This window comes from Mesorhizobium sp. M0040 (assembly GCF_040323505.1).
Taxonomy (GTDB): Bacteria; Pseudomonadota; Alphaproteobacteria; order Rhizobiales; family Rhizobiaceae; genus Mesorhizobium.
Map to the genome: position 1 here is coordinate 1 of NZ_JAMYVA010000016.1, position 57,671 is coordinate 57,671.

General features: G+C 57.1%; 47 protein-coding genes and 4 pseudogenes (1 of these 51 running past the window's edge). 38 read left to right on the forward strand and 13 right to left on the reverse strand.

Annotated elements, in window-relative coordinates:
• Both NKJ91_RS16070 and NKJ91_RS16075 read left to right on the forward strand, forming a co-directional pair.
• The coding region (locus tag NKJ91_RS16070; RefSeq protein WP_352456370.1) for a YjiS-like domain-containing protein at positions 1-392 on the forward strand (392 nt) is incomplete at its 5' end.
• Positions 393-1,637: 1,245 nt separating this feature from the next.
• Positions 1,638-1,748 carry a DUF6538 domain-containing protein gene (locus tag NKJ91_RS16075; RefSeq protein ID WP_352456458.1) on the forward strand — a complete coding sequence of 37 codons (111 nt, stop codon included), beginning with the start codon at positions 1,638-1,640 and terminating at the stop codon, positions 1,746-1,748.
• Between the two features lie 390 nt (positions 1,749-2,138).
• On the opposite strand, the gene NKJ91_RS16080 is transcribed toward NKJ91_RS16075, so the two are convergent.
• The 4 genes and pseudogenes from NKJ91_RS16080 to NKJ91_RS16095 all read right to left on the reverse strand — a co-directional run.
• On the reverse strand, positions 2,139-3,467 hold the full coding sequence (locus NKJ91_RS16080) for a hypothetical protein (RefSeq protein WP_352456371.1): 1,329 nt from the start codon (positions 3,465-3,467) through the stop codon (positions 2,139-2,141).
• A complete protein-coding gene (locus NKJ91_RS16085) occupies positions 3,451-4,377 on the reverse strand; it encodes a hypothetical protein (protein WP_352456372.1) in 927 nt (308 codons plus the stop codon). The genes NKJ91_RS16080 and NKJ91_RS16085 overlap by 17 nt, the downstream gene beginning before the upstream one ends.
• Before the next feature lie 20 nt (positions 4,378-4,397).
• Positions 4,398-5,738 carry a hypothetical protein gene (locus NKJ91_RS16090; RefSeq protein WP_352456373.1) on the reverse strand — a complete coding sequence of 447 codons (1,341 nt, stop codon included), beginning with the start codon at positions 5,736-5,738 and terminating at the stop codon, positions 4,398-4,400.
• Positions 5,739-6,014: 276 nt separating this feature from the next.
• Positions 6,015-6,266 (reverse strand): annotated as a pseudogene (locus tag NKJ91_RS16095) (IS5/IS1182 family transposase); the annotation flags it as partial.
• Positions 6,267-6,717: 451 nt separating this feature from the next.
• Here NKJ91_RS16095 and NKJ91_RS16100 point away from each other — a divergent pair.
• Positions 6,718-7,434, forward strand: a complete 717-nt coding sequence (locus tag NKJ91_RS16100; protein ID WP_352456374.1) for a pentapeptide repeat-containing protein — start codon at positions 6,718-6,720, stop codon at positions 7,432-7,434.
• An 856-nt stretch (positions 7,435-8,290) separates the two neighbouring features.
• A complete protein-coding gene (locus tag NKJ91_RS16105) occupies positions 8,291-8,638 on the forward strand; it encodes a hypothetical protein (protein WP_352456375.1) in 348 nt (115 codons plus the stop codon).
• On the opposite strand, the gene NKJ91_RS16110 is transcribed toward NKJ91_RS16105, so the two are convergent.
• Both NKJ91_RS16110 and NKJ91_RS16115 read right to left on the reverse strand, forming a co-directional pair.
• On the reverse strand, positions 8,628-8,900 hold the full coding sequence (locus NKJ91_RS16110; RefSeq protein ID WP_352456376.1) for a hypothetical protein: 273 nt from the start codon (positions 8,898-8,900) through the stop codon (positions 8,628-8,630). The two genes, NKJ91_RS16105 and NKJ91_RS16110, sit on opposite strands and share 11 nt — an antisense overlap.
• 15 nt (positions 8,901-8,915) lie before the next feature.
• A complete protein-coding gene (locus NKJ91_RS16115; protein WP_352456377.1) occupies positions 8,916-9,140 on the reverse strand; it encodes a hypothetical protein in 225 nt (74 codons plus the stop codon).
• Positions 9,141-9,619: 479 nt separating this feature from the next.
• On the opposite strand from NKJ91_RS16115, the gene NKJ91_RS16120 reads away from it, so the two are divergent.
• From NKJ91_RS16120 to NKJ91_RS16145, 6 genes and pseudogenes are all read left to right on the forward strand, one after another.
• Entirely contained in the window at positions 9,620-9,742 is a 123-nt protein-coding gene (locus NKJ91_RS16120; protein WP_352456378.1) for a hypothetical protein, read from the forward strand.
• Between the two features lie 150 nt (positions 9,743-9,892).
• Positions 9,893-10,213, forward strand: coding sequence for a hypothetical protein (locus NKJ91_RS16125; RefSeq protein ID WP_352456379.1), 321 nt, complete (start codon positions 9,893-9,895; stop codon positions 10,211-10,213).
• Positions 10,210-11,422 (forward strand): annotated as a pseudogene (locus NKJ91_RS16130) (helicase HerA-like domain-containing protein). The gene NKJ91_RS16125 and the pseudogene NKJ91_RS16130 overlap by 4 nt, the downstream one beginning before the upstream one ends.
• A complete protein-coding gene (locus NKJ91_RS16135) occupies positions 11,356-11,610 on the forward strand; it encodes a hypothetical protein (protein WP_352456467.1) in 255 nt (84 codons plus the stop codon). The pseudogene NKJ91_RS16130 and the gene NKJ91_RS16135 overlap by 67 nt, the downstream one beginning before the upstream one ends.
• 84 nt (positions 11,611-11,694) lie before the next feature.
• Positions 11,695-12,780 (forward strand): ComEC/Rec2 family competence protein, encoded by a 1,086-nt coding sequence (locus NKJ91_RS16140; protein WP_352456380.1) that lies wholly within the window; start codon positions 11,695-11,697, stop codon positions 12,778-12,780.
• Between the two features lie 19 nt (positions 12,781-12,799).
• On the forward strand, positions 12,800-13,528 hold the full coding sequence (locus NKJ91_RS16145) for a hypothetical protein (protein ID WP_352456381.1): 729 nt from the start codon (positions 12,800-12,802) through the stop codon (positions 13,526-13,528).
• Positions 13,529-13,978: 450 nt separating this feature from the next.
• Here the strand turns inward: NKJ91_RS16145 and NKJ91_RS16155 are convergent, their stop codons facing one another.
• Together NKJ91_RS16155 and NKJ91_RS16160 are read right to left on the reverse strand one after the other, a co-directional pair.
• Positions 13,979-14,380 (reverse strand): hypothetical protein, encoded by a 402-nt coding sequence (locus NKJ91_RS16155; protein ID WP_352456468.1) that lies wholly within the window; start codon positions 14,378-14,380, stop codon positions 13,979-13,981.
• The gene (locus NKJ91_RS16160) at positions 14,380-15,168 is read right to left on the reverse strand and encodes a thermonuclease family protein (RefSeq protein WP_352456382.1); all 789 of its coding nucleotides are present in this window, start codon (positions 15,166-15,168) and stop codon (positions 14,380-14,382) included. Before NKJ91_RS16160 ends, NKJ91_RS16155 begins: the two co-directional genes overlap by 1 nt.
• 154 nt (positions 15,169-15,322) lie before the next feature.
• Here NKJ91_RS16160 and NKJ91_RS16165 point away from each other — a divergent pair, with 154 nt between their 5' ends.
• Both NKJ91_RS16165 and NKJ91_RS16170 read left to right on the forward strand, forming a co-directional pair.
• Complete coding sequence (locus NKJ91_RS16165; protein ID WP_352456383.1) at positions 15,323-15,535, forward strand: KTSC domain-containing protein; 213 nt, start codon at positions 15,323-15,325, stop codon at positions 15,533-15,535.
• Positions 15,536-15,697: 162 nt separating this feature from the next.
• Positions 15,698-16,219, forward strand: a complete 522-nt coding sequence (locus NKJ91_RS16170; protein WP_352456384.1) for a topoisomerase DNA-binding C4 zinc finger domain-containing protein — start codon at positions 15,698-15,700, stop codon at positions 16,217-16,219.
• On the opposite strand, the gene NKJ91_RS16175 is transcribed toward NKJ91_RS16170, so the two are convergent.
• The 4 genes from NKJ91_RS16175 to NKJ91_RS16190 all read right to left on the reverse strand — a co-directional run bounded on the left by NKJ91_RS16175 (position 16,213) and on the right by NKJ91_RS16190 (position 18,196).
• Entirely contained in the window at positions 16,213-16,479 is a 267-nt protein-coding gene (locus NKJ91_RS16175) for a hypothetical protein (RefSeq protein WP_352456385.1), read from the reverse strand. The two genes, NKJ91_RS16170 and NKJ91_RS16175, sit on opposite strands and share 7 nt — an antisense overlap.
• Before the next feature lie 302 nt (positions 16,480-16,781).
• Positions 16,782-17,600, reverse strand: a complete 819-nt coding sequence (locus NKJ91_RS16180) for a hypothetical protein (protein WP_352456386.1) — start codon at positions 17,598-17,600, stop codon at positions 16,782-16,784.
• Positions 17,601-17,635: 35 nt separating this feature from the next.
• On the reverse strand, positions 17,636-17,866 hold the full coding sequence (locus NKJ91_RS16185; RefSeq protein WP_352456387.1) for a hypothetical protein: 231 nt from the start codon (positions 17,864-17,866) through the stop codon (positions 17,636-17,638).
• 105 nt (positions 17,867-17,971) lie between these two features.
• Positions 17,972-18,196, reverse strand: coding sequence for a hypothetical protein (locus tag NKJ91_RS16190; protein ID WP_352456388.1), 225 nt, complete (start codon positions 18,194-18,196; stop codon positions 17,972-17,974).
• A 195-nt stretch (positions 18,197-18,391) separates the two neighbouring features.
• Between NKJ91_RS16190 and NKJ91_RS33845 the strand changes: the two genes are divergently transcribed.
• The 19 genes and pseudogenes from NKJ91_RS33845 to NKJ91_RS16280 form a co-directional block, all read left to right on the forward strand.
• A complete protein-coding gene (locus NKJ91_RS33845) occupies positions 18,392-18,661 on the forward strand; it encodes a DUF6946 family protein (protein WP_502903600.1) in 270 nt (89 codons plus the stop codon).
• A 315-nt stretch (positions 18,662-18,976) separates the two neighbouring features.
• The gene (locus NKJ91_RS16195; RefSeq protein WP_352456389.1) at positions 18,977-19,516 is read left to right on the forward strand and encodes a carboxymuconolactone decarboxylase family protein; all 540 of its coding nucleotides are present in this window, start codon (positions 18,977-18,979) and stop codon (positions 19,514-19,516) included.
• A gap of 45 nt (positions 19,517-19,561) precedes the next feature.
• Complete coding sequence (locus NKJ91_RS16200; RefSeq protein WP_352456390.1) at positions 19,562-19,714, forward strand: hypothetical protein; 153 nt, start codon at positions 19,562-19,564, stop codon at positions 19,712-19,714.
• Positions 19,715-20,130: 416 nt separating this feature from the next.
• Positions 20,131-20,847, forward strand: a complete 717-nt coding sequence (locus tag NKJ91_RS16205; protein ID WP_352456391.1) for an AfsR/SARP family transcriptional regulator — start codon at positions 20,131-20,133, stop codon at positions 20,845-20,847.
• 415 nt (positions 20,848-21,262) lie between these two features.
• Positions 21,263-21,934 (forward strand): DUF6008 family protein, encoded by a 672-nt coding sequence (locus NKJ91_RS16210; protein WP_352456392.1) that lies wholly within the window; start codon positions 21,263-21,265, stop codon positions 21,932-21,934.
• Positions 21,935-22,181: 247 nt separating this feature from the next.
• Positions 22,182-22,388 (forward strand): hypothetical protein, encoded by a 207-nt coding sequence (locus NKJ91_RS16215; protein ID WP_352456393.1) that lies wholly within the window; start codon positions 22,182-22,184, stop codon positions 22,386-22,388.
• 1 nt (position 22,389) lies between these two features.
• The gene (locus NKJ91_RS16220) at positions 22,390-23,379 is read left to right on the forward strand and encodes a DUF1702 family protein (protein WP_352456394.1); all 990 of its coding nucleotides are present in this window, start codon (positions 22,390-22,392) and stop codon (positions 23,377-23,379) included.
• Positions 23,376-25,331: a CRTAC1 family protein gene (locus NKJ91_RS16225; RefSeq protein WP_352456395.1), complete on the forward strand. Its 1,956-nt coding sequence runs from the start codon at positions 23,376-23,378 to the stop codon at positions 25,329-25,331. Before NKJ91_RS16220 ends, NKJ91_RS16225 begins: the two co-directional genes overlap by 4 nt.
• A complete protein-coding gene (locus tag NKJ91_RS16230; RefSeq protein WP_352456396.1) occupies positions 25,331-26,323 on the forward strand; it encodes an enediyne biosynthesis protein UnbU in 993 nt (330 codons plus the stop codon). Before NKJ91_RS16225 ends, NKJ91_RS16230 begins: the two co-directional genes overlap by 1 nt.
• Positions 26,323-31,929, forward strand: coding sequence for an SDR family NAD(P)-dependent oxidoreductase (locus NKJ91_RS16235; RefSeq protein ID WP_352456397.1), 5,607 nt, complete (start codon positions 26,323-26,325; stop codon positions 31,927-31,929). Before NKJ91_RS16230 ends, NKJ91_RS16235 begins: the two co-directional genes overlap by 1 nt.
• Positions 31,926-32,399, forward strand: a complete 474-nt coding sequence (locus NKJ91_RS16240; protein ID WP_352456398.1) for an acyl-CoA thioesterase — start codon at positions 31,926-31,928, stop codon at positions 32,397-32,399. The genes NKJ91_RS16235 and NKJ91_RS16240 overlap by 4 nt, the downstream gene beginning before the upstream one ends.
• Before the next feature lie 97 nt (positions 32,400-32,496).
• Positions 32,497-33,852, forward strand: a complete 1,356-nt coding sequence (locus NKJ91_RS16245) for a hypothetical protein (protein ID WP_352456399.1) — start codon at positions 32,497-32,499, stop codon at positions 33,850-33,852.
• Between the two features lie 9 nt (positions 33,853-33,861).
• Positions 33,862-35,151 (forward strand): ABC1 kinase family protein, encoded by a 1,290-nt coding sequence (locus tag NKJ91_RS16250; protein ID WP_352456400.1) that lies wholly within the window; start codon positions 33,862-33,864, stop codon positions 35,149-35,151.
• A gap of 343 nt (positions 35,152-35,494) precedes the next feature.
• Positions 35,495-35,665: a hypothetical protein gene (locus NKJ91_RS16255; protein ID WP_352456401.1), complete on the forward strand. Its 171-nt coding sequence runs from the start codon at positions 35,495-35,497 to the stop codon at positions 35,663-35,665.
• Positions 35,666-35,768: 103 nt separating this feature from the next.
• Positions 35,769-36,992, forward strand: a complete 1,224-nt coding sequence (locus NKJ91_RS16260; RefSeq protein WP_352456402.1) for a HEAT repeat domain-containing protein — start codon at positions 35,769-35,771, stop codon at positions 36,990-36,992.
• Between the two features lie 396 nt (positions 36,993-37,388).
• Positions 37,389-38,492, forward strand: coding sequence for a hypothetical protein (locus tag NKJ91_RS16265; protein WP_352456403.1), 1,104 nt, complete (start codon positions 37,389-37,391; stop codon positions 38,490-38,492).
• 984 nt (positions 38,493-39,476) lie between these two features.
• Entirely contained in the window at positions 39,477-39,830 is a 354-nt protein-coding gene (locus NKJ91_RS16270; protein WP_352456404.1) for a hypothetical protein, read from the forward strand.
• A gap of 298 nt (positions 39,831-40,128) precedes the next feature.
• Complete coding sequence (locus NKJ91_RS16275; protein WP_352456405.1) at positions 40,129-42,438, forward strand: hypothetical protein; 2,310 nt, start codon at positions 40,129-40,131, stop codon at positions 42,436-42,438.
• A gap of 1,729 nt (positions 42,439-44,167) precedes the next feature.
• A pseudogene (locus tag NKJ91_RS16280) lies at positions 44,168-44,518 on the forward strand (IS66 family transposase); the annotation flags it as partial.
• A gap of 300 nt (positions 44,519-44,818) precedes the next feature.
• Here NKJ91_RS16280 and NKJ91_RS16285 read toward each other — a convergent pair.
• Positions 44,819-45,988: an IS110 family RNA-guided transposase gene (locus NKJ91_RS16285; RefSeq protein WP_352456406.1), complete on the reverse strand. Its 1,170-nt coding sequence runs from the start codon at positions 45,986-45,988 to the stop codon at positions 44,819-44,821.
• 76 nt (positions 45,989-46,064) lie between these two features.
• On the opposite strand from NKJ91_RS16285, the pseudogene tnpC reads away from it, so the two are divergent.
• The 7 genes and pseudogenes from tnpC to NKJ91_RS16320 all read left to right on the forward strand — a co-directional run.
• Positions 46,065-47,168: pseudogene (gene tnpC, locus NKJ91_RS16290) on the forward strand (IS66 family transposase); the annotation flags it as partial.
• Positions 47,169-47,678: 510 nt separating this feature from the next.
• The gene (locus NKJ91_RS16295; protein WP_352456407.1) at positions 47,679-48,989 is read left to right on the forward strand and encodes an alpha/beta hydrolase; all 1,311 of its coding nucleotides are present in this window, start codon (positions 47,679-47,681) and stop codon (positions 48,987-48,989) included.
• Positions 48,990-49,004: 15 nt separating this feature from the next.
• The gene (locus NKJ91_RS16300; RefSeq protein WP_352456408.1) at positions 49,005-52,442 is read left to right on the forward strand and encodes a CHAT domain-containing tetratricopeptide repeat protein; all 3,438 of its coding nucleotides are present in this window, start codon (positions 49,005-49,007) and stop codon (positions 52,440-52,442) included.
• 253 nt (positions 52,443-52,695) lie between these two features.
• Complete coding sequence (locus NKJ91_RS16305; RefSeq protein ID WP_352456409.1) at positions 52,696-52,911, forward strand: hypothetical protein; 216 nt, start codon at positions 52,696-52,698, stop codon at positions 52,909-52,911.
• A gap of 39 nt (positions 52,912-52,950) precedes the next feature.
• Positions 52,951-54,420 carry a radical SAM/SPASM domain-containing protein gene (locus NKJ91_RS16310; RefSeq protein WP_352456410.1) on the forward strand — a complete coding sequence of 490 codons (1,470 nt, stop codon included), beginning with the start codon at positions 52,951-52,953 and terminating at the stop codon, positions 54,418-54,420.
• Complete coding sequence (locus tag NKJ91_RS16315; protein WP_352456411.1) at positions 54,404-55,492, forward strand: S41 family peptidase; 1,089 nt, start codon at positions 54,404-54,406, stop codon at positions 55,490-55,492. The genes NKJ91_RS16310 and NKJ91_RS16315 overlap by 17 nt, the downstream gene beginning before the upstream one ends.
• Before the next feature lie 644 nt (positions 55,493-56,136).
• Positions 56,137-57,671, forward strand: partial view of a recombinase family protein gene (locus tag NKJ91_RS16320; protein WP_352456459.1) — the 5' portion only. 94 nt of this gene lie beyond the right edge of the window; 1,535 of the gene's 1,629 nt are visible here — the first part of the coding sequence; the start codon lies at positions 56,137-56,139; its stop codon lies beyond the right edge, outside the window.

The window sequence follows — 57,671 nt, forward strand, 5'->3', positions numbered from 1 at the left end:
TACGCCTCCGCGCCGAGCGAAAAGCTCTCTTGTCGGCAACGGACCAGTTGAGCCGTTTACCCGATGACGTCCTTGGCGACATCGGCATCTCACGTGACGAAATCATGTGCGATTTGCGAAGCCGCGCCATCCGTCATGCGGAGGCAGGCGCGGCCGGCACGACGATCGAGCGCACCAGGATCGCTTCGGCCTCGATCCCGAAACGGTTGGCCGCCGGCAGTGGCTACGCCTCGGCCGAGATCCCCTTTGGCTGGTCCACGAGCGCGCGATCGAGCCTTACATCGCGCCTTCGACAAGCAGCGGCGCGCGGACGGGACCTTCGAACGGCACTACACCTGCGACCCCAAGGACTGAATGTTGACCGACAGGAGCTGGGGAGGATCTCAAAATGATCATGTCAGTTGTTAAGTCCCTCGCGCCTGTGACGCTCGGCACCGTGCTGATCGCAATCAGTCCGGCTTCATTGTCGGCTTCTGACGCTCAGGACCTCGCGTTCGCTCACGCTGACATGCCACACAGCTGAAAGACGTCTATTTGGATTGCGAGCGGGGAGGCCGCCGGTGCGCTGGGGACGGAAGACGTGATGTACTGTTCGATGCGCGAGTTCCGACTAGGCGGGCGATAGCAGTTTGCGCATAATCTACGATGCATGGCCTTCTGCACCGTGCGACGCGGCCCTGCGATCGACCACTTCGAACCATGTTTGGACCGCGCACTTCGCCGATCAGCGCAGTAACCAACCCGCGGAGTTCCGCGAGCGACAGCCTTCAAACGAATCAGTCGGTGGTAGCGTCAGGCATAGGGTGAATCACGAACGCGCTCGCCTGCAAACCCCTTCGCCCGGAAATCTGCCCCGGTTACGCGGTTCGCCAGCAGACTGAGAAGGAGCGGCTTCAGCCGATCGCCGATGCTATTTGTTATCTTTGTGCCGAATGGCAGCTTTGCGCCCCGATTTCGGCAGTTCGACTATATCGTTCGAACTGCCGAAAGCTGTCGGGGCTCCGGCCCTCTCAAACCCTCCGCCGCCGTTGTCGCGCATGTGCCGCATGCCACCTGCCGTGCTTTCAGCGAGCCGACCTTACCTCCAGTCCGGAACCTAGCAGTCGCCCAACTGGTTCAACCTTCCGCCACGGCTGGGCAGGGGAGGGCGTGCAAAACGGTAGGCGCGACTAAGAAACGGTCGCGGTTCGAGTCGGTAGAGGGATACCGCCGATACAGTGCTGTAACCGAGTTCGTTTGCTGACGGGACTTCTTGATCGGCGCAAATAGGTCCGACTCTAACCTCCGCAACCAGTTCCAGCATAAATCACTAATAGTCACGATCTGATCAAAGCCCCGCCGGAAAAAACGGCAAGGCATTTCCCACGGCAGGTTTGGCGAAGCGCGGAAGGGCACTCTGCCGCCCAGAGTAAGCGGCCTGCACGGTGAAGACGAGAGGGACGCTTTTCCAAGCGCGGAGTTCGAATCCCTCCCTCTCCGCCAGAAACTCACTAACCATCTGGTTTATCTCCGCTTTTCGGGATGGAATTTAGGCACTTCTCCGACCTGGTACAGAAACCTGGACCAGAATGGAGGATGGCGTGCCACGATCCATGCCGCGCATCGTGAGACGAGCACATACGTCGTACTATTTCCGAATGGCCGTTCCCCGACACTTGACGCACCGGCTGCAGGCGCATGAGATCAAGGTTTCACTGCGAACGCCGGACCCTCTTTTGGCTAGATTGCGAGGGGCCAGCCTAAGCTAGCGGATGGTTTGGCCCGCAGAGCGTTCGAGCGCTGGGCTGTGAGACTTGCGCAGTGGCTGGACCGACACAGTGCGATCTCGGACGCGAGCAACCTCGGCCCGGCGCTTCGTCTGTTTGGCGTGGAGGGCTTCCGAAGCGAACAACTCCCCATTGTTTTAGCGGCCTTGTCTGGCAGTCGGTGCTGGTAGTCAGTCCGACCGGGTCAGGTAAGACGCTTTGCTTCAGCTTCCCGCGGGTACAAGGCGTTGATGGCCGAACAGGTTCCAGTCTCCTAGTAGGGTGTCGCCAAATCCTTACAAGTAGACCGCAGACACAAACGAGGCGCAAATGAACCGGACCACCCTGCTGACACCTTGACGGCACTCAATGCGTTAGGTGGGGCGGTCGCACCTAGGGATCAGGCCTCACCGATAAGAGTAGAATTCCATCCGGATCTCGTGAAAATGTCATACCAATGGTCCCACCGCCTGCCGGGTAGACGAACTCTATCTTGCCGTACCCTGCATCGCGATACCTATCCGGATTTGAAACATCAAAATAAGAATCAACTTCCGCGAGAGTAGGGGGGCGACCCAGCGCACTCGTCAGAAACGAATACAAGCTATCCAACTTCGCCCGTAACTCGCTTAGGCCATACGCGCTAGCGTTTGATCTCGATACTATTTTTAAAGGATCGTCGCTGACATCGTACAGATGCGTGGGGCCGATTACGTCTTCAATAAACGGCTTAAGTAGGCTGTCAATCGCGCTATTTAGGGCCTCTGTATCCAAATCAGTCATCGGCCGCTTCTTCGAAATATCAAACCCCGCCAAAGTCTCAACACGGTACTGTTCGACCCCGAAGTTATAGTCCACCACGGTCTCAAAAACCGTTCCATCCGAACTCTCGTATGCATCACATATTTGTCCCTGCGCAAGGTCAAGAGTGACGCTCCCAAAATCAAAGCTGTAGCGGCAGTCAATTGCGTCGCAATTCACTGGTGCCACATCTGGCTCCAGGACAACAGGTGCAAAAACGAACGCAGTAACCACACCAAAAGTGGCCGATGTGTAGTTAAAAGGATCTAACGACTCGTACTTATCAAACGGCGGCGCAGGCGCATCCAGCTTGGCAAAGTTGGCCTTTCGACTCAGCAATTCGTTGCCAGAAACGCCGTATTGCGGTTGGCCCCGACCCGACCACTCCACTCGGGTAGGAAAGGAGCTCTTGAACCTGAGATACGCAACCGACCCCGACGGCCACCTAGGTTTAAACTCATCCCATCGCGCGTATGGGTCTCCTTCGCCGGCGCGGCTGAGAAGAAACCGGATCCTATCTGAGGTTGGCGCCAACGTTCTACCCATATGTACAGGAAGCGCCTTAAGGGTCTTGATAACCATTAAGTTGACGGCTTGCCGCCGTTGCACGACGCTTAGCTGACCGTTCAAATCTTCGATCAGTGACGCGTCGTTTTGCTTAATCGCCTCTGTTCGCTGCTGTAAAAGATGTTGCCGCTGATTAGAGTATTCGGCATCCAACTTGGCACGCCTATCGAGCTCGTCACAATCGATGTTAACATCGTCATATTCCCGGCTGTACTCGTTGGATTGTCGTCGCTCAAACGAATTTAAATCTATATAACTTGTTAGCGGAGTGAAGCTGAACGCATGACCTACCAGCCCCAGAGTAACAGTAGGTAGGACGAACGCCAAAGACCTGAATTTAGTGAAGCGGGACACTTTTGCCGTCCATAACAATCTCAGTCACCTTGAGGGCGGTCACGGCTGAATAGGGAGGCTCCCACAGATCAAGCGAATCGCTCTTGGAAAACTCAAGCCGAAGAGACGGCGCCTCCTCCTGGAGGCCGGAAGAGTTCAGAACAGATCGACCGGTGAAAGAGAGCCGACCTCTCCACTCCGAAAGCGGAGTCGAGGAACTCGCCGGCATAATAAGCATCGGATCGATGTGGTCCAGAAATCGCGCAAGCGCGAGAACGAATTGCTGGCGATTCATTTCGTCAGCACAAATGCAGTAATCTTGCAGGGCGTTCGAAGTGTCGGTCTTTGCGAGGTGTGCTAGATGCTGATCCAGCCATGCAAAGGAGTCGCTAGCAAACAGCTTGATGTGTGGCCCGAACTTTTCGTCGATAGAAGCGATAACCATATTGGTGCCGGATGGTGTGAGTTGAGCAACTGTGAACCCGGAATCCGCCACAACTGAAAGTCTCAGGTCGGGGAATTTAGTTCCCGTTTTATCAGCCAGGGTGTAGGTCAAAACGATATTTGGACGGGTTTGGCAAAATGAGCGCTCATTGGTAACCAGCCTGAGCATTACCGAATTGTTCGAGAACCCAGAACTCAACGACACGCCTCCTAAAGTGGCAGAAATGCTAGTCGCGATAGACGCACCGGCACGTGGAGAGGGCTCGATCTCCAGCGACTGATGTGAAACCTGACCACCTGGGCCAATAAGAAAGGCAACAGCGGGCGGCGCCGATGCGTCGATCGTATACGCTACCAGCGCGTTCCGCGGTGCCAAGCAGCTGACGTTTGCAGAAACCACCGCATCAATGAAGGTGTCAGCGGTATTCGCAGGTGAAGCAGATAGCAAACCGCCAAACGTGATCAAGCTTGCGATAAGGCTTTGCATGTAGGTTAGCATCCGACGGGTCATTTGACCGCAAAGTTAGTCCCCGATGTTACCATTCGAGTCGACTGACTCGTAAATTTGTACTCTGCGGTCACATTCAAATCCTTCTGATATGAAGTGGATGACTTAGACGATCCAAAAACGGCATCAAGCACCTTGAATGAAATCGCGGTCGCCAGACAGCCAGTATTAAAAGCGCAGCTCTTCATTAGCGAGTCGGAGAGCACCGCCGCGCCGGATTTTCCAGGTGTGCCTGCCGGCACGGCTCCGTTACCAACCTTCAAAGTTGCAAGTTGAGCCAAGTCAATCAACAGCTGAGCCTTTATCTCGTTCGTAGCGGTCCTGCGCTCTTCAGCCGTCATTTGGCTGTTTGGATCTTGATCGTTCCAGTCAATCGAGAAGACGCTATCTCCCCAATTTTTCTCGACTGTGTTCGAGTAGCTGGAAGACTGGAAGAGCCCACCTTTCTCGCCAGACTCGGAAAAGTATTTGTAAATTTGCCATATGTTGTATTTGGCTGATACGTTAAGCTTATATGATCTCGGGTACTGAAATGTTGTTGCAAGAGCAAAGCGGGGTTTTACGTCAGAGCCAAACAGGGACGGATAGCCCAAATAGCATGCACCCAGTGCCGTTAGCTGGAGGTCGACTCCAAGTGAATCGCTCATTGCGAGGTTGGAGTCCTGACTAGTTTGCATATCAAAAGTCTGACCCTGCACCGTGTAGGCCTTGAAGAGCGGGATTCCTGTCAGGTCAAACTTGCCCTTGTCAGTACCAGGAATGGCGAAGTACATTCGCAATTTCTGAGTCTCTACCGGCGATACGAGCTTCGTCGGGTTGTCAGACTTTAACTTAGCAATGTTATCATCCCAGTTATCCTTGAAAAGGATATGCGCAAAGCCACCATCCATGACAGCGAACTGTGAGTAGTCCCTTTCGATTCGATCCTTCCCCTGTTCGAGAATCTTTTGCAATAATTCGTACTTCTTCTGCGCGGCATCCTGCTTGGCCGCATCGGCATTCGGATCGATCGATGTGATAACGTTTAACTGCTGCTGGAAGGCCACGTCCAGCTGAGTGCGTATCTGCTCGAGACTGGTGGAGACCTTGGCTACCGACTCACATGTCGATTTTGGAGCCGCGGTCTGGGCGTCGGTACTCGCGACGTCTCCACTGTTAGGCGGCAAAACCCAGAGTTGGTTGGGGTCGAGATCATCACCAAGCACCTGTGAGTTTGTGGCGTTAATGTAACTGCTGCTTGCGATTGAAGTGGGTGACGCGGTCGCCTGAGCTGAAACCAGCACCGAAAGCACGAGTACGGTAGCTGAAGTGGTTAAAACATTCAAAACGTGGTTGTTCATTCTCCCCCTCCGTGATTGGTACCGTTGCCGGCTCGTTAAGGTCCCTTGAATAGCTCATTAGAGAAGCATAATTTAACGCTGATGTCATGTGGGATCATGAATGTAGCGGTGTGTTCTTGTGTTCGCACACTGAGTTGACTTTGTTAGGGGTGGTAGCAAGGGCTGGCCGGGCGCCCGCGACAAGACGATCGCCCGGCTGAATGGCAGCCCGTTACTGGCGGGCTGGCTTCTGCGTCGGCTGGCCGATCATGTGCAGTGCCGCCACGCGATCGGCATGCTGTCGTTCGACCGTTTCTGGCCGTGAAAATCCGCTTCGGCGTTGCGTCCGCCGCCTTCAGCCGGCGGCTCGCCATGACCACTGCTTGGGCCGTCCTTCGGCTTGACTCTCTTCATCGAAGCCCAGGCCTCGATCAGTGTGCCGTCGACCGAGAAGTGATCGGTAGACAGAAGCTTCTTGACCCTGAGCTTCGCCAGCACCGCCACCAGGAACTTTGCCGCGATGTCGCCTTCCAGCAGACGGTCGCGGTTCATGCGACAGCGGAATCAGGATATGCGACGAGCACCCGTGCCGGGTCAACCTCGCCGTCGGGAAGTACCGATCGGTGCGGAACCAAGCGGATTCACGCTTGTCGGCAGCGGACGGCGGCGGTGGCGGTCAGCATCCGAGCAGGCTCCCAATTAGCGAGACAAACGTCCAGAGCGGAGGGACTTCGCCAGCCTGAACGACCGCTCTCCTCGGCTTAGTCAAGCATACCTACGGAATGATGCGCCTGGCCGGTGACAAATGAATCTCTGCTGGACCGCCGATGATATGGGGAGGCGCTCGCAAATCGCGCCCTACGCGCGGGTTGATCGGTTGATCAACATCAAAGCTTGAATATGAGAAATGCGCTAACTGTGACGGCGGTGGTCACCGTGGCTCGAGTGTCAGCAGATGTGGTAAGGTTGAGTGTCGGCGAGTAGCAGAGGTCCAGCAACAATGACTTTGAGGCGAACCAGAGCTTACGGCGCATCCGGCTTGGTTCTAGCGGTTTGCACTGTGTTTGCTTGGCAGAACGCCACTGCTGCTCACAATTGCGACGCAGCCGCGACGCCTGGCGTCAATTGGCACGAGTGTGACAAGAAGCTTCTCATCCTAGAAGGACAAGACCTGAGCGGGGCGAACCTGTTCGGTGTTGATTTCACTTCGACCGACCTCAGGAACAGCAATCTCCTTGCGGCAAATCTTGAGAAGGCAACGCTTGTGCGTGCTTCCCTGGCCGACTCGACCGCCAAAGGCGCCCGGTTCGACAGAATCGAGGCCTACAGGACCGACTTCAGCCGTATGGACGCGCAGGGCGCTGTGTTTGCGAGCGCGGAAATACAGCGCTCGAATTTCCAGGGCGCCAATCTGACCAATGTTGATTTCACAAAGGCAGAATTGGGGCGTGCGCAGTTCCATGACGCCGATATCAGCGGCAGCCGCTTCTCGTTTGCCAATCTCGCACGGGCGGACTTCCGAGGAGCGACGTTCACCGCGCCGATAGACTTTGACCGCGCCTTTTTCTTTCTGACCCGTATCGAGGGCGTCGATCTTTCCAATTCGGCGGGTCTGTCCCAGTGGCAGCTCAACATGGCTTGCGGAGACGCCCGGACCGAGTTGCCTTCTGGCTTGACGAGGCCTGAAGATTGGCCCTGTCAATTCCAGCAGGAATAGTTGTCGGCAAGCGAACTGTGCAATGCTGCACCCGACAGGATTTGAACCTGTAACTTCTGCCTTCGGAGGGCGCAGATCCTCCGCCAAGGTGGCACGTTTCTGCGGTATTGCTATTGGCGAAATCGCGGCCGAAGAGTGTTTGTGCCCCTTCCGTTCACCGCTACCGGTTCAATCGAACCGGTAGCTCCTGTCCGAATAAGTGGCAGCAACTCTTGTATCGTCGAGAATGACTACCATCGTCGTGATTATCATTCAGAAGCCTGGCACCAACGCGTCGATCATACTCGCCTCGCAGCACTTGAAATAGGCCGCGGCATCTTGGGGGGCTTAAGCTTTCGTCGGTCAAACGCCTGTCGAATGCATCTAGAGCGTTCATTCAGCAGCTTGGTGAAACCGTTCGACCGGCGTGTACTCGTTTGTCGAAGGTTCAGGAATACAGTCGCAACGGCCTCACTATGTGATCTGGAAGGTCAACTGCTGATCCTCCCGCTCAACTCCTAATGAACCAGCGGATGCCGGGCGAATGGCGCTCCAGGCCGCTACTTGGGCGACGAATGGAAGGCATTCACTCACGACCGCTGCGGGTTCTTCGACGACCCGCTGTCTTATGACTTACCTTGCGTAGACACAGTTTGTGAAAACGCGCGATAAGGTCGGCCTGCGCTAGATTCAAAGATGGCCGGGGCACCAGAAGATGGCACACCGAATGTGCAACGCAATGCTTGGCTTCGCGGCACTTGCCCTAGCCGCGTGCCAATCGGCTCCTGAAACGTCGCAACCGGCCACTCTCGAACCTGCGTTAGAACCTGGTGCCATTCCTCCCCAACCTGCCTTGGTTCCTTCCGGCTCAGCAATCATGCATCAATCCGTGGCGGTCACTCCCCCTGGCAAGGGCGTTCCAACAAAGTACGCTGCTTTTTCGGGTCTATGGGCCGGACGACTGGATGGGATGTATGACGCCAAACTTGCTGTTCAGACGATTTCTTCCAATGGAAAAGTGACGGTCACCTATGCGTGGGGAAATCTGGGCGACAACTATCCGGGAGAGGCCGCCGGCGCTGGAAGAATTGTAGGGAGCACGTTGAAGCTTGAGCGCCTACCGAATGGCGCGGAGGTCAGTTTTGTTATGCTGTCCGACGGAGCCCTCGCCGGAACCGTTAGGCTTGCTGGCCAGACCTACACGGGCGCGTTCCTCAGGCAATGATCAAAGACGCATCTGAAGGGCTATGGAGAGGGCCAAACGACTGTTCCGATTTTTGCAGCCTGTTGTTACCGGAGTGGGGGCCGTGCAGGTCGTGATCCCCAGATGAGCCAACTCGATGCAAATGATCGTCGAACTTCTTGCCCGCCGCCTTGACGGCAAGCGCGGCCTGATCACCCTTCGCCTCCCGAATGACGGCCTCGATGCTCTGGCGGTTGATATGCGAGAAATAGCTGTCGCCGGTCGGCTCGAACCATTTCGCCATTTTCACCTCAAGAGCCTATCCAAGCCGCTCTGCGCCCTTGAAGAGCGGACCTCTGATGTCGAGGATCCCGACGTTGCCACGAATTGACAGCCGCTCGCCGTTGTCGGCGTGCGCAGCACGGTACGCCTCGAGCGCCTCAGGGGTCGGATCATTTTCGCGAGAAGCGATTTCGAGCAGCTGCTCAATGCTCTCAGGCAGGATTGCCCAAGAGGCGGACATGGCACTGTCATAGGCTCGCATGCGTGATCTCCTTTGGTGACTGAGAATCGCACACTTATGGCCATAAATCATCAATTGGTTGCAATTATCCGTCGATAAATGCTCGATTTGTGCGGCTTTTGGCGATTAGGCAGCGGAAGGCCCTATGCAGAATAAGGTCAGCGAATATCCGCGGGGCTGCGCTCCGCTGGCGGGATGCCCTTCATACGGTCCCTTAACGCGTTTTCTGCAGGGCGCGTCGCGGGCAGCAGAGCACCCACGTAAGCAAAGCACAACGCGCGGCCTCCGCGCCTGCTGTGTTGCGAGCGAGCGACGCAGCGCAGTGCGCAACCAGACGCCAGCTTGCGCATTATGGGGCCGGGCCGCCGTGGCCTGTGATTGCGAGCGAGCGTGCATGAGCCTGAAACACCAAGCTGCCAGTGCAGGCATCTTCAAACCGAGTGACCTCGAGCTCGCTGCGGCGCGTGTTGGATTTGACGTTGCCGACGGGCGCATCAGCCATGGAGCGCGAGGCACACGCCGCCACGCTCGTGACGCTGTTCAAGGCCGGTATCGTTGAGGAGGCTGACCTGGTGGCGACATTCAAGTGCACTGCCCAGCAGCCATATGACAAGGCTGCCTGATCGATCTAAAGCGTTGCTTTTATTGATGTTTTTGCAGTTTTCTGTTGCGAAAAACTGGCATTAGTGCGACTATTTCCATGCAAAACGGCCCTGCCAAGAGCGGCAACTCCAGACAGGGTCTTCCAACGAAGTTCATGGAGGGAACTCGCAATGGATGACCAATCCTATATCGCACATGCTGATTTCGCGCACGTCGTTTCGACGCTCCAGGGCAGCTATTCGATCGGCAGCGCTCGGTATGCGAAGGGCATGCTCACGGTCCGCTGCCCTTCGTCGACCGGCTACAAGACCCGGGCCGCTCGCCTGATCGGCGACGGGCTGAACTGCCGCTGGTCTGGCAGGGAGCGTGCCTACATCGCCAGCCTGTCGAAGGTCGCGAGATTCGAAAAGTTGTTCGCAGAGGGCTGGGACGCCAGCTCGTTCTCCGGTGCGCTCGAGGCGCCGCGGCCCCACAAGGAAGCAGCATCATGAGCACGATTGACATCGGCCGCACGGCTGCCGGCGCAACCGTCTCGCTGCCGCTTCGCCTGGCGAACCGTCATGGGCTGGTCACCGGCGCCACCGGCACCGGCAAGACCGTCACGCTGCAGCGCCTGGCCGAGCAATTCAGCGCCGCCGGCGTTCCTGTCTTCGCAGCTGACATCAAGGGCGATCTGTCCGGCATTGCCGCCGGCGGGCGCTTCCCGATGGCGCTTTGGGACATCTTCGGCCGCCATGGACTGCCGGTACGGACGAGCGTGCAGGACATGGGCGCTGGCCTGCTGGCGCGCATGCTCGGGCTCAACCAGGCGCAGGAAGGCGCGATGGACATCGTGTTCCGGAAGTCGGAAGACGAGCAAGCCTACATGCCGACGCTGGACGATCTGCGCTGGTCGCTCAACGACATGATCGAGGAGCGGGAGGACGTCTGCCGGAAGTATGGCAATGTCACCGCTGCTTCGATCGCAGCCATCCAACGCAATTTGCTCGCGCTTGAAGCACAAGGCGGCGATCGCCTGTTCGGCGAGCCGCCGTTCGATATCCTCGACCTGATGGCAATCGACGGCGCGGGCAGGGGCACCATCAACCTGCTGCATGCCGACCAATTGCTCGAGGCGCCGAAGCTTTACGCGACGTTCCTGCTGTGGCTGCTGTCGGAGCTCTTCCGCAAGCTGCCCGAGGCCGGCGACCTGCCCAAGCCCAAGCTCGTGTTCTTCTTCGACGAGGCGCACCTGCTGTTCGCTGATGCGCCGAAGCACCTGCTGCAGAAGATCGAGCGGCTTGTCCGCCTCGTGCGCTCGAAGGGTGTCGGCGTGTTCTTCGTCACGCAATCGCCGACCGACGTACCGGCGGCGGTCCTGGAACAGCTCGGAACGAGGATCCTGCACGCCATGCGCGCACACTGCGGAATCGTTGAAGAAGATAAAGGCAGCGGCCGATACCATCCGTCCGCGCAAGGGCTTCAAGACGCGCGAGGAATTGCCGACGCTGAAGATCGGCGAGGCGCTGATCTCGGTGATCGGCGAGGACAATGTGCCGAGCGAGGTTGAGAAGGTGAAGGTGATCATGCCGGCCGGCCAGGTCGGATCGATTTCAGATGAGGAGCGCCAAGTCGTGCTCGAGTCGACCCCCCCTTGGGCAAGAAATACCATGCCGGAATGGACGAGCACGTCGCCGGCCGAGCTTTCAGCCGCCGCATGATGGAGGCGAGGGGAATTGATCCTGGTCCGGAAGGCACCGCGGCGCCGGAGGCGAACATCTATCTGAAGCACGTCCCAACGATCGATATCAGCGCGGAGCCGGGGAAGGGGATAGTGCGCAGGGTCGCCGCAATTGCAGGCTGGGGCGTGGTGATCGTCGCCGGATTAAAGTTTGCCAGTTTCCTATAGAATTAATCAGTGGAATTCTCTGTCAACCGTTAGCAATGCACATCGAGCAGCGATATTGTGGCCCGTTCTATTAAGGGGTGGGCCATGCCAGACTTTCTCGAAATTGAATTTTTGGACGTCGAAACTCGGAAGAGTGGCGATGCGATTGCAATTCGACATTACGTCAATGGACAGGTGACTATCCAGGTAGTCGACGGCGGGTATGTCGACACCGGAGAGAAACTAGCGCAGCACATAAGGGGCAATTACGGCTCTGGATTTATTGATCATGTCCTCTGCACCCACAATGACGGCGATCATGCCGGTGGTCTTCGCCTGATCCTGGAAGAGTTCAATGTTGGGGCGCTTTGGATGCTACGGCCATGGACGTACGCTGCCGAAATTGTCCACCGGTTCAATCGGTACTCGAACGCAGACAACTTGGCGCGCGTGCTGAAGGATGAATTCTCGAACCTCGCCGCGCTCGAAGAGATTGCTATTCGCCGTGGGATACCAATTTTCGAGCCATTTCAAGGCGCGCAGGTCGGTATTTTTCGTGTCCTGTCACCGACGAAGACGAGATATCTTGACCTTGTTGTCGAGTCCGAAAAATCACCGGCGATCAAACAAACGATGACGTCGGGCCTCGGAAGCTTGGTCGAGACGATAGGTCAGGTGGCGCGTGCAGCGACCAATCTGGTCAAGCGAGGATGGGGCTACGAGATCTTTTCAGCCGAAGCGGTCAGTGCCGAAAACCGGATGTCGGTTGTCCAATTCACCAGGTTCGCAAACACCACTTTTTTGCTGACAGGGGACTGCAATCAAGACTCCCTTGCAGAGGCAGCGATCTACGCGCCGTTCGCCGGCCTTGCGTTGCCGGGCGTAGACAAGTTTCAGGTGCCGCATCACGGCTCGCGCAGAGGGCTATCTACTGCCATTCTTGACCAGTGGCTCGGACCTCGCCTTGCGCAGATGCCAGCCGTAGGCCAAGAACGGTTCTCGGCAATCATCAGCTCTGCGAAAGCCGACCCCGATCACCCGCGAAAAGCAGTGATAAGAGCGATGAAGCATCGCGGAGCAAGGGTGCTCACCACCGAAGGCGGTAACGTCCGCACCGGATATAATGCTCCGGATCGAGCGGATATGGGGCCAGCTACTCAGGAGCCGTATCCAGACGAGATCGAAGAATAACTGAAATAGGGTCAAGATGATGGGTTTTCTCGACGCCTATAGTATCCGCGCGCGGCTTTTCCCGGCGATTTTGGCCATTGCTCCGGCAATCGCGCTTGCGACTGTCGCGGTCACTTGGAACACTTTTAGCTTGCCACAGGCGATCACGACGGTCTCGGTCGCGGTGATTTTTGTCGGTTTCTCGGACATAGCGCGCAGGTTCGGGAAAAAGGCTGAACGCGAGATTTTCAGAACCACAGGCGGTCGCCCGACAATCACACTGCTTCGGCGCGGAGACCCGCAATTTGCCAACGAGACTAAGGACCGCTATCGAAATTTCTTGGCAAAACAGCTTGGCGAACCTGCTCCCACCGCTGAGATGGAGCTCAACAATCCACGCAGCGTGGATGGTTTCTATGAGAGATGCGGAAACTGGCTCCGAGAGAGAACTCGTGACACTGCGAAGTTCAAAATCTTGTTCGAGGAAAACAAAACTTATGGGTTCCGCCGTAATTTGTACGGCGCGAAGTGGCCTGCGCTGGCGCTCAATGCATTGGTTGTGGGTGTCTGTCTGCTCATCATCTCACGCAAAATGAATGTTCCAAACGACCCTTCTCTCCTCCAAGTTTTCACTGTTTTGGTCATCGCTGCGATCCACGCAGGATTCTTCTTCTTTTTCGTTGGTAAAAAAACAGCCCTTGAAGCTTCCGACCAATATGGACGGCAGCTCATTCTAAGCTGTGAAACTTTAATGGCAGAAGCGAAATAGAAGGGTCCAGAGGAGCATCTTACCAAGCATTCACGCCTTCTTCATTGAGCCGCGAGGCAATTGCCTTCGCGGCATGATCCCTGCGCCTTCGGAACGTCGAATAGGCCCAGCCGCGGCGCTCGCACTCGACCTCGGTGTGGCGGCCGAGCGGATTTCCCAGAAACACTGCACTGGCTCAAGCCGTTGCTCGATTCCTAACGTCGCCGACGAGCCTCCCACTTCCCTCGGTGCTGACCGGCTACCACGAAGAACGCCTGCTTACCTATATTCGCCTGCTCGACGGCCGAGGATGCCGACTGGCGCGAAGTGGCCCGGATCATGCTGCACATCGATCCCGAGAACGAACCCGAGCGAGCTTTCCGGGGCTTGGGAAACGCATCTGGCGCGTGCCCGCTGGATGATAACGAACGGCAATATCTCCTGGCGGGCGGTGCGCCGCACTTTCTGCCATCATCGAACCGTGTTTCGATAGACCTTCAGCGTTCCGTACGGCTTCGCCGTTCCGAGCCCACACTCATAGTCCGACCGGCTCATGGTCGGGTCGTTGTTGGCGTATGCCGCCGCGCTGACCCAGTCTCGGCACGCTTGGAGGTTCTTCAAGCCGCCCTGCTCTTGCACCACATAAAGGTTGTTGCGGTCAGGGTAGAAGAAGGCATCCACAGTCTCCCAGGGAGCCGAAGTTTCTTTCCACCACCAGCCCGCGACCGTTCGCGGCGGATCGCCGAAGGCGAACCAAGCACCCACCGCGGCAATCACGAAGAGCAAACCCCCGCCGTTGTTATCCATCAGCTCCGCCTTCTCCCCGCGCTCGAGCCCTCTAGCAAAGCGTTTCGCACGCAACTCCGTCGCCATCACGAGTCCAGCTTGCGGCCCCATGGACAGTTGCTGAGATACCATCGAGCCTCGTCGCACGAGCTGATTTGCGAGCACGTCCGCCGCGGCTGGCATGAGTAGCTCTGCGCCACTTGCCGTTTGCTGATGATGCCGACCGGTTGGCTGATCGCCGGCTGCGTCTTTTCTGCGTGCTCGGCTCGCCAATCCCACGGCGCCTGGAATGTCCCGGCCCATATACCGACCTTCGCCGCCTCTGCCTTGGCCTGCTGCGCTGCATAGGCGCCGTGGCTATAGCGGAGCCAATCTAGCGCTTGGCCGTGCTCCACCATCCAACCGGCGACGCTAGCGGCGTCGGCGCGACGGCAGTCGCCAACAAAGCGCCCGTAGCGGTCCCAAGTGACGAAACTGCAATGCACCGGCCTCGAGGCGGCCAGGAACGTGTCCAGCGCGTTAGCGGCCCGGCGCCCGCAGGGATACTCCACGCCCTTCGCGTCGCCGCAGTACTGCCGGCTCTCTGGCGCATCGATGCCATTGAAACGAATCCGTTGACCGTGGATCTCGATCGTGTCGCCGTCGATGACTGAGGCGACGCCAGCGATCGGCGCCGGTGGCGGCCCGCTCCAGTGAGATAGGTTGAGGTCGGGGGCTCGATCGCCGTGCTGCATAACGAGCTGCGTCGCATAGGCTGCCATCGCGGCCAAGGTCACGAACACGAGCCGCTTCGGAACGCCGGCCAGTTGGCGCAGGCGCCTCAGCTTACGCGTTCGCCACTGGTCGGTTCGACCACTATAGCGAGACTTGCCCAACCCCTGTCTCCTCTTGAGGGGCAGAGTGCTTCTAATTGAGGGCCACGTCTAGAGCCCGACGGCGGTCGGGCCTCTTGGCCTGCGGCGCACCGCGCCTGATCCAGGAACGCGCCGGCCTCTCCGATCGTTAACTGCTTTTGATCGAGCCGCCGTCATGCCGTCCACCTCCATACGCAAAACGGAATACGACCCGGACAGCAAAACCCTCTCGGTGTGGTTCGTCGCCAGCGGCAAACGGTACGAATTCGAGGACGTGCCACCGGACACTTACGCCGCATTCCGCGCGGCGTTCGCCAAGGGCCGCTATTTCAACGACCACATCCGCAATCACTTCCGTTACCGGCTTGTTGCTACCGACGACCGATGATGAGCCTTGGAGGTAAGGATTGAGCATCCCCCGTTCGAGGGATGCGTTCCGACATACCAAGACCTAGACCCTAGTCGTGACTAAGGGACCGACTGCCGGAGGTCTAGAGTTCATCCCTCCGATGATGCCTACTCTGGTAGCGAAGCCGCCCCAGGGCGACGGATGGAGTCACGAGGTCAAGTTCGACGGCTACCGCTCCCAGATCATCATCGACGCCGGCCGCGCGCGAATCTTCACCCGGCGTGGCCTAGACTGGACAACCGGGGACGAGCCTACGGTGCCCAGCGTGCAGTCAGTCTCCGAATTGCCTGGCTGCAGTGTCCACAATGCGCTGCGCCAATGAAGCTTCGCACGGCCAAGCAGGGGAGATTTGCCGGCCGGCAGTTCTGGGGATGCAGCAGGTTTCCGTCCTGCAGCGAGATTTTGAATATCAAGCCTGCCTTTGCGACATGGATGCGGCCCGCTACGGCGCCGGGATTTAGCTCGACCCCAGCTATTAGCCCACAAACTTCTGACCTCGCACCCGAAGAATTGGAACGGTTACGGGAAAAGACCCGGCGAGCAACTGAGGAGTCAGCCGCCTACATAGCCGCCGAGCTCGCGAAAGCGAAGCTGAGGCGTGACCGGTTCGGCAGCTTAAAGCCCGTCGGCAAGTCCCGGTCATACAGAAGGCGCTATCAATGAGGCGCTCGGCAGGGCAAAGTATCATCGGAGCCGCGGTTAGGATCTTCGAGGTAGGTGTGACAGCCCTCATTGAACGATTGGCTATTTGAACTGCAATCGTCCTCGTCGGTGATCTGATTTTGCTGAGCCCAATCATAGCCGGCCTTATGGCCCGAGCAGTCTTCAATGCAGTCGTTACCGCCAAAGGTCTGTTGAGCGACTGCCGCAGGCGACCACGCGAGCGCCAAAACGCCGACAAAGAACGCAATTCGTGTCGTCATCTCATCCCCTATCCATCGCAGGCGCAGCCTGGCGCTTTGTGACACCGCTTCTCCCTCGAGATGCAGCTATCGCCGCACGCCTTGCCGGCCGAGCACGTCTTGCAGCAGCCCTCAACAGGGATGGTGGACCAGGGTATCGACGGATCCGGGCGCATGACAATCGACGCCGGATCGGACGGTATCAAAATACCCGCGATCGCCAATGCGGCGATGATCCGAAACATGAGTTCTCCCCCCAAGGAAAGCGGATCAAAGCACTGTAGAACGCGTCGTGTCCAGCGCCTCAATGCTGGCGCCTACCCTCAGCCGTCAGAGGCAAATTCCTTAAACTCTATCTTGGCTACGATTTCGGTCATGGCGTAGTGAACGAACTGCTTTCCAAGATCCGTGAGTTCATACGGCTCGATCTCATCAAAGGCCGACTTGGCTGTGCGGGGTGCATGTCCTGGTCGCGACCTCCCGGCAGGTTTCCTAAGGAAGTTTCCCGCATAGTCCGTCTGACGGACTTGCCGGATGACGCCCCCAGTGCTGAGGTCGCGGACCAACATTTTAAACAAATCGGCCTCAGCAGAGTCCTCTCTGACGTCAGGCCTTTGGAGGTTGTCCCAAATGCCACCGCGCGTGACGCCCGGGTTTCGATAAATTTCACCGATCACCTCGAAGTGGAAATCCGAATACAGATTTATCCAGTCGATAAACAGCCGCACCACGTCATCGGACGTTGTCTTCGCGGCAGCTGCGTTTGCCAGAATGTTGCGGATTCGTTGGCGTTTATATTCCGTGTCGACTGACGACCAATTGCGGAATGCCTTTTTCATCAGCGACTGGTACTCTGGCGACTCGATCCGCTCCTTGATCTTCTCGTCTTGCATATCGATGCGCGCAATGATCTCCGCGATGGTCCTGCCTTTCTCACGCAGTTCGTCTTCAAGCATCTGAAGCCACTGTCGAAGGACGTTGGTGACTTCCTCCTGCTCCTTTTCCGACCAATAGCCGGCGCCGGCCGATATGAGGCCTCCAACGAATGGGATTGCGCCGGCGATCGCGTTGATGGCCGCGCGAGCGGCCATCTTTTTGCCGTCGGGTTCAAGCTCATCTTTATCGATTTTGTCGCTATCCATCCACCGTTTCTTTTGCTGACAGAATTTGCTCTCTTTTAGCTGATCCTGAACGAGCCACCCTCCGGTTTTTCGAATTTCTTCAGCGCCGAATATGAGAACGAATCCCGCTGTGCTCTGCCGCTTGGATCCGTCCATTCACAAAGCGCCTCACCGAGACTACTCTCTCCAATATAGATCATCTTGATTTTTCCAGTCTTGTGCTGGACTTCATCGCCTTCTTGGAATTTGTGATCGGCCACATCTTTCTCCTTCGATTTGCTGTTCAAGGCTTAACTCACCGGCGGCCAGGGGGGATCCGCGCCGGGCCGCGTGCCTCCGCGCTGAGCGCCCGCGAGCTGGCGAACTCTAGCCCGCTGCCTCACGGTGGCGTGCTATTTACCCTGTAGGTCGCTGGTCAGAACTCTAACGCGGCCCGCCCCGTCCAACTGCCCTGCATCGTACTTCTCAGATGCCATTTCACGGACGGCATCCAAGCCGAAGTCTTCGATCGCTTCGGTCGATGTCACGACGAGCACGCGCTCTGTTCCGTCAAAGGCTTCAAGCACCAACTCGAACCGCTCAGTGGTTCCCTCTTCGCCAGTAAAAACCAGACCCATATGCCTTCTCCCTAACAAAGCTAGCGATTCAGCCATGTGCCATGTCGCGTTTCATGTCGTGTGGACCTGCCGATACTCGCAGGAAACCCATGGAAATCAACGGTAGCAGCTTGCAACATGGCGCGACATGAAAGGGCGCCCTTGCTAAGGTACCCTTTCGCTCAACCTGTTGATTTCATTTAAATATGCGATCTGTTGGGCCTGGACACGGTCCCCCCGTCTGACGTGCGCTATCAGCTGTTGCATCGGACCGCATCGGCATTGCTGGAGGCAAAGCGGTTCAAGACCGACGAAGCGGCGATGATCGTACAATCGTTCTCCATCTCCCGGATGTGGTTCGCTGACTTCGAACGGTTTGTCAGTCTTTTCGGCATTTTGGCTCGACCAGACCAATCCATCGTCACGGTTCTAAAGAGCGCTCAACGGCTTCGGCTATCGACTGCTGAAAATCCACACGTCTCATGACGACCTGACGTTCAAGACCTTCGCTGATCATGAGGCCTTTGGTCACGCCGTGGCATGATTAAGACGACAGGGCGCGGGGCCGAAGCCCACCTGAAGCGAGTATCGGTATCGGTGGTTCCGTTTCCCCGCAACCAATGCAACATCGCGCGAAGCATCAGGGCTGCTGATCATCAAAAACGCCGTACTAATTCCCGTACTAATTTGCAAAAAAGTACGGAGGTAATTTGCTAAATACCTGAAAATATTGGTGATCCCGACAGGAATCGACCTGTGACCTACAGATTAGGAAATTTGACCGCGCTAGGAATTCAGGTAGTGGCAACCACCGAAGTTGGCTTTGATGCCGCCGGACAGAAGAACAATCTGGACACCGTCATGGCGCAGAATTCGAACATGATCCTGACCAATCAATCGGATCGAGCCGGCGGCGACAACACTGAAGGACGGTGCGGCGCCCTGAGTTCAACAGGAGGGACTTGTGAGTTCTCCATGATCGCAGGAGCAGATCTCAGGTGCATGGGCTCAAATTCGAACATCCACGCCAGGATACTAGGAGGAGCAATGGACACCCATCTATACGCGAGACAGGCTGAGAGGATGCTTCGTGCGACCGAGACTCCTATCGTGGACGGCTTGCCGGACTTTCCGGGTATTCTCGCTGCGATGATGATTTCGCCAAATTTGGCGACGCCACTGAGTTCGCTTGCTGACACCCTTCTCGTCAAATCATTTCCGGGTGCAACGCTGACAAGATCCGAACGTGAATTGATCGCAACGGGGGTGTCCGCCGGCAACGCCTGTTTCTATTGCATGGACACGCAATGCCGCCTTCGCAGAAGCGCTGCTGCAGCATGAAGGCGTCGGCGCGGATCGTTCGCGCGCGTTAACAGACAATGTAAGATGGGACTGCTGACGACCTTGTCCGGCAAGATGCAGCGGCTCATTCGCATCGCCTTGATCGTCAAGGATAGTGGTCGAATGCTCGCAGAGCATCACATCGCCGCGGCTCGCTCTTCTGGTGCCAGCAATGCCGATATCCAGCTAACGACCTGATCGCTTCGGCGTTCTGCATGTATAACCGAATGGTTGACGGGTTTCGTGCACGTATGCCGTCAGATCCTACTACGTTCGAAGATCGAGCTCAGCAGATTGCGAGCTATGGATATTCAGATTTGCGTGTCACGGCTGTTCCAACTGCAGCGTGACATGTCGCGCGGCTAAACTGATCTCCCCCTCGCATGATAAATTTTCTGGGAAATGTGACCGATCCGTGATTTTATGGTGATCGAACTCTGCATTAATTCCAGACAGCCAAGTATATTGTGGCCGACCAAGTGAAGCAGGGTCGGTGTGGGCGAGTCCCTGGGGTTTGGGGGTGGGTCGTGTTGCAGGTCAATCTATTGGGATCGTTTGCTATCACCGTGGATGGTCGGCGGATTCACTCTGACCTGGGCCCCTCGGGGCAAAGGATGGCTGCATTCCTGTTTGCTTTCCCCGGAAGGCTTCATCGTCGGGAACGGATCGCTGATCTTTTCTGGCCGGAGATGAACACTGAGAGGTCGCGGGCCGCGCTGAACTCAGCGCTGTGGCGTCTGAGAAAGATTCTGGGCCAGGAGCCGAGCAGCAATGGTGGTAGAAATCTTCGATCAATCGGGGACGATGTGGTGCTGGACCAGGAGCCCTGGCTGCACGTGGACTCAAGCGCGGTCACAGATCTGGCAAAAAAATTGGCCGTCGGATCAGAGGTGGCCACGCTCGCAGCGATCAGGGCGGCAATCGAATTGTACCAGGGACCATTTCTCGATGGCGAAGAAGATGCCCTGTTTGTTGAAGAGCGTGAGAGAGTTCATACGTGTTTCGTCACACTCGCGCACAATGCGCTAGCCCAATATATTAGGGAAGGCCACTACGGCGATGCCATCGCTGTATGCCGCAAGATCCTGTCGTTTGATCCTTTCCGCGAGTTCTTCGTTCGAAATATGCTTGGCCTCTTATGCCTTGACGAGCAGCGAGCAGAGGCATCCAAATTCTTCGACCGGTGGCAGAAAGTGCTTCGCATGGAAATCGGGGTTGGGCCGATGCCTGAAACGGCCAAGCTCTTTCAGCTTGTTCGACAATGCGACAACCACGATGACATAGAGGCTATCCGGCAAGCACTGTGCCTTGAGAGGCGAGGACTTCACTGAAGTTGTGCTCGCGGTAGGCGACAGGGAACACATACTCGCGTTGTTCACAATGGGATCGCTGCGGTTATAGCCAAGCCGCACCACAGGGCATGACGTCACCCCAAAACAGCCGCTACAAAGAAGACGCCGATGATGATCATGCGATGAGGCCCATAGGGTTGAACCAGACCTGAGCCCAGTGAGCATCCGGAACCGCAAACACCTCCTGAGTGGAATTCCGTCAATTCAATCAACGAACCGCTCTTTGGGCAGGCCGCCAATCGCGTTGTCCGTCGCCATCAATGCGTCGGCAATTCGCCATCAACGATGCGTTTTGGCTTCGCAATATTTCGTGAGGGTTTGGCAATTTTGGAACTAGCGCCACGATGTAGGTGAGCCTTGGACGAACAGACCAAGGCGATCCGGGGAACTCGAGATGGCTACTTCAGATGTGTCTCAAACTGCCGAAGCGTGGAATTTCAAGGTTGTATTTGGTGGGGTCGCCGCTCTTGGCCTCATTTTTCAGGTTGGCCATTTCGCGGAGCATGCGTTCCAGTTTGGTGTCTGGCTTCTTGGCGACTGGTCGGACATCTGTGGCCGCGACACTCCCTGGATGTCTCCATGGGCCATGGATCTCGTTCAGCAGATCGGTCTCGTTGTGGCGCCTTCCGGCGACGCCGTGCGCCGCACAATGCTAGGAATGGAAGTCCTGCATCTGATAGGCAACGGCATTTTTTTGACAGCTCTCGTCTGCCTTTACGTGTGCCTGCCTTCGAAATGGGTTCGCTGGGCTTTGTACATCGAGACCTTCCACCTTTATGAGCACATCATGCTCACGACCAGCGCCTTCTTTGTCGGAAAGGCCATAGGCATGAGCACGCTTTTCGGGGCGGCGGGTGTTATCGGCAGCCGCGATTTCGCGGTAGGATTCAGGGTGACCTGGCATTTCGCCATGAACCTGCTGCCGATGCCCTTCGCAATGCTCGGCATCATGGAATATGAGCGCATGAGGAACGCGCTTGTCAAAGCTGGCCCGGCAGACCGTTTTCGTGGGCTACGACTGGTCTCGGGCAGATTACGTCAGGGCGAAGGCCCGGGGGCCAACTGATGCAGATCCTGCTGCGGTGAGCGTCATGTTCGCCGGCGATACAGCCCGCTCCGGGTGGCATCCCGGCGCGGGCCCGCAGGGAGCGCTCGGCACGCGTCGTGAAAAAATCGCGAGAATCATCCGTCGTGAGGCATTCGTGAGAATTCCTTGAGACGCACCCCGTCGCTTTTCGACTTTGCTGCAACAGATTGACGAGAGCGCAAACACCACTGCGCGAAATACTCCATCTAATCGAAGGAGCCTGGTTGTGGGAGAAAAAGCCTACTCAAGCGTGCCGGACAAGGTGTTCGTGCTCCGTTTCTGGGGAGACCCAGGAACTCAACCGGCTACCTGGCGAGGAGAGATCAAAGAACTGGGCTCAACCAGGCGTTTTGACAAGCAGTTCAGAGTCCGCAGCTTGGAAGCCGCATGCAAGCAAATCGCCGAGCAATTGAAATCGATCATGAGGGAATGACGTGATCCCCCTTCCGTTCGATCCGTTTGATCCGCCGGGCCTGTCGCCCCCAATGATGCTGTGGCGGCCATTTCTTCTGTCCTTAGGTGAAGCAAACTTCGAACGACGCGGCTTCGCTTCAGCGTCGAAGGAACGAAAAACCCAGCTCGAGACCATCGGCGAAGCCTTCATAGCAGGCTACAACAAGGCCCTACTCGCCAGGGACGCTGCTGAGGTGCGCCTGGCCAGCTCAGGCGTTGAGCCTTTCCTTCGCGGATTCGCTGTCGAAGGCAGTGCCATGGGCGTAGCGGTCCATGACGCATTCTCCCTGCGGCGGCCAGTTCTTCCCGAATTGCTGGCCGAGTTTGACCCCGATTTCACTTATTTGGCCCACGTTGGATGCGGATGGGCGATGGCAAGGTTGCCCTGGCGAAGAGCTCCCATACTGAAAGCACTCGATCCGCTCCTTTGCTGGCTTGCATTCGACGGCATGGGTTTTCACGACACGTACTTCAAGCCGCGCCGCGTCATGTCATTCTGGCGCAGGGTCAGCAGTGGCTATGCAGCGCGCGCGTATGACCAGGGGGTGGGACGCGCGCTATGGTTCACCTGCGGCGGCTCCGTTGAAGATGCCATTCGTACAATCCAGGGATTTCCCTTGACCCGACAGGGCGATCTTTGGGCAGGTCTAGGTCTCGCCATGGCCTATGCCGGCTGCGGTGACCGATCTGATTTCAGGATCGCCCTTGCCGCGGCAGAGCTCAACAGGTGCCATTTCGCGCAAGGGATCGCATTCGCCTGCGAAGCGCGCGCGCGCGCCGGGGTACCACCTCCGGCGGCCAACCTCGCCGCGATGACAGTCTGCGAAATGTCGGCGCTCGAGCTGTCCGAGCGGGTTCGGGTATCCCGAGAGGATCTCTCCCGTGGCCATCCCGATGTTCCTGACTATGAGGTCTGGCGAGGCCGGACATCTTCGTCGCTGACCGTCAGTCGACTGGAGGCCGCCGAATGAAAAGCCTTCTACTGCGACACGCAGCAAAGATCGCGACTGTGTCGATGGCCGTGGCGCTCTATCTGGTAGCGTCTCCAAGTCACCTGACGGCAGAAGCGTCTGCTGATCTGGCGGCGCCGCTGAGATTGTCGCCGACCTATCTCGAGCCAGCAGATACGGGACGACATTACCGCACAATTCGCGATGTCAATCCTTCGCTCAGGCGCATCGAAGCGTGGATCTCGTCAGTAGGTGCCGGCATCGCGCTTGCAGATGTGCAGGGAACAGGATTGCCGGATGACATATGCCTTGTCGATCCTCGCAACGACAGTGTTACGTTGATGCCGGCTCCGCAAACTGGCGATCGCTTCGCGCCATTTGCCCTTGAGCCTCCGGATAGAGGCTTCGATCGCCGGACAATCGCCCCGATGGGCTGTCTTCCGGCGGATGCCAACGAGGACGGCCGGATGGACCTAGTCGTCTACTACTGGGGCAGAACACCGCTGATCTTCCTTCGCAATGAACGTCCGGATTTCGACGCCTCAGGGTTCACGCCCGTCGAGATTACTGATGCTCCGGAGATATGGAACACCAATTCCGCAGTCCTCGCCGACGTTGATGGCGACGGTCATCCAGACCTTGTTTTCGGGAATTACTTTCGCGACGGCGATCGGGTGCTCGATGCCCGGTCGGACAAGCCGGTTGCAATGCAGCACTCAATGTCACGTGCGGAAAACGGTGGCAGAAACCGGCTGTTTCTCTGGTGGGGTGCGACCAAGACGTCCGTTGCCTACCACGACGCAAGCGCCGCCTTCACCGACGAGATGGCGGACGGCTGGACATTGGCACTTGCCGCACGCGATCTGGATGACTCATCGCTTTCAGGCGACATGCAGAAATATCGCGGCCTGCCGGAGATCTATGTAGCCAACGATTTCGGCAGTGACCGGCTTCTTCTCAACCGGTCAACTCCTGGCACACCGCATTTCAAGCTGGTCAAAGGAACCAGAACTCTTGGCGTTCCACGCTCCAAAGTGCTCGGTCAGGATTCATTCAAAGGGATGGGCGCTGATTTTGGAGATCTGGTCGGCGACGGCCGGCCGGCGCTTGCCGTGAGCAACATCTCATCCCCATACGCGCTTCTTGAGAGCAATTTCCTGTTCGTAAACGATGGCGACGACACCGCATGGTTCAGAGATGTCGCGCCTTACATCGACCGGAGCTCGGAATACGGGACCTGGACCAGTGGCTGGGGGTGGGACATCAAGTTTGCGGATCTGCTGAACTCGGGACGGCCGGCTATCCTTCAGGCAATTGGCTTCGTCAAGGGGGCAACCAACCGATGGCCCGAGCTTCAGGAACTTGCCATGGGCAACGACGAGCTTCTGCAGTTTCCCGCCGCATGGCCTCGTTTTTCTGATGGGGATGAACTGTCCGGAGGAGATCATGATCGTCTCTTCCTGCCAACGGTCGACGGGAAGTATTCGGACGTATGGATGTCTCTCGGGCTGGACTCTGAAACTGTATCGCGCGGAATAGCGACCGGCGACGTCTACGGCGACGGTCGGCTCTCCGTCGCTATTGCGCGGCAATGGAGCCCGTCTGTTTTCCTGAGAAACCTTTCGAAGGACGCCGGACAATCGATCGTGGTCGACCTAAGGGTACCAGGATTGCCGGGGGCCACAAGACCGGCGATTGGCGCGGAAGCGCGCGTCGTCCTTCCAGGTGGCCGTATTGTCACCTCGGTTGTGGACGGTGGATCCGGTCATGCCGGAAAGCGTGCACCTGAAATCCACCTCGGCCTCGGCAAGGTGGCCCCCGACGCACAATTCGATGTGCAGTTCAAATGGCGCAACGCCGCTGGCCAGCAGACAATGACGATGAGGCTGACGCCCGGGCGGCATCGTCTGATCCTGGGCGATGCGCTGGCAGCTGCTTTACAGGTTAACTCCCGGAACAGGGGTGGTGGTTGATGTCAATCGAAACAACGGCACTTATTGGCCGCCGCGTTGACCGCTTTGAAGCTGTTGCGGAACGCTGGTATTCAGAGAAGCGTCTGGGCGGTCTGTCCCGCTTCGCGTTCGCCATCACTGTCCTGAACGTTGTCGGCCACGCGTTTCTCGGGTTCGAGCAGTCGTGGATCACGCCCTTTGTCTCAGTTGGGACTACCTATTCAGTAGATCTGATCGGCGAGACACTGGAAGCGCGCGCTGCCGGCCGCAAACCGCGCTATGCAGGCGAGTTTCTAAATCTGGTCAGGTTTCTGCTGCCAGCCCACATCAGCGGACTTGCGGTTGGTATGCTCTTGTATGCCGCGGACAATCTGGCCGCCGTTGCTTTCGCCGCCAGCGTTGCGACGGCTTCAAAGTATGTATTTCGGGTCACTTTGGGGCAAGGCAGAGACGGCAGACCCGTCCTGAGGCATTTTCTCAACCCCTCGAATTTCGGCATCACGGTAACGCTGCTGCTATTCCCCACGGTAGGAATTGCGCCTCCCTACCAGTTCTCCGAGAACACGTGGGGTTTCGTGGACTGGCTTCTGCCGCTTGTTATCGTTGGAACCGGAAGCTACCTTAACAGGAAAGCGACAGGCAGGATTCCGCTGATCCTCACCTGGGTTGGGGCCTTCGCCGCGCAGGCGATCATTCGTGCCGCCATAAACGGAACACCCATCACATCCGGTCTTGTGCCTATGACCGGCTTTGCCTTCATATTGTTCACCTTTTACATGATCACCGATCCAGCGACGACTCCTGCCAGAACGCGCGGCCAGATCGCCTTCGCCATTGCGGTCGCAGTTGGCTACGCTGTCCTCATGGAGGCCCACATGGTTTTTGGGCTATTCTATGCGCTCACCGCAGTAACGGCAGGACGCGGAGCGTTGCTTGCAATTGCCAATGCTGCACGCAAGGCGCGGTCACCTGGTCAAACCCGAGGGTCCGCTGCCCTCTCCCCCGGAGAGTGATGAACGCGCAAACCAGAATTGCTATCGTCTCGCTGTCATGCAGGTTTCCCGATGCGGCAAGCCCGACCGAGTTGTGGCAGAATGCCATCGAGGGGCGCAGATCGTTTCGAGCCATCCCGAAACAGCGGCTTGACCTTGACCAATACGCGGAAAGCCTACTCGGCGAGGCTGACTCAATTGTGCCTGTGAAGGCGGGGCTTCTTACAGGCTGGGAATTCGATCGCGCCCGGTTTCGCGTTCCCTTGGCGACCTTTGATGCGACCGACCTGGCTCATTGGCTCGCGCTTGAACTTGCCGCTGATGCGATCAGCAAAGCGGGCCTCGACAGACTGGACCGCAGCCGGACAGCAGTAGTCGTTGCAAACACGCTGACGGGCGAATTCAGCCGGGCCGCCATGCTCAGGCATCGACTGCCCTTCCTTAACACCATGCTGGCAAATGCCATCGAGACAGAGGGGCTAGAGTCGACTGTCGGAGCGAGGCTTCGGCAGGCATTTGGGGGCGAGATCTGTCGAAGATTCCCGGCGCCGAACGAGGACAGCCTGGCCGGTGGACTGGCGAACACCATAGCGGGCAGAATTGCCAACCATTTTGATTTGCGAGGCGGCGCATACACTGTCGACGGAGCATGTGCATCTTCGCTGGTTGCGGTGGCTGATGCAGCGAATCTGCTCGCATCTCATCAGGCCGATGCAGTGGTTGTTGGCGGTGTTGATCTCAGCATTGATCCATTCGAGCTGGTTGGATTCTCTCGAAACGGTGCGCTTGCCCAAGGCGATATGCGGGTCTTCGATGTCAACTCGAGAGGCTTCTGGCCGGGAGAGGGAGGAGCGTTCGCCGTAATTGTGCGGGACGGTGAAGCAGGCCGTGCCGGTCTCGACCGGCTGGCCGTGCTCCGCGGCTGGGGAATGTCAACGGATGGAGCAGGGGGTTTGACCAGGCCATCCAGCATGGGGCAACTTCTTGCATACAGGAGAGCCTACGAAGGCGCCGACGCGGATCCGGCGGATCTCGCCTTCGTGGAAGCCCATGGCACCGGGACTGCTGTAGGCGACCCAACCGAAATACAAGCTCTGGCTTCGTTGCGTGGTGCGACATCGAACCCCCTCCTGATTGGGTCAATCAAGGCAAACATAGGCCACACCAAAGCTGCGGCCGGCTTCGCAGGCCTGGCGAAGGCGATCGAGGCTTTGCGTCAGGGTGTGCTGCCGCCACATGTCGGGTGCCGCGATCCGCATCCCGCCTTTGCGGAAACGGAAAACAGAGTTCAGCCCTCCCTCATTCCAAAACGGATTGACGGGAGTCTCGCCGGCGTCTCGAGTTTTGGGTTCGGCGGAATAAACGCGCATATCGTCATCGAGCAGGTCGGCAAGCCCACGAGGACATCGGTATCGCTGCGCGCCCCCAGCGCCTTCGACGCGGAGCTGTTCCTATTTTCGGGCGATAAGCGGGACGAAGTTGCGCGCGATCTGGACGTCCTGCTGGCGAGAGCATCGTCGATCTCGATCTCCGAACTTTCCGACGCTGCGGCAGCCGTCTGTCGGCGACCGTCCGGCGGGAGCATCAATGTTGGCATTGTGGCCTCAGATGCCGGAGAGCTTGTTGATCGGCTATCTCATGCCAGGTCCGTGCTCGAGAACGGGCGGTCAGTGTTCTCGCGGGAAGTGGGTGTGTTCGTGGGGGATGGCGGCGTCCGTCCTCGGATAGGTTACATCTTTCCCGGGCAGGGTGCGCCTTCGCACACGGATGGAGGACTCTGGGCGCGCTGCTTTGGCCCTGCCGATAAGTTCCGCCGCCTGCTGCCAGACGATCAGCCACACCCGACCACTGCGACCGAGGTCGTGCAGCCCACAATAGTTGCCGCCAGCATGGCGGGGCTTGCGGTTCTCGACAGCCTTGGCATTAACGCCGGGACGGCAATTGGCCACAGTCTGGGCGAGATTTCCGCGCTCTCGTGGGGCGGCGCGCTAACCAGAAATGATGCGATTGCGCTTTCCGCGATGCGCGGCGCGATCATGGCCCGCCATGCCGTGCCTGGCGGCTGCATGCTGCGCGTCGCACTGTCTTCGCCACACGCCGAGGCAATCGCTGCCTCGGTCGGTGATGTGACGGTGGCGTGCGAGAACGGTCGCGCAGAAACCGTGCTGTCTGGCCCATCGCGATCGATTGAGCGCCTTGTTTCGCTTCTTGACCACGCGTCTATCGATTACACGCGGCTTGCGACATCGCATGCGTTCCATAGTCCGGACATGGCGCGGGCCGTTGATCCGTTTCGAAAGGCACTTAGGAGAGTTGCTCTTGGCACCTGTCGGAATATCGTTCTTTCAACCGTTACGGGCGCTCCGATTGATGAAACAGTTGACCTGCGCACGCTTTTGACAAGCCAGCTTGTCGACAGAGTTCGCTTTGAAACGGCGCTGGTAGACGCGCAACAGCATGCCGACATTTTTGTAGAAGTGGGCCCGGGTCACGGCCTGGCCAGACTGGCCGAACTGTCAGGTGTGCCTGCCTTGCCCATTGACGCCTTCGGGGCGTCGGTCGCGCCACTGCTTCTAACCCTTGGAGAGCTTCATGCGAGGGGCCATCGTATTGACGCGACGCCGCTCTTTGCCGAGCGTGCCATACGGCGCTTTGAAACCTCGATCCCATCGTTTCTGACCAGCCCGTGCGGCTCAGGGGACACCGGCAGGACGCAGGTCCCATCGCTGAGTTCAAATCCGCCGGTAGATCCGAAAGGGAACAACCATGTCGCGGATGACGCGCCATCGGCGGTGATTGCCGAGACGGGAATTGCCGACAGTCTTGGGGCCATCCTGTCGTTAATTTCAGCTCAGACAGGCCTTCCCCAGGAATCAATCGGCCCCGACGACAGGTTTCTGGACAGTCTGCATCTGAACTCATTGTCCGTGTCACGGATCGTGATTGCCGCGGCCAGAGCGGTCGGCGCCCGATCTCCGACGGCGCCTACCGAGTTCGCAAATGCGACCCCGCGCATCCTGGCCAGCGCGCTGGACGAACTGCGCAAGTTCAGTCAGGCAAAAGGTGATCCGGATCGTGTTGCAGGGGTCCGCCCATGGGTGGACACATATTCGATGCGATGGGTTGACGTGATTTCGTCCACTCTGGTCTCCGAACCGGTGATCTGGTCAACTATTGCGGTTTCGGAGGAGCAGGATCTGTCTGCGCTGCCCCATACACGCGATGGCTGGCTCCTGCGGCTGCATGGCCCATTCTCCCGGGCGACTGCGGAGTCATTGATTGCCCTCGCTGCCGAGGCTGCCCGTCGCGGCGTCCGGAACCTGGGCATCGTTCATAGCGCAGCACCGATATCGGCCTTCGCGCGATCACTGGCACTCGAAAATGCATTCCATACGGTTCGTGTTCTGGGCGTGGCCGAAGGCGACGGAGACGACCAGGCGTTTGAAAGTGAACTTCAGGCGCGATCGGGACGGTACACCGAGCTCCGGTCTGACATGGAAGGGGCGCTGAAGTCGCCAGTGTTCGTCCCGATCTCCTTATCAACTGATGCTTCCGTTTCAGCCATTGGTGCTGGCGATGTCGTGGTGGTCATCGGTGGAGGCCGCGGCATTACATCGGAATGCGCTCTGGAGCTGGGCAAAAAGGGCGCGGCGCTGATACTCGTGGGACGGTCGTCTGCAGACAGCAAAGAAGTCTCCGAGACGCTGGAACGAGCTGCGAAGCTGGAGGTTCGCTGTGCATATGTCTGTGCCGACGCGTGCGACGCTTCGCAGCTGGAATCCCGATTTACCCCTGCAATCCGTGCAATCGGGAAGCCGACGGTGCTTGTCCACGCGGCAGCGGTCAACGAACCGATGCAGATCGCGAAAGTCGACGCGTTCATTGCGCGTCGCTGCCTTGCGACCAAGCTGGATGCGTTCACAAATGCGATTTCATTATGCGGCCCATCGCTGCGAACGGTTCTCACTTTCGGCTCTCTGATAGGTCGCATCGGCCTTGAGGGCGAGGCGCACTACGCGCTTGCGAACGAGGCACTCTCGGCTGCTGCCATGACATGGGCACAGGCGGCGCCCGGTCGCTCTGCATTGGCGCTGGAATGGTCGATCTGGGGCGGGATCGGCATGGGCGAGCGGCTCGGGACTATCGAGCGCCTAATGGCCCAGGGGGTCGATCCCATTTCTGTCGACGATGCACTCGCCAAATTCGATCAGCTCATCCAGACAGGAGCTGAAGGTACGATCGCCGTGACGAGCCGCTTTGGGCAGCCTCGTGAGCTTGATCTGGGACCGGCAGATCTGCCTTCCTTGCGCTTCGTGGATCGTCCGCTCCTCTACTATCCAAACAAGGAAATCGTCCTGGAGACGGATATTTCGAGGGGCCGCGACCGTTACATAGACGACCATGTCATTGCGGGGCAGGCGATACTGCCAGGCATCATGGCTCTGGAAGCAATGGCGCAAGCCGCGTCGTGCCTGTGCAATGGCGATGTCATCACCTCGATAGAGAGTGCGTCTTTTGAGCGTGCAGTCCAGCTTGACATGAGGCAGACGCCGCTTCGTCTGGCGGCACTGCGCCATGAGGGTCGTATCGAGGTAACCCTTTCTACAGGCGCAGACGATTTCAGCGCGCCGGCCGCGCGGGCCGTTTTCAGGCATCTATCCAGGCGACCCGACAGTGCAGCAGTTGGCACTCGCCTGCACCTGGACGGACAGGGGTTTGATGCGAAATCGCTATACAACCAGTTGTTCTTTAATGAAGGCCGGTTCCGACGAATTGACCGATTCCTGACGGTGAGTTCGCGCCACGTGGTGGCAACTCTTTTGCCAGAGCTGGGGACTGGGTGGTTTGGTGCCTACGAACCAAAAGGACTGATACTTGGAGATCCGGGTGCCGCGGACGCCTGCATGCACGCGTTGCAGGTGACAATCCCGCACAAGCGCGTGTTGCCGGTCTCGATTGAACGTCTTGAGCTGATGGACGGCGGTCCGCCGGTTCTGGTTCGCGCTGTCGAACGCGAGGTGCGATCCGGCTATTATATTTTCGACATCGATGTTGAAGACAGTGAAGGCCGCTGCGTCCAACACTGGAGCCGCGCGGCTTTCCGATCGATTGGCAAAGTGGATATTGCCAGCACGCTCAAGAGTGAATTCTGGCTGAAGGCGACATTCGTGGAGCGATCCGCCAGGGAAGCGTTCGATGACGACAGTATCAGGGTCGCAATAATCAACGACGACCTGAACACGCGCGAAACGCGGCGCGTTTCAGCCTTCGCCGTCCTTGGGATCACAGACAGCATAGATCGCCGTTCAGACGGGCGGCCGATCCTGAGGAATGGCGAGGGGTTCATCACTCTCGCACACCGGGAAGGGATGACACTCGCCCTGTCGGCGGACAACCACATAGGTTGCGATCTGGAGACTGGTGACGCAAGCGGCGCACAATACCGGTTTGCAGCGATCGAAGCGTGTCGGAAGGTAGGACGGCAGGCCACAATTCGTCCGACAGCTGAACTCCGCCGCGGGGAACCCTTCCAAGTTGATGGCGTCGACCTTCTGCTCGTGGATCTTCCCGACCAAGAAAGCGGGAAAACGATCGCTCTAAGCTCGATCCGGAGGATTCAGGCATGAACGAGCAGATTGGCCGAACTATGCATGCCTCGCCCACCGGGAAGCCCTTTATCTATCGACATGTGGTCTCGTTCGAGGAGACCAATGTCGTCGGAAACGTCTATTTCGCACGCCATATTGCCTGGCAGGGACGTTGCCGAGAGATGTTTCTTGCCCAGCATGCACAATCAATAATTGATGACATCTCTCTGGGCCTAAGGCTCGTAACTCTTTCTGTAACCTGTCAGTATTTTGAAGAAATATATGCTTTTGATGAAATAGAAGTAACAATGCATCTGTCATATGTTCGTGGCAATAGAATAGGTTTGGACTTTCATTACTTTAAAATAATGGCTGATCAGAAAATTACGGCCGCCCAAGGGTTTCAGGAGATTGGCTGCATGCGCAAAGATCGGGATGGCATGTCACCGATCGCGCCACCCAAATCGCTTGCAGACGCACTGAACCAATTTGCAGTCAGGAACAAATGAGCTGCCGCCTCAGCAAGAGGCCCAACGCATCATAGTAACGCCTATTGTCTCAGGCCCGTATCGCACCTTCAGAGCGTTAGATCCAGGCGAGAGCTTCATGGAATTCCAAGGGTCGACCATAACCATTCCAATGAGCGGGCGGTTGTCGCCTACGGATCCCTGGCTAGAAGAGGAGGTGAAGCTTAGGACCTTCATGCGCCTCGAAGTCTTTCCGGCCTACGTCAACCAGCTCGGCACACGGGAGTTCCAGTTTGTCATTCGAGACTGGGAGCTGTTTGGGAAGAGTGAGATGCTTAATCGCCTGTTTGACGGGGATCCACGAGGTCGATTTGTTGAGGACCCCTCAAATGGCTTTGCGGACTATGTTCCTGCAACCGTTACGTTCAATGTTTCTCACAATTGCCAGATTGGTGTTGATCCCGGTCAGGAGTTGGTGGCTTCCGACATGTTTGGCGAGGCTCACGAGATCGAAATCAGAAATCTGGCCAGCCATCATCTGCGCGTCTGGACTGCTGGTGCCGACGGTGCGTCGGATGCCATCTACAGCAACCCGCACAATACGATCTACTGGCAGATCCTGCTACCCGGGTCTGTCGGTGAATCTGGGCTAAAGTACCTTCGGCCGAGCATAACGTCCATGAACGGTGGTGCATTGGATAAGCAAAGTCCAATGATTATCTTCCACAAGAAAGTACCTGGCATTCCGGGAGAGAGTGAGACCTTCGACATTACAAGCAGCCGCGATCGCGCGCGCTATTTGCTGGCGATCTCCACGTTTGCTCCCGTGGGTACCACGCCTGGTGGCCGGGTGACGACGAGTGCAACGCTCCCGGTTCGCGGCTTGCAAACCAACCTGACGCAGTCACAGGGTAATTCAACCTTATCGTCTATCAATCGAGCCCTCCGGCCGTTGGACATTCGGTTCTCGCTTGCCTCGGGGCTGCGCTCGGCTGGCGATGTCGGTGAAACTGTAGCAAGGATGCTATCCAAATCTGGTCGAAGCGTAGTTTCCGGATGGATCAAACTCGTGGATCTCTCACGGAGTCTCGGAACGGCCGATCAGGCCTCGGATCCCGGCCGTCCGGCGGATTCGGCGGACTTCCCGGCTCGGATAACCTATGCTGTCAATTATGACGTCCATATCAACGACCAAAAGCTGGTAGATGATCAGGCCGGTATCGCGATTGCGGTAGGGGCACAGGAAATTCCGCCAAGAGACGTCAAGGTAGCGTTCGACAAGCCACAGGTAGGTTCCCTGTTGGATCGCCACGTTTACTTCAGGCCTGGGTGTTGCACCGGAATGGAAGAGGTCGCGGAGCGCGATTTCGCCGAAGGAGTCAATTTCGCCCGATACTCACGCACCACGCCGCTAGACCCAGGGCGTATCTCATTGGCGCAAGGTGCCGCAGGAATAACGACTTTCCGAGATTACGATCCCAATATCAGCTACTGAGCGTGGAAAATGGATCTCATTCGGATTGCATTTCGCGTTTTGCAGATTGGGTTCCTGGCTATTGTGTTCGTAGCATTTGCTGTTTCGACTCTCCTCGTTCATCTCGTCCGTCGTGACCGCTCCGCTTTGGTGACATCCTTGGGGGGCTTGCTGGCACGGTTAGCCGAATCCCTGGGGCCCGCGGCCGTTAAAATGTCCCAAGTGGCCAGTTGTCGCCAGGATTTGATCCCGGTCGCCCTGACTAGACCGTTGAGCCGTCTGCAAGATCGTGTGAAGCCTCCGAGTCCACGTGGACTACGAAAGGCGCTGGATGCGGCTTACGGCGCTGCATTGAATGAGGTGTTCGAATACATTGAGCCTGAGCCGTTCGCCTGCGGCAGTGTGGCGGCTGTGTTTCGCGGGCGGGTGCGTGGTGGTGGCGACGTTGCAATAAAACTCGTGCGACCGGGCACGAAGCGGCGAATCGAAATAGATCTAAAAATCATGCGATGGGTGGTGAGCAACGTGGTTGCGCGCCTGCACCGTTTTGACGGCGTTCCGATTGCAAAAATTTTCGATCGCTTCGCAGAATTGGTGGTGCGCCAATGTGACATGGCGTTGGAGGCTGCTAATGCCACGCGACTGAGGCGCCTGCTTGATCCCGAAGTCGTCATTCCCGAGCCTCTGGCAGAGCAGTCACGACCTGGCGTGCTTGTGACAACGTTTATTTCAGGCACAAGGAAACTCGATCCCGCGGATGCGCCTCAATCGACCTACGAGCACGCTTGTGTCGTCTTGCTCAAGAATGTGTACGCGATGATCTTCGTACACGGCTTTGTGCATGGGGACCTCCATCCAGGTAACGTAGCAATAAATTCGGTAGGTCAGGTTGTTCTCTATGATTTTGGCCTGGTCGCAGAACTCACCGAGAACGATCGGGTGCTGTTCCGTGATTTCTTTATCGCAGTGGCTATGGGCGACCGGATCACTGCCTCACAAAAGATTGTCGAGAGCGCGGAGAAGCAACCGCCTAACCTCAATAGAGACGAATTTGATCGAGCGGCCGCCGTCTTGGTAAAGAAGTATTGCGGTCTGAAGGCAGGCGAGTTTCTTGTTGCACGGTTTGTCGAGGAGTTGTTCGCGTTGCAACGGCGGTTTGGACTGTCGGGAGCGCCGGGCTTTGCAAACGCTGTCTGGGCTCTCGCCATGTTCGAAGGCTTGGTTCGACATGGCTATCCCACTCTGGATTTTCAGAAGGCAGCACGTCCTTTTTTAATGGCTTCCGTCTTGGAAAGAGCAAGAATGCTTGTCAGAGTCTAGGCATATCCCTCGACGCAGTTTGCGAACGTATCATAGCTATTTCAAGAAATTCACTTTCCAAGATCTTCGTGGAAGTATGCGGAGGCCCCCGCAAGTGTGCCACGGCGCAGAGGCGCTCCGTCGCAAATCCGCGTATCGACTAGGCCCCGACGTTTGCTGCACCTCAGCGTCTAATCAGCAGTAGACAATCCGGTTGCGCCAGAGCGGATTAGATCGGGTTGGCTCATTGGTCTCCAGCGCAAGGTCTCAGTGATCCTAAGGGAATTCAACGGTGACGGTTTGGTGATGGGCGCGGTTCACAATTTGTGTGGTTGTCCCTTGGCCTGAAAAGGAAAGATGACGCATGAACGAGATCCGCTTTGCCAAAGCTAGTTCGCTCGCCGCATTGGAGGACGCCTCCGGGGCGATGTTGGCGGAGGACGATAGAAGCGTCCTGGCGGATGATAATAACGCGGATCCTGTCGAGAGGATTGATTTCATTCGGGCGCGCCTACAGGTGACTATGTTGAGATAGCCGAAAATCTTGTTGGGTAAAAATTCTGCTCAAAGAGCTACGCTGCATGATCACCGAAACCTGAGAGGTTATAAGGTGACGAAACCGAGAGGTGTAAATTAAAATGAACTATCATTTTACGGATGCGGCAACGCTCTCAGGAGGTTCGCTTACAGAAATTCCGGCCACCGTGTTTAATAGGGACCCGTCCGATTCTATCGAGTTCAGTAAAATTCCAATCGATAATGTCAATAGATTTGACATACGAGGTAACGATGTCCTCGCTGACGCAGTAGTGAATAACTCAAATTGCGTTGAACGAGAACGAGCGCTCTGGGAACTCGGGGATCGGCGTTTCGATGGGATCGAGGCGATCATCAAAGGAGTGATGGGAGGCGAAAACAATGCTGATGTACGTCGTTCCGCACTCTGGTTGGCGCAAAAATATCCCTCCTCCAGCACAAGAGAGATCCTCCTTCGAGGCTTATCTGACGGAAATCCCGACGTAGAAGATTGGGCCAGATTGCTTCTCAACGAGTCAGAAGGCCGCCTTGATGTGGACGAAAATGAGCGAAGAGCAATCGCCTTCGATCCCAACAACTTGTTTGACCAGACCCTGCCGCTCACGATAGCAGGCCATGCCTTAGTCCGAACTCCTTTAGGTTATTCACGCATTACGTTGTCGCCACTGTGGTTCGAAGAAATCATGGGGCGAGTGATGGCATGCACAAGAGAAGCGTCATTCAGATCGCAGTTAGTCATCGAAAAAAAAATAAAGAGCTATCATCCAGATGGATCCGATCACTTTGAAATATTTAACTTCAGCGGAATGAGTGTTGATATATCAGAAAGAATGCACCATCACCTCTATCAAGCGAGATCAGCTCATTCCTTCTATCTCTCAGGAAAGGTGGAAGACACTTCCGCCCCGGTCATACCGGATGTTGCCTCAGTGCTCGAACGTGTTGCTATAACGCTCACGGCCTCTGTGGGCGAGAAACTCGAGAGGCTTTCACCCGGGCGGCCGGGTCCCAGCAATTACGTGAAGTCCGTCCGAGGAAGGTATATGGGCTTCGCATACGTCAACCTAGCCCGCGTCATCCAAAATGGGATGAGCATAGGTCCTGGGGAAGTGCAGCTAGTAGACCCGCACCATCCGATCGCCGGTCCACTGGCAAACGTGCTCCTCTTTGGCAGTTTCAAGGGCCTAATCGCGAGATCACCCGGATTGCCCGACATACTAAACCTAAATACCGAGCCAGCTCACGCAACCGAACAGGGGTTACTGGATTTTGGGCTTGTCGGTGAACCGAACCCTGATCCCTATGACCCATATAGTCTTACTTAAATCGAGCAGTCCGAGGTTAATGCATGCGAGCCGACCCGGGACGAAACATAGCAATTTCCGTGCCGCGGGATCTCCACCCGCGCGTCGTTGGCCTTTTCAGGGATACGCTAGGCTTTGAGTGCAACTCCAGCCAAGGCGGGTCAGTAAAGGTAGCGTTTGGCCAGCTAACGCTCTGGCTGGATCCGGTAGACCATGAAGAATTCTCATTCTCGTTAGAGATTTGTGTCAGGGACCCGACCCTGTTCGTAAAACGTTTGAAGGACAAAAATCTTCATGTCCGAGAAGTTAGATGGGAAGAAGAAATCGGCTACTGGCTGGAGAGTGATATTTTTCCAAAAATACTGATTTCACGGCATTGGTCTTAATAGCAACACCTTTCAATAAGTGGAGAAGGAGATGTCTGAATACGATGAAGGTCTCTCGCGCATAATAGGGGACCTAGCTCTAAAGCTGGCTTCTAGCCAACGTGCGGCTGCAGATTATAACAGTGACAATGTATCGCGGGAGTCGTACGGCGCGCAACTGTCTGACGAGCGGGCGATAAAGGTCGTGCATAATTACGCAACACGACCAAAGCCGGGTCATATCATATTTACGATGCAATACGACAATACGTGTTATCAGCTTAACCCTTCCTCCGGTGTTATCGAGTTTCTGTTTGAAGTGAGACAGTTGCGAAAGCCATTTCTGTGGCGGGCCGTTAGCGACGGACGGGGCATTTTGTATGCAAGCGTGGGTGGAGGCAGATTCAGGCACGGACCATATGACTATGCGGTGATGGATCGATGGGGAGGAATATTTTCTATCGACTTCCGATCTCAAGCCGTAAAAATAATATCGGTCGGTCAACATTTACTGATGCCGTGTTTTGTGGATATCCTAGATGAGGATAATCTCTTGTGCTGTGGAACATCTGATTTTAACTCGTCAGGGGCCGTCTATTCTATTAATGTTAGAAGCGGAGCGCAGCGGTTTGTTTACTCGCATCCGAGGTTACGGGATCCGGTTAGCGCAAGTTATGATGAGTCCGGAGATCTGTGGATTGCCAATTCCGACCAGAATACCCAGGACGGAGAACTAATTCGTGTCAGTCCAAACGGCGAAGTAAAGGCGGTTGTCCCTTTCAGCGGAACCAACACGGGTGCTGTGTGCGGTGTCTGCATTCCGCGCAATGATGAAGGGGTCGTAATCACAAAAATGAATTGGCCATATATGATCGGCGGTTTGATTGCCCAGGTAAGTCGTGCCGGCGGGGAAATTGAACCAATAATGTCGAGCACGGGAGAAAGCCCAAAATTCTTCAGCACCGGGTGTGCCGTCGAAGGGGATGATGTCTGGTTCGCAGAAAACTATTCGAAGAGAATTATACGGTATAATCTAAAGAAGAAAAATGTAGTTAGAGAGTATGATGTGTCGTCACTGCTGGGCGGAAATTACCAAGGTATGCGGAATTCATATATGTGCGTCGAAAATCTCAGCGTTGTACCCGATTTAAGATAAGTCGAGGCGTGGGCGATGCAGTTGGGCGCGGGACTAGAAGATCGAGAGGTACAAGGGAACGTTTATCCGGGCTTCGGCAGTCGGCATATGATTTTTGTGCCCCTTCGGTGGGCAGGCAAGGCGCCTTTGCAAAGGGCTCTAAGGCGAGTTCTCCCCGAGTTAACCACCTGGAAGGAGGTGGAAGAAAAGAAGGGGCAAGCAAGGGGGGGCGGCCAAGAAGCATCGTGGCTAAATCTAGGACTTACATGCTGCGGAATGAGGACGCTTCTCGGCCCCGAATTTCAGTTTCCCGATCAATCTCTTGATAATCCCCGTCACGGCCGGAATGAGGCGGAAGGGGTAGATGCGCTTGCCATAGTCGCGGCACAACGGGTTGACGATGCTAAGTCAGCTGCTGAGGCACTTGTCTCAAGGTTAAGTGCAGAGAGTCCGCGCCATCTCTGGCTGTCTGGAGCAAAAGGTGAAGGGCGAGATGCTTTTGGGTTCGAGGACGGAATCTACGAGAATCGGTTAATAATGCCAATCGCTGACCCAAGCACACTTGGGAAATGGGACAGGGCGCACTTCGTTTTTCCGGGGCAGTTGCTTTTAGGCGGAAGGCTCAATCTCCGCGGCGATACCGACCCCACCGTTCACCGTTCGAAGCTTCGGAGTTGCATAGTTAACGGTTCCTATGGAGTTATAAGAGATTATGATCTTGACGCTGCTCGGTTTAAAGCATGGGCCGAGAATATTTCGAATGAGTTACGTTTGGGGTGCCCTGCGGTCCGGCTAAGCTCCGACTATATTCAAGCGTTGATGGTAGGAAGGTGGCCCAGCGGATCAAGAACACGGTTTAGCCCTCTGTCAGATTCCAATCCGTCCTTAAGTGCTGCGTTTGAGGAGGAAGAAAGGGCTGGTCGCAAACCTCATGGCTCGGGCAGCGGGGTTCCTTGCTTCGGCCGAGGCATGGCAATCGGGCACGTTGATAGGACTATTTCAATCATGGTCGGCTCTTCAGATCTAGAGGGATATATACCAGTGATATTCCGGAGGGGAATTCCGAAGCAAAAAGGCGACGGACTTGTATTTGTTTCTTTCCAAGCCTCGTTGAGCCAGCAGTTCGACGTTCTTTCCGGCGAGCTTGGGAGTGCGGAGTTGTCCTATCGAAGGGACGCTATTCTGGGTGGGCAGATGGGTGAACCCCAGCAATTTGAGCTGCCGATCGATCTTGGAGAGGACAATTACACTGCGCGTTTTTCAGCCGAAGGAGCATCTTTTGTAACGCTTCGAAGCGAGTACCGAATGTTCTTTCCAACTGTGAACGGATTGGCTTTCATGTGTGGCGGATCGGGATAGCGTGACAGCATTGGTGTTGCACCGACTGCAGATAAGAAGTTTGAGGCCGGGATAGGTGTTCGGCCACCATTTCCGAACGTCAGTGCCCTTTGGCCAGGCGAGCGAAGCTCCTTCGCCTCAAGGTTCAAACACGATGCCACTGCCGCCGAAGGCGGGGTAGCGATGGCCGAACTGCGAAATAGCCGTTCGCGGCAGCCGCGATCGCCTCACAGTTCAGGGGCGTCGTATGTGCCATCATACACGGGATCTGTCGGTTTGCAGACCAGAGGCGCTCGCGCAGGGATGTTAGGGGGGGATTGTGACATCCATTATATTCGTTCTCGGCCTGGTCGGCTTCGCCTTGTTCACCGATGGCGGGCAGGAGGCGCTGTTATCCAGCTCTGCTAGCGTAATTGGATCGGTCTTTATCCTTTGCGGTTCCCTCATCTTTTCGGCAGTCGCCTTCCTCTTCATGGTGTCGCTGGCGACCAGGCGATGGCAACAGCAATTTGCCGTCGCCGCCAGCAGCGCGTTCATGCTCTCTTTCGCGGTGGCTGTCGGCCTGACGGGGAGCGAACGACAGGACTTGATCGGTGTTTTTGCCTTGGCCTTTGTGCTGGTGCCGTGGCTTTGGTTCCGCAGCGTGCGCGGCCTATTCAAGACCGCAGCGGCCATTCAAACTTGGCGCCTGAAGATATTGGCGTTAACGCTTATGCTGTTCCTGCTGTTTGCAGCTTTTGCCACGGCCATAGGAGGGGTCATTGGCCCGGTCGCGTCATGTTTTGCGATCGCGGCTTTGATTGTCTCGACCCTTGGCTGCTTCGCTGAGATGGCCGCGCGCAAGTATTTCTTTCGTGGAGTGATCCTGTCGACGGCCGCCGGCTTCATCTTTTACCAGGCGGCTCCGATTCGCGCGATCCCCGAACCAAAATTGTTTTCGACCCCCGCCGCGGTGGCGTGCCCGGAGGCGGCAGCCCCCGCCGGGATGATGCAGGTCGAGACCTCATTTGATTGCTGGCTTGCCAGCAACCAGGACAAGGACGGCCAAGCGACCATGTTTTTGGTCGAAACGGCCGGCGGTGGCATACGTGCCGCGGAATGGACGGCGACGGTATTGTCGGAACTGGACCGCCAGGTACCGGACTTCTCCAATCGGCTCTTCGCAATCTCGTCGGTCTCCGGCGGTTCGCTTGGATCGGCAATTTACGTTGGCGAACTGACCGAAAGACCGCGCAGGCCTGATTGCAGGCCCTCGCAGGCCGGAGGGCTTTCGCATTGCGCGCGCGCCATGCTCGATGGCGAGTTTCTCGGGCCTGTTGTTGCCTCGGCACTCAGTGGAGATCTAGTCAGGACGATCTTCTGGCCGGGTGCGCGTTTTTTCGATGATCGTGGCATAGCCCTTGAGCGTGCGTTCGAACGAGCCTGGGCGGATGCCTATGGATCAGCCTTGTTCGAGTCATCGCTCAGCGCGCTCTGGCCGCAGCGGCCCTGGCCGGCGCTGATCATGAACGCGACGCTGACAAGTCGCGGCTTTGTCGCGTATACATCCAATTTCGGCGACGCGGGCCCACCGACTCTGACGCTCCCCGACATTGAAGTCCTCAGCGTGGGCCTGCCGACCACGCGCGTCAGCACGGCCGTGGTCAACTCCGCCCGTTTCCCGGGGATTTCACCTGGCGGCAGGTTCACGCTTCCTTGGGGCAATGACGCATCGGGCACGTCCTTTCGCATCAATCCGAGCATGGTCGCTTCCTATCCCGGCAAGGTGGAGGAACGTTACTTTGATACCCTGGTCGACGGTGGCTATGTCGACAACTATGGTGCATCGTCCCTGCTGCGTCTCGTCGAGCAGCTCGATGACATTCAGTGCGACAAGATCCGGGAACGAGCGAAGAAGGAGAACCTTTACGCCCGCTCCTGTTCTCAACTCTTGGCGACAAAGCGTTTCGTCAGGTACATCCTTATCCAGATCACCTCAGATCCGACACTGGCAGGAAAGTGTGAAGCTCCGCCCGATCTCAATCAGGGTCTCGATACGACCATTTCCGAATCGCCTGATATCCTGTCACCGTTTTTGACCCTCATGAGCACCAGATCCCTTGCTGGGCTCGGCTTGTCGAAGCGATTGTCTGACCATATGGATCATCTGCGCCTGGCTGACACCCAGTCTCGGACCTGGGGTACAATTGCGGCTGGCGAGAAGTTCGTTCAACATACCTACTTTCACTTCGGCCTAGGCCCGCTTGAAGAATTGCCTCCCTTTGACGATCAGGCGGAGGAATTTGCGTTCCTCAAGCATCTGGCGCAGCGCCGCCAACGCGGCGATCCGCAAGCGGACATCCAGATTGAGACCCTGGCGGAAACGAAGCGGCAGCTGAAACAAGAGGCGAGCCGATGGGTGCAAGAACCCACTTTTGAAGGCCATGTGCCGCCGTTGACCTGGGGGCTGGCTCCCGATTCGAAGGCATCAATTGCGCGCCATTTTCAGCAATGCGGACCATGGGCGGTGCGACAATTGCAGGAGATTTCGAGGCGAGGGCTGTATTACCCGCGGCCGGAACTTGTTGGACAAAACTTGAGTTCTGCCAAGGATCAAGCTGCGCAGGACAAGGATGCGGGCCGCCGCTAGCGCCGCAACGCGGCGCTGCTTTTCCCCACAATCATGCTGATGGCCAGTTCACCCGAATAGAGAGTCAATCCTCTCTCGCAGCACCATCCCAAACCATTGTTTGGAAACAACTATCGACGTTCTAGTCTAGACTAAGATCGTGTGCAATGCCCCAAGTGGCGCGGCGAGGCACTAACACTTCGCAAATGGTTCCGGTGGAGATGAGGAAGCCGACATACGATGTTTTCCGCAATTAGCTAGCGCGGAACGGCGAGCGTCAGGGGGATGTATCTAGCGGCGCAACGAGCCTCGGGGGGCGTGCCGAATAGCGCTTTTATTCAGATCTCGGTGACTTTACTTTCCCCGCGCGTCCGCAGAAGGTGACTGCTGACTATCTGCAACCCGTACAGACCGATAGCTGAGTTGAGATGAACTCAATACTGACTTTCTTCAACCAAGGCTGGGTCGGGGTTGTGGTAGGAACAATTGGTGTCGCAATAGCAATATATACCATATTCAGGCGTACGAAGGGCCGACTCTTGTATCAGCAAGGCAGTCTTCGTCTGCTCGATCCCGGTCACAATTCTCTACTGAATAGCGTAACGGTTCTGTACGGAGATCGGAAAGTTCCGCGAATTTCTCTGACACACGTTGCACTTTGGAATAACGGCAGATCAGCAATTCGATCTTCAGACGTTTCGGAGCGCAAGCCTATCAATTTACGATTGATTGGCGAAGGAGAGATACTAGAGGCAAATGTGCCAGCGGCGAGCGCTCCTGAGAATGCACCTATCGTGTCATTGAATAGCGATAACAAATCTCTTAACGTAAACTTCTCTTTCTTTAATCAAAACCAAGGCGCAATCATACGAATTTTACATACCTCTACGAACAATGGGGTACTGGTTAGCGGAACCCTTATTGATTTGCCTCCGATGGCTAATGTCTGGCAGCTATTCCTAATCTCGTCATCGAATAAACGATCCAAGAAAGCAAATGTGTTTAAAAATGGGAAGATTATCGCGGGACTTTACTTGTTATCAAGCGGGGTAGCGTTCATCGTATTGGGTACAGTGTTCAAAGATGCTATGATCTCGGCAGATCAACGGCTTTTTTCGTTATCGCAGACCTATGGATGGCTAATGGGGTTGGTCATAGGAATACCTATGATTATCGCTTCGTTCCTTCTGCTGGCCTCTAGGCGCTCGCCCCCTAGTACCCTTCTTTCTGGATTGTCGAACTCTGTCGGGCCTAACACCCTCTAGAACTCTAGAACTGACGTACTAAGGCAGCGTCATGGTGCCTCGCGTCATCAGCGGTTAGCTGGCATACTGGCCGGAACGTCCGGTGCGTGATAGACTGAACCCCGGCTGATGCCAACTGACCCTATTGCAGCGCCATCACATGTCCCAGAGTGCGAGGGCCTTTTCTGCCCCGGGCTCGGTCGTCCCTGCGCCAGGTGCTCGTCGCTGCAGGTGAGCGCCTGCTTGCCTGCAGGTCACGCGGGTGGCACACAGACGACGTTGGTGGCAAGAAAATTATTAGCAAAATCAGAAAGTTGGATGATCGCTGGGCGAGTTCAATCAACCATGATACAGCGCTTCAAATCACTCTTCGTCTTGGTGATTGGGTTCGCCAGACCATATGAGAGAATACGAAGGAAAGGGGTTGGCGAACCATCCGCTAACGTATTGTTTTCTATAGAAAATGGTGACCCTCAGCGACTAACATAATCGTTATCCGTCAATAGCTTACGAAGCGGTTCGCCAAGGTCGACAAGGAGCTGGTTCAGCCACTCGCCGAAGGGCATTTATCTGATACCAATGGCGGCTTTGCGCCGCATGCGGATGAGGACGCCGCCGACAGCGAAGATGGCGATGTCGTTGCCCTGCCGGACACGGGCTTGCCGGCGAGCGAAAAGAAGCGCGGCCGCAAGGCCTTGCCGGAAAACCTGCCGCGCGAGCGCGTCGAGTATGACCTTCCCGACGACCAGAAGGCTTGTCCTTGCTGCCGTCACCAGATCCATCGCATGGGCGAGGCCGTTACCGAGCAACTTCATATCGAGGTGAAGGCGAAGGTTTTGCAGAATGTGCGGTTCAAAGGTTCAAATATGCTTCACATGGGGATTACATGGTCAAGTGTGATTTTCCTCCTTTGCACGGTCCAAGGTCTGAGCCCGATCACGTGACGCGGCCCGGTCGCCGGGCCTCATCCACCTCACATGCGGTCGCCGCTCCTGGCGGCAGCACCAATATCCCGCTTGCGGCGGGCGCAGGCTCAGGAAGACGAAACCATTCTGCCGATCGGCTGTTGAGGCCATGCATATTTTCGGTTCGCCCACCTGGATCCGAAAGGCTGATCAGGCCTTTGCGGAATGGGAGGAAAAGGGTGATGGAAGCGGTCATGCGGTTTTCATGAGCGCTCCCTCGATGACGACGCCGGCGGTCGCGTATTTCCACAGCGCCACCAGCAGCTTGCGGGCGAGCGCGACGATCATCGCCTTCTTGAGGCGGCCGCCGTTGCGCGCCACCCGTTCGCTGAACCAGCGGGCCAGGCCCGAGGCCGGCTGATGGCGCAGCCACAGCCAGGCAAGCTCGACCATCGTCGTTCGCAGCCGCGGATTGCCTGCTTTCGACACGCCTTGTTCGTGATCGATCGTGCCGCTCTTCCATGGGGAAGGTGCCAGTCCCGCGTAGGCGGCCACCTGCCTGCGGTTGTTGAAATGCCGGAACAGCCCTTCGGCGTGGAGGATCGTCGCGAATTCCGGCCCGATGCCCTTCAGCTTGAGCAACATCGCCGCCGGCGTCGAGGCGTCCACGGCCGTCGCGGCGAGCAGCGCGTCGCGCTCGGCCTCCACCGCCTTGATCTGGCCGAGCAGCAATTCGAGACGGTCAAGTTCGCGGCCGATCTGGGCCTTCATGCGGGCCGGGAGGGCGCGGCCATCGCCGGTCCGCAGTTCTTCCAGGCGATCGCGCCGGTCGCGGCGCAAAGGCTCGTAGTCGCGGATGCCCTGGCTGAAGAGCAGGCCTTTGATGCGGTTGACGTGCTCGACCCGTTCGGCGACCAGCACCTTGCGCTCGCGGTTGGTCCGGCGGCGATCCTCATTCTCGGGCGTCGGCACCCGGACCATCGAGCAGACGCGCGGCTCACCCCGCTTGACGGCCAGCAGGGCGCGGATCAGCGCCTCGCCATCAAGCCGATCCGTCTTGGCACGACGGTGGCGGCGCGACACGGCGATCGATGCCGCATCGACGATGTGACTTTCGATCCAGTCCTCGCGGTTCAGCACCCGGTCGATCCAGAAGCCGTCCAGCCCCGCCTCCTGGATCACCACCAACGGATAAAGCGTGCCCGTGCGCGCCTCGGCCTTGCTGCGCAGCCCGGTGAGGCAGACGAGCAGCCCGGCACTGTCACCGCCGGCGACCATGTGGCGCGACATCTTCTCGCTGCCCGGTACAATCGAGGTGACTAGCCAGGTCGATCTGGACAGCTCCAGCGAGACGAAGATTGCGCCAAGATCCACGCGGACAGCGGCTTCTAGCTCGGATTGATCGGCGGTCGAAAGATGCATGAAAGGGCCTCCAAAGAGCGAGTTGCGATGGCCCACTCTGCCAGAGTGCGGGCCACGATCCACTCCCCATGGGATCTGCCGCCATTGTGACCGTACCGGCATCGACAGGCCGGTCGTGACCGCGCCGATGCCCGCACAACCCTTACCGGGCAGCATCGCCACGGCTTCGACGCTGGCCTTCGCGCTCGTTCATAAGTAAGTCGACGGCACGCCGCTCTACCGCCTGGCGCAGGCCTTCGAGCGCGCGGGTGTTCCTCTAAGCCGAGGCGCTCTGGGCCACTGGGTGATCGGCTCGAGCGAAAAGCATCTCTCCCGCATCTTTGACGCCCTGAAGCTGCGGCTCAGATCGCAGCCCCTCATCCATGGCGACGAGACGACTGTTCGACTGTTCAGGTCCTGACGGAAAAGGATCGAGAGGCCGCCAGCACCTCGTACATGTGGGCATACCGGAGCGGCCAGGACAGTGACGAGCCTATCGTGCTGCTCGATTACCAACCGGGTCGCGGCCAGATACACCCGCAGACCTTCTTGGGCGATTACCGCGGCATAGTGATGAGTGATGGCCATTCCGCTTGGCGCACGCTGGAAGGGGCAACGCATCTTGGATGCATGGCCCATTCGAGGCGGCGCTTCGTCGATGCCCTAAAGGCGAGGAAGAAAGGCGGCGGCCCGCCGGAACAGGCACTCCGGTTCTTCGAACAGCTCTATCGGGTTGAAAGGCAGGCGCGGAACGAAATCCCCGATGACGGCGAAACGCGAGATCACTGCATTCGCCGCTTCCGCCAGCAACATAGTGTCCCCATCCTCCATGCTCTCAAGGCATGGCTCGACGACATCGCGCCAAAAGTCTTGCCGGACAGCAAGCTCGGCGACGCCGTCTCCTCCACGCTGAACCAATGGGGATATCTGACGCGTTACACCGCGGACGATCGACAATAATCTTCTCGAGCGTGACATCAGAATCTTTGCCACTAGCCGGAAAAGTTGGCTGTTCAGCGATACTGTCGACGGAGCCAAGGCCAGCGCCATCGTCTACAGCTTAGTGCTGACCTGCCGCGCCTGTGGCGTCGAGCCGTTAGCGTGGTTGCGCCACGTCCTCACTGAACTGCCTCAGCGCAACGAGAACGTAGCTATCGACGATCTGCTGCCCTTCAACTTCGCCAAAGCAACAGCAGCCTGATCAGACCAGATACCGTTCCCAATTCGAAGGCCATCCGTCGAAAGCGCCGGCGTCAACGCGCGGGGAAAATAGGCGCTTACGAATGACCTGCTTTCCGACGTGCTTGTAGCCAATGGGGATTGGTCGACGTATAAAGCCAATGGTGCTGTCGCACAGGATGTTCCCGCAGTTACCCACACTTGATGCCAATGGGATTAACTTTGCAGATGGTGTGCAGCTTTTGACCAGAACGCATCGTATCCGTTGGTCAGCGTCTACGTGCCGCTAGGGAGTTGGGGGAATTCGGCTAGGCTTCCTGATGGATACTCCAAGCAGGTGCTGGATGCGGCTTGGTTTTCCCAGGGGAGTTCAACGCCATTCTTTGAGGTCAGCGGGAGAAATTTCACCGTGACCTGAGTGAAGTCTGCAACTTCTTTCTTTCTAACGAACAAGTTCTAGCATGTTCGCGCATCCGTAGTGCCGGAACGCTAGCGAAACGATAGTAGCTATAAAAAAAACGGGGAGGGGGCATTGCTGTCTTCAGTGTTGCGCTTGGCCATTGTGGCCATTTTCTTATCGAGCAGTTGTGCAATAGCACAAGATATGACGCCTCGGGTCTCGGCGCCTTGCGTAGCAGTAAAACAGTCGGCTGACTCCGGTATCGGCGAGAAAATCAAGGCACTGAGCACCAAGGCAGACGACCTTAAGGCTCAGATCGCTAAGCTATCCAAAGAGCAGGAAAGGATCGCTGTTGATAAGCAGCTGAAAGATATCCAGGAGCAACTGCTCGACCTTGTCTTCGAGCAGGAATGCACCCGTTCTGACCTCACTATCCAGGTGCTTCGAGGCCCGAATGACCCGCCCACAAAATGGATCGAGATAACCACCTATTTCGCGACGAACCGAAAACCGACGGGCAGCACGGCACCGGAGGATTTTTTCGGTGCGGAGCGCGCGAGTGACAATCAGGTTGGCAAAACGATTGTCTCCATCCCAACCGCAAGGAAGCCTGGGGAATTGAATCTCCCAAGCCTGTGGCGATTCGAATTAAGCCCGGACCCATCCAAACATTTCGTCTTCAAGCAAGTCGTTCCCCTGGATTCTGCGACTGCAACCTCTGAAATCGCCAAGGAACTCGCTAAAAAGTCCTCACTCCTCGTTTTCGTGCACGGATATAATGTCAGTTTCGCGGACGCAGCCCTGCGAACCGCTCAACTCGCCCACGATCTCTCCTTTCCTGGTACCGCCGTGTTTTTCAGTTGGCCTTCAGCGGGCACGACAAAGGGATATTGGCACGACGAAGAAGCGGTCGAGTTGTCGGAATCAGCTTTCGACTCCTTCTTGGATAAGATCGCAGGATTGGGAGCCTCAGAAGTCTTCTTGATCGCTCACAGCATGGGCAATCGCTTGGTCATGACGGTTCTTGAGGATCGCGCATCGAAAGGGAAGACAATCCCGAACCTGCGGGAGGTGATGCTGGCCGCCCCCGACATTAACGCTGAGATTTTCCGGGAAAAGATAATTCCTGGTCTGGCCGCGCTCAACGTGCATCGCACGATCTATGCGTCCAGCTCGGATGTTGCCCTGCGGGCATCAAAGATTGTGCATGATTACCGCCGCGTCGGCGAAACGGCAGGCGGCGTTCAGACCTTCAATGGCTTTGAGACCGTCGACGCGACTTCCGTGGCGCCAGTCATTCGCTCCTTCGGACATTCCTATGTCGTGGACAGCACCAAGGTACTCGGAGACATAGCCGATACACTGTATTTGCACTTCAACGCCGATCAGCGAAGTCTGCCAAAAGAGGGAACACCTCCCGAAAACTGGTGGGTCCTTAAGTAAGAAAGCGAACGGACGATGTCGAAGCTCCGGCGATCGGTCGTTGTAGCGATTTTCGTGCTGCTCGCATCGCCGGCATGTGCGCAGCAGGCAATCGATACAGCGATCCATCAAGCCCGCGTGCTCACCGATCGAGGTGCATATCGGGAATCTCTGGCAATCCTGGATGGGCTTCCGGGAACCGCGACGATGCAGCGATCGGATCAGCGAGCCGCTGCCATGATCCGTGCCGAGGACCTGCTGGGGGAGGGCCGTTTCGACGAGGCGGCAACCCCCGCCCAAGCGGCACTCGATGCCTCAGACGGTGTGTCCAAAGGGGATCTTGCAGATACGCTGTTGGTCGTCGCACGGATCGCGGTATTACGTGGGACTTCTCAGGCCGACACCCTTGCACAGGCCATGCAAGCCGCTGTGGAGGCCGATGGACCGAACGGCCTGCGAGCTTTGAGGGTAAAAGACAGGATCGCTCTCGTCTTATCCACATCCAATCCCGCCCGGGCTGAACAGACGATACGCGACGTCATCGCAAAGGCGGACCTGGTTCCAGGCGACGCCGCGCGAGATAAGCTCCGATTTAGGAACACCCTGGGTATCACCCTTCTTCGTCAGTCCAAGTTCAAGGCCGCCAAGGATGTCCTGACCGACGCTTACAAGGGCCGACTCAGCCTGTTTTTGGAAACACACCCAGAGACCCTGGAGAGCGAGCACAACCTTGGTTACGCTTTGCGTCGCCTTGGGGCCATTCAGGCGGCCGACACCGTCCTCAAGGATGTGCTCCGGCTGCGAACCCAGGTGCTTGGTGCTGACCATCCCGACACGCTCGTGACCCGCACGTTGATTGTCAGGCAACTGATCGACAAGTCAGAATTTGATGCGGCCTTGGCAGAGATGCGGGCAATAACCGACATCCTGTCGGCACGCTTTGGCGCCGACAATATACGCAGGATTGAGGCTCAGTCTGATATGGCGGATGTTCTCTTCCGTGTCGGACATGTCTCCCAAGCCATCGACATGGCAAGCCGCACCTATTCCTTGGCCGTAAAGGCCATCGGCGAGGACAAACCCGCCGCAATGAACATTGGACACCAGTACGCCGGGTTGCTTTATCAGGCCGGCAGATACGGTGAAGCATTGCAAATTTATCAGCGAATCCTGCGAACCAGCAGCGCGCTATATGGTGACGACAACATCGATACCATAGCCACGTTGCACAACGTCGCAGCGGTCCTCTCCGACCTCGGTAGAAATGACGATGCCATTGAGACCTACCGATACGTCGCCGATGTTCTCGCCAAGCAGCTTCCGGAATCTCACCCGAGCCGCCTGAGCGTGCTCAACAATCTTGCTGAGTCATTGAGGGACGTCGGTCAGTATGACGAAGGGTTGGAACTCATCACGCGAGTGGTTCTTAGCCGCACGGTATCGCTTGGTGCGGAGAACCAGTTGACGTTGGTCTCGCGCAGCAACCAGGCAGCCATTTTGGCTGCACTCGGTCGCTATCCGGAGGCGATCGCTGCCCATCGTGATATCTACGCCATCAGGGCGCGGTTGTTCGGTGAGACGCATCCCGAGACATTAAAAAGCCTTCACAATCTTGCCTCCACGCTGGCTGAGGCTGGACAACAAGCCGAAGCCCGCCGGCTTTTCGAAAAAGTGTGCGCCCTTCGCACCCGATATCTCGGGCCCAATAACGTCAACACCGTGATCTCCCTGCGGGGGCTAGTCGGCCTTCTCGAGGCGAACGGCGATTTGGAGGAGGCGCGAAAGCTGTATGGTCGCATTGTCGATGCCGCCGAAGCGCTTCGCGCCGATGGGGGCCTGCCGGACACGCTGCGCCGGAGTTTCTTTTCCAGTATTACGCCGGCCTACAAGTCGCTGGCGATCCTAGAGGCTCGTCTAGGGAATTTCGACGCCGCCTTGAGGGCGGCCGAGCTGTCCAAAGCGCGCACCCTGATCGAGACCTCCTCAGCCCGTGGAATGGCACGCAACGCACTGCCCGAGAGCGATCGAAACACCCTTTCCGATCTCGAATTCAGAATCTCCCTTCTTGACGGGCGTATTCCTACCATGGCGGATGTCGCCCTGCGCGCAGACCTGGAGGCTCAGCGCAATGGATTGGCAGCAAGTTTCACGGCGCTCGACGCCGCCCTGCGATCGAAATACCCGCTCTATCGCGAGGCCGCCGACTTCCGAATTGCAGACGCGAAGGATGCGACTTCACTGCTATCCGATGACGAAGTCCTGCTCGACTTCGTCCAAAGCGGGTCCGACTTGCTGTTGATATGGATCGACGGCACTGGGCGCAGAGGTGCGGTCGTCCTCCCGCGTTACGCAAATCTGTCAGCAACGCTCGATGCCTATCGGACCGCCCTGGCCACACCTGGCGGCGTCAGTGGACTTCGCTATCCGCCGCCGGGCAGGCCAAGAAAACTAATCTGGAAACTCAAGGATGGCTCATATCGGCTGCAAGCAGCCGAGAGCGGGCCCATAAATGGCCCAAAACTCGTTAGCGACATTGAGGAAATCAGGCAGGACTTGTCGTCGTGGTTCGTGACAGCGCTTCCCGCCGAGGTTAAAGCGGCGCGCCATTGGCACGTGAGCCCTGACGGTCCACTTGCATCGGTCCCAATCGAGACTTTGAAAGCCGATGGCGCCTATCTCGTCGAAACGCATGATATTTCGTCAATTCAATCGATCTCCTTGATGGCATTGTCGAGAGAGCGCCTGAAACGCTATGCCGGGCTCGGGCGCTCTCAAATGCTGGCAGTCGGAGATCCGGTCTATTCCGCCGTACCTTCTTTGGAAAAGGGGGCGTCAGGCATTGATGCATTGCGCGCCGCTTCGGCCCTCCCCACGGAGCAACTTACCTGGCCGAACCTGCCGGGCTCGGCAGAGGAGCTGAAGGGGGTGGCGTCCCTGTTCGGGTTGAAAGCCGGTGACGATCTGTTTTCAGGCAACGACGCCTCTGAGTCAAATGTCAGACGTCTCCAGCACGGAGGTGCCCTGCAGCGTTACCGCTATGTTATTTTCTCGACACATGGATACCTCGACCAACGCAATCCCGAATTGAGCGGGATCGTCTTGTCGCAAACGAATTTGACAGAGGGTGACGATGGCTATTTGAGGGCTTCGGAGCTTTCGGCCTTCGATTTCCGGAGTGACCTGGTCCTTATCTCAGGGTGCGAGACTGGAGTAGGTAAATGGGTTTCCGGGGAGGGTATCCTCGGACTGCCCTTCGCCCTCTTCGCCGGCGGCAACGCGAGTACTATTCTCACGTTGTGGCCTGTACAAGATGAAAGCACTGCCGAATTCGTCGAGCGCTTCTTTCGCAAGCTCAAAGAAGGTACAACGCCAAGCATTGCTCTGTCGGAGACGAAGCGTGAATTTATACTGAGCGAGAAACCAGGCCAGCGTCTACCCCTCGTCTGGGCGCCTTTTGTCTACTATGGTGATTGATGTGCCTCAGAAACAAAGACCAGACGCTGACTGCGTATAACTGGAGACTCGAAGATCGAGATGCAAAGGCCTTAGTGGCCGCTGGCGGGGCGATGCTGCCTGCTTCTCGTTCGACGATGGAGACGTGCCGAAAAAAACGCGCATAAGGCACGCGCATAAGTCAAATCCGTTCGAATCTACTGGCGCAAACTTGCAATTGAGGTAGCATGAAAGTTGCGGCCGCTGCCGCAGCATTTAAAAGGGAGGTTCTGCCGTGCCAACCGCAAAACGTACAGATGCTGCATCTACTGCCCCCAAGATCCAGCTCATCCAGTCAGACGACACCGAGCCGTCGTTGAAGCTGAAACCTGGCATGAAGTTCGAAGTCAAGGCGACTTCCATCACGGACCCCGAACTGAAGCCAATCAAAAAGGTAGCTTCCCGCCTCTGTGGCGGCACCAATACCTGCTTGGCTCTGGTGGAGCTTTAACCGATCGCGCATCGATGACTTGATGCGGAGACCACGCCAATGGCGCTCGCGCCCTCACGCTACAATTTCGTTGTCCATGATGATGGTGCGAGCACAGCACTTTTCAACACCCTCACCGGTGGGCTTATGGTGCTGGAAGGCCGCGATGCGATCGAGCTTGGCGCAGTTCTTCTGCAGCCGGGGCTGAGACTCTCGGGGGACGAATTCTCGCCGGATCTCCTGTCTCGCCTTCGAAGCGGAGGATATTTGGTGGCCCAGGCCAACGACGAGATTACTGAGATACGCGAGCGCTTCTGGCGCGCCCGTGGAGAGGCCCCGGTCGTGATCACGATCACGACCACAATGGACTGCAATCTGGCCTGCTACTATTGCTATGAGGAACGCAGTGCCTCTCGGCTAAAAACGGACGACGTGAACAGCCTTGTAACGCTCGCCCTTGAACGTGTTGCCGCCAGTCGGCGCCCCGCCTTGCACGTCGACTGGTACGGGGGCGAGCCTCTGCTCAATCCCGAGTTTATTGAGACTGCCTCAATGGCTTTGCAGGAGGCTTGTGCTGCCAACGGAATAACATACGTGGCCTCAATCATCAGCAATGGAAGCCTGTGGCCCGATGATGTCGAGAAATTCATCGCTCGCCACCGCGTCCGACAGGTGCAAATTTCCTTCGACGGACTGAAGGCCCATCATGACAAGCGCCGTCGCTATCGCCGTTTGCATCGTCAGAAAGAGGAGGGCGAGGAGCTAAGCTCTTTCGAACGCGCTGTTGCGCTTGTTGATCGCCTAGTCAAATGCGTTCGCGTCGATGTACGCTACAATACAGATCGTGAAAATCTCGAGGACATGCTGCCCTTCCTCGACTTTGCACGCGACCGCGGCTGGTTCGACGCGGACTTTCCTGCCGTTTTCCAACCGGCCAGGCTCGCAGCGTACTCGCATTCTTCGAGCTTCATGCGTCGGCTGGAACTCACAATTGCCGAGTTCGACGACGCGCGGGAGAAGGTGCGCAAGAAGCTGAGCGGAGTCGCTGCCGTTGAGGAGTCGGAGATACCTGACGGCTTCCCTTATCCGAAGACGTCCGTCTGCGCGGCTCTAGCCAATCACTCAGCAGTGCTGGGCGCGGAGGGCTCGATTTATCGTTGCGGGCTGCAGGTTGGCGAGCAAGGTCGAGCGGTCGGAAGTCTGCACAACAAGAATGTCTCGCCGTCGGTCCAGCCAGTTGACCGACCGCAGAGACCTAATGACTCGGAATGGTGGCAAAGCTTTGATCCCACCAAACAGCCAACTTGCTCATCCTGTTCGTTCCTCCCGATATGTTGGGGCGGTTGTCCAAAAAAGCATCTCGAACAGGACCAGCATGCATTGCGCGAACAGGGACGGTACTGGAGGAGCAATCTCCCGCGTCTCATTGCGAAAGCGGCCGGGTTCGCATCGCCACCGGCATTGGCGGAATTCAGCGAAAGCCTGCAATTTAGAACGTCGAACGACAGCGTTGATGGACGTCACTGTTGAGATTGTGGCTCTGCTCCGAGAGCATTACGTCGACCCGGATTCACTCGAAGCTTGGATCAATGCAGTTGATCCCTCCCGGCTCAGCGAGCAGCTAGCCGATATCGGCAGTTCGCACACGCAGCTTCTGAAACCTGATGAAATCGACTATTTCCATCTCTTGGACGCCTACTCCGGAATAGCCGAATTTGCGAGAAAAGTCAGGCGAGCATTTTCGGGGGGTGTCCACTATCCGGGGATTGGCCTTCTTCCCCGGAAGGGTCTTGAGGACCGTTGGTTCGCATCATCGATCATGCCCAACAGCGCGGCCACGCGTGCCGGCGTGCTGCTTGGTGATGAACTGATTGCTGTGAATGGCGCGCCTTATGCGCCAATCATGCCATTTGCGGGATTGGAAGGTCGTGAATGCGTACTCGAAATTCGACGAACGGCTGAGGGAGAAAAGAGGCAGCTGACTGCCAAAGTTCAACAAATCAGGCCCGGCACGGACCTGATGCGTTCGACCCGAGCCAATACCCAAAAACTCCGTGCGCCCGATGGGACGTCTGTTGGCTATATTCGACCGTGGAGCCTGGCAGGGAGGCGGCATTGGCGATTGGTGACGGATGCAGCGATCAATCAACTTTCCGATTGTCAAAGGCTGGTTCTTGACCTGCGTGATGGCGTCGGCGGCGCATCCCCGGATTTCGCCGAGTTCTTCATTGGACGATCACCCGAACTGAACCTGCGTGCCCGAAGGGGGGGCGTCATCAGGGTCAATCCGCATTGGCGGAAGCCTGTCGTCCTGCTCGTAGACGGCACGACCCGCAGCGGCAACGAAGTACTCGCATTTGCGCTCCAGAGGAATGGCGCAATCGTCATCGGAAGCAGAACGGCGGGCGCGGTAGCAGCGGCGCGGCCATTTCTCCTCTCCGACCGATCGTTGTTGCTGGTCGCCACCCATCGGGTTGAGGTTGACGGCGCTGTCCTCGAAGGTGAGGGGATCAAACCGGATATCTTCGTCGAGACGCCGCTCGACTACGCTGCGGGGACCGACCCAGTGCTGCAAACCGGACTTACGCTCAATCGCTGCTGAGTCTCCGCTCTTCGACTACTTGCGGATCCCGGAGCGACAGTGACGACCAAGTCCGACTGTCGGCGCCATTCTCGCAGGCGGCTTGGTGCGGCTCTTGCGACGGCGATCAAGGCGAAACGATACGGAATGATGCGGGAAGACTTCTGATTTTTGCCCACGAAAAACTCAATAAAAATCAATGCTCTTAATACGTCCTCTGGGTCCGCCAACGTTGTCAAATCGCCACGATCGGTGAATGTCGGTATCGGTGGTTGCGTGTTCGCGATTTGAACCTGCGTTTTTTGCCAACAAGGCTGAACGGAGGCAACCGATCAGGCTCGCGGATTTCCGAAAAGCACGCCTTGCTATCCCTTTCTGCGACCGATCGATTTGATGGCTTCTCTCATCTCCCGCATGTGCACATCTTGGGAGACATGGACCAAGATGATCTCGGCAGGATTAAAGGAGCCCACGCATCCTCTGGATTCCTATTTTCCACAGGAGCACAGCCGAGCCGTAGCGAGCGCTACCCGCAATGGTTGTGAAATCCAAAAAAAGGGCCTTGCTCCGAGCGCCTGACAGAGCGATTCTGCGCCTTGCAAACGCACTTGCGCGCCAAGCGGCCCGCGAAGATCACGAGCGTGAACAGGCCGAGAAAACTCATCATGAATCGAACCGCGATCTACGCACGCTTCTCAACCGACCTCCAGAATGAGCGATCGATAGACGATCAACTCGCGTTATGCCGAACGTACGCTGAGCGTGAGGGATTGGACGTTGTCGCAACGTTCGACGATCGAGCCCGCTCCGGCGGTTCGGTCTTGGGGCGTGATGGTTTGCTCCACCTCATGGACAAAGCTCGTGAGCACAAATTTGATGTTCTCGTTGTGGAGGCCCTTGATCGGCTCTCGCGTGACATGGAAGACCTTGCCGGCATTCACAAACGCCTTTCATTTCTTGGCATCGAAATTCGTGCTGTCCACGAGGGCGTGGTGAACACAGTCTTGGTCGGGCTTCGCGGTCTTGTTGGGCAACTCTATCGAGAGGACATCGCTCACAAAGTCCGTCGGGGTCAGGCCGGCCGAGTCAGCAAGGGGCTCCATGCCGGTGGATTGACCTACGGCTACTCCTACGTGCTGGGCGACCCTGGGAAGCGACTGATCGCCGGGGAGGAAGCGGACATCGTGCGTCGTATCTTCAGGGAGTATGTCGATGGACAGACCCCGCGTGATATCGCGCACAATCTAAATAGAGACTGCATACCGCCGCCTCGTGGTCGAACCTGGAATGCCTCTACTATCAATGGAAATGCGCAGAGAGGGACGGGGCTGCTTCATAATGAGCTTTATGCTGGCCGCTTGATCTGGAACAGGGTCAGAATGATCAAGGATCCTGATACGGGGAAACGTGTCTCGCGTCCGAATGCCAAGGGTGAATGGCGAATAGTCGAAGTACCCGATCTTGCCATTGTTTCGTCCGACCTGTTCGACGCAGCACACGCGCGGAAGAAGGCGCGCGCAACCACCCATCCAAGCCATCAGCGCCGACCACGGCATATGTTGGCGGGGCTTCTGAGGTGCGGTGCCTGTGGTGCGGGAATGTCGTCAAAAGGCATGGACAAGTCCAAGCGCATTCGCATCCGCTGTTCCGCCGCGACGGAAAGTGGAACATGCCCTGATCCTAAGACCTTTTATTTGGATACGGTCGAAACTGCAGTTTTGAACGGGCTTACCGCCGAGTTGCGCCATCCTGAAGTGATTGCCCACTACGTCCAGACGTACCACGAAGAACGGAAGCGCTTGGCAGCCGACACCGATGCTAGGCGCACTCGTTTGGAGCGACGGCTTGGAGAACTATCTCGGGAGATCGAGCGGCTGGTCAACGCCATTGCCAAGGGCCACGGCGACCCAGCCGTACTAGGACCGCAATCAACAACGCTGAATGAAGAGCGTAAGTGCATTTTGGCAGAGTTGGATCGGGTGCCCGCCGCGGCCGGAGTGATCGCGCTGCATCCTGCGGTGCTGGCACGCTACGAGGAACAACTGAACCAGCTTCAGACAGGGCTTGCCAAGGGCATTGCTACTGGCGATTCCGAATCTGCAGAGGCGATGCGAGACTTGATCGAGACCGTCACAGTGTTACGAGATCCATCGAGGATCGGCGGGGTCGAAGTCGAAATCGCTGGGCGGCTAAGGGCACT

Excerpts from the sequence above, each read along its gene's own strand:
- NKJ91_RS16075 (WP_352456458.1), top strand. The coding sequence starts at position 1,638 with ATGGCCGTTCCCCGACACTTGACGCACCGGCTGCAGGCGCATGAGATC.
- NKJ91_RS16085 (WP_352456372.1), bottom strand. The coding sequence starts at position 4,377 with ATGCAAAGCCTTATCGCAAGCTTGATCACGTTTGGCGGTTTGCTATCT.
- NKJ91_RS16090 (WP_352456373.1), bottom strand. The coding sequence starts at position 5,738 with ATGAACAACCACGTTTTGAATGTTTTAACCACTTCAGCTACCGTACTC.
- NKJ91_RS16100 (WP_352456374.1), top strand. The coding sequence starts at position 6,718 with ATGACTTTGAGGCGAACCAGAGCTTACGGCGCATCCGGCTTGGTTCTA.
- NKJ91_RS16105 (WP_352456375.1), top strand. The coding sequence starts at position 8,291 with ATGCATCAATCCGTGGCGGTCACTCCCCCTGGCAAGGGCGTTCCAACA.
- NKJ91_RS16110 (WP_352456376.1), bottom strand. The coding sequence starts at position 8,900 with ATGGCGAAATGGTTCGAGCCGACCGGCGACAGCTATTTCTCGCATATC.
- NKJ91_RS16115 (WP_352456377.1), bottom strand. The coding sequence starts at position 9,140 with ATGCGAGCCTATGACAGTGCCATGTCCGCCTCTTGGGCAATCCTGCCT.
- NKJ91_RS16120 (WP_352456378.1), top strand. The coding sequence starts at position 9,620 with ATGGAGCGCGAGGCACACGCCGCCACGCTCGTGACGCTGTTCAAGGCC.
- NKJ91_RS16125 (WP_352456379.1), top strand. The coding sequence starts at position 9,893 with ATGGATGACCAATCCTATATCGCACATGCTGATTTCGCGCACGTCGTT.
- NKJ91_RS16140 (WP_352456380.1), top strand. The coding sequence starts at position 11,695 with ATGCCAGACTTTCTCGAAATTGAATTTTTGGACGTCGAAACTCGGAAG.
- NKJ91_RS16145 (WP_352456381.1), top strand. The coding sequence starts at position 12,800 with ATGGGTTTTCTCGACGCCTATAGTATCCGCGCGCGGCTTTTCCCGGCG.
- NKJ91_RS16155 (WP_352456468.1), bottom strand. The coding sequence starts at position 14,380 with ATGGCGACGGAGTTGCGTGCGAAACGCTTTGCTAGAGGGCTCGAGCGC.
- NKJ91_RS16165 (WP_352456383.1), top strand. The coding sequence starts at position 15,323 with ATGCCGTCCACCTCCATACGCAAAACGGAATACGACCCGGACAGCAAA.
- NKJ91_RS16170 (WP_352456384.1), top strand. The coding sequence starts at position 15,698 with ATGGAGTCACGAGGTCAAGTTCGACGGCTACCGCTCCCAGATCATCAT.
- NKJ91_RS16175 (WP_352456385.1), bottom strand. The coding sequence starts at position 16,479 with ATGACGACACGAATTGCGTTCTTTGTCGGCGTTTTGGCGCTCGCGTGG.
- NKJ91_RS16180 (WP_352456386.1), bottom strand. The coding sequence starts at position 17,600 with ATGGATAGCGACAAAATCGATAAAGATGAGCTTGAACCCGACGGCAAA.
- NKJ91_RS16190 (WP_352456388.1), bottom strand. The coding sequence starts at position 18,196 with ATGGGTCTGGTTTTTACTGGCGAAGAGGGAACCACTGAGCGGTTCGAG.
- NKJ91_RS16200 (WP_352456390.1), top strand. The coding sequence starts at position 19,562 with ATGGGACTGCTGACGACCTTGTCCGGCAAGATGCAGCGGCTCATTCGC.
- NKJ91_RS16205 (WP_352456391.1), top strand. The coding sequence starts at position 20,131 with ATGGCTGCATTCCTGTTTGCTTTCCCCGGAAGGCTTCATCGTCGGGAA.
- NKJ91_RS16210 (WP_352456392.1), top strand. The coding sequence starts at position 21,263 with ATGGCTACTTCAGATGTGTCTCAAACTGCCGAAGCGTGGAATTTCAAG.
- NKJ91_RS16225 (WP_352456395.1), top strand. The coding sequence starts at position 23,376 with ATGAAAAGCCTTCTACTGCGACACGCAGCAAAGATCGCGACTGTGTCG.
- NKJ91_RS16230 (WP_352456396.1), top strand. The coding sequence starts at position 25,331 with ATGTCAATCGAAACAACGGCACTTATTGGCCGCCGCGTTGACCGCTTT.
- NKJ91_RS16235 (WP_352456397.1), top strand. The coding sequence starts at position 26,323 with ATGAACGCGCAAACCAGAATTGCTATCGTCTCGCTGTCATGCAGGTTT.
- NKJ91_RS16240 (WP_352456398.1), top strand. The coding sequence starts at position 31,926 with ATGAACGAGCAGATTGGCCGAACTATGCATGCCTCGCCCACCGGGAAG.
- NKJ91_RS16245 (WP_352456399.1), top strand. The coding sequence starts at position 32,497 with ATGGAATTCCAAGGGTCGACCATAACCATTCCAATGAGCGGGCGGTTG.
- NKJ91_RS16250 (WP_352456400.1), top strand. The coding sequence starts at position 33,862 with ATGGATCTCATTCGGATTGCATTTCGCGTTTTGCAGATTGGGTTCCTG.
- NKJ91_RS16255 (WP_352456401.1), top strand. The coding sequence starts at position 35,495 with ATGAACGAGATCCGCTTTGCCAAAGCTAGTTCGCTCGCCGCATTGGAG.
- NKJ91_RS16260 (WP_352456402.1), top strand. The coding sequence starts at position 35,769 with ATGAACTATCATTTTACGGATGCGGCAACGCTCTCAGGAGGTTCGCTT.
- NKJ91_RS16265 (WP_352456403.1), top strand. The coding sequence starts at position 37,389 with ATGTCTGAATACGATGAAGGTCTCTCGCGCATAATAGGGGACCTAGCT.
- NKJ91_RS16270 (WP_352456404.1), top strand. The coding sequence starts at position 39,477 with ATGGTCGGCTCTTCAGATCTAGAGGGATATATACCAGTGATATTCCGG.
- NKJ91_RS16285 (WP_352456406.1), bottom strand. The coding sequence starts at position 45,988 with ATGCATCTTTCGACCGCCGATCAATCCGAGCTAGAAGCCGCTGTCCGC.
- NKJ91_RS16300 (WP_352456408.1), top strand. The coding sequence starts at position 49,005 with ATGTCGAAGCTCCGGCGATCGGTCGTTGTAGCGATTTTCGTGCTGCTC.
- NKJ91_RS16310 (WP_352456410.1), top strand. The coding sequence starts at position 52,951 with ATGGCGCTCGCGCCCTCACGCTACAATTTCGTTGTCCATGATGATGGT.
- NKJ91_RS16315 (WP_352456411.1), top strand. The coding sequence starts at position 54,404 with ATGGACGTCACTGTTGAGATTGTGGCTCTGCTCCGAGAGCATTACGTC.